This is a genomic window from Haloferax sp. S2CR25, assembly GCF_031624535.1.
GTDB lineage: Archaea > Halobacteriota > Halobacteria > Halobacteriales > Haloferacaceae > Haloferax > Haloferax massiliensis.
Genome location: NZ_JAMQOO010000006.1, coordinates 57,672 through 110,687, shown reverse-complemented (window position 1 = coordinate 110,687; position 53,016 = coordinate 57,672). Strand labels below are relative to the sequence as shown.

65 protein-coding genes, 1 tRNA gene and 1 pseudogene (2 of these 67 running past the window's edge) are annotated in these 53,016 nt (G+C 68.0%); 34 read left to right on the top strand and 33 right to left on the bottom strand.

Annotation, left to right across the window (positions count from 1 at the left end):
- Positions 1 to 71, bottom strand: the beginning of a protein-coding gene (locus tag NDI65_RS15065) for an AAA family ATPase (protein ID WP_089777230.1). It extends 955 nt beyond the left edge of the window; 71 of the gene's 1,026 nt are visible here — the first part of the coding sequence; the start codon lies at positions 69 to 71; the stop codon falls past the left edge of the window.
- Between the two features lie 142 nt (positions 72 to 213).
- On the opposite strand from NDI65_RS15065, the gene rnz reads away from it, so the two are divergent.
- Together rnz and NDI65_RS15055 are read left to right on the top strand one after the other, a co-directional pair.
- The gene (rnz, locus tag NDI65_RS15060) at positions 214 to 1,161 is read left to right on the top strand and encodes a ribonuclease Z (RefSeq protein WP_193310928.1); all 948 of its coding nucleotides are present in this window, start codon (positions 214 to 216) and stop codon (positions 1,159 to 1,161) included.
- Positions 1,162 to 1,209: 48 nt separating this feature from the next.
- Positions 1,210 to 2,088, top strand: a complete 879-nt coding sequence (locus NDI65_RS15055; protein ID WP_089777228.1) for a PhzF family phenazine biosynthesis protein — start codon at positions 1,210 to 1,212, stop codon at positions 2,086 to 2,088.
- Positions 2,089 to 2,130: 42 nt separating this feature from the next.
- On the opposite strand, the gene NDI65_RS15050 is transcribed toward NDI65_RS15055, so the two are convergent.
- Both NDI65_RS15050 and NDI65_RS15045 read right to left on the bottom strand, forming a co-directional pair.
- Positions 2,131 to 2,475 (bottom strand): hypothetical protein, encoded by a 345-nt coding sequence (locus NDI65_RS15050; protein WP_089777227.1) that lies wholly within the window; start codon positions 2,473 to 2,475, stop codon positions 2,131 to 2,133.
- 8 nt (positions 2,476 to 2,483) lie between these two features.
- A complete protein-coding gene (locus NDI65_RS15045; RefSeq protein WP_089777226.1) occupies positions 2,484 to 3,488 on the bottom strand; it encodes a prohibitin family protein in 1,005 nt (334 codons plus the stop codon).
- A gap of 154 nt (positions 3,489 to 3,642) precedes the next feature.
- Between NDI65_RS15045 and NDI65_RS15040 the strand changes: the two genes are divergently transcribed.
- Positions 3,643 to 5,646 carry a DUF460 domain-containing protein gene (locus tag NDI65_RS15040; protein ID WP_089777225.1) on the top strand — a complete coding sequence of 668 codons (2,004 nt, stop codon included), beginning with the start codon at positions 3,643 to 3,645 and terminating at the stop codon, positions 5,644 to 5,646.
- Positions 5,647 to 5,661: 15 nt separating this feature from the next.
- On the opposite strand, the gene NDI65_RS15035 is transcribed toward NDI65_RS15040, so the two are convergent.
- Positions 5,662 to 6,039, bottom strand: coding sequence for an ATPase (locus NDI65_RS15035; protein WP_089777224.1), 378 nt, complete (start codon positions 6,037 to 6,039; stop codon positions 5,662 to 5,664).
- Between the two features lie 20 nt (positions 6,040 to 6,059).
- Between NDI65_RS15035 and NDI65_RS15030 the strand changes: the two genes are divergently transcribed.
- A complete protein-coding gene (locus NDI65_RS15030; RefSeq protein ID WP_089777223.1) occupies positions 6,060 to 7,046 on the top strand; it encodes a tyrosine--tRNA ligase in 987 nt (328 codons plus the stop codon).
- Between the two features lie 24 nt (positions 7,047 to 7,070).
- Here the strand turns inward: NDI65_RS15030 and NDI65_RS15025 are convergent, their stop codons facing one another.
- Entirely contained in the window at positions 7,071 to 7,250 is a 180-nt protein-coding gene (locus NDI65_RS15025; RefSeq protein ID WP_004973908.1) for a hypothetical protein, read from the bottom strand.
- Positions 7,251 to 7,355: 105 nt separating this feature from the next.
- Here NDI65_RS15025 and eif1A point away from each other — a divergent pair, with 105 nt between their 5' ends.
- The 5 genes from eif1A (at position 7,356) to NDI65_RS15000 (ending at position 11,857) form a co-directional block, all read left to right on the top strand.
- On the top strand, positions 7,356 to 7,646 hold the full coding sequence (gene eif1A, locus NDI65_RS15020; protein WP_004045248.1) for a translation initiation factor eIF-1A: 291 nt from the start codon (positions 7,356 to 7,358) through the stop codon (positions 7,644 to 7,646).
- Between the two features lie 90 nt (positions 7,647 to 7,736).
- Positions 7,737 to 8,600, top strand: a complete 864-nt coding sequence (gene rio1 / locus NDI65_RS15015; RefSeq protein WP_089777222.1) for a serine/threonine-protein kinase Rio1 — start codon at positions 7,737 to 7,739, stop codon at positions 8,598 to 8,600.
- A gap of 93 nt (positions 8,601 to 8,693) precedes the next feature.
- A complete protein-coding gene (locus tag NDI65_RS15010; protein ID WP_089777221.1) occupies positions 8,694 to 9,236 on the top strand; it encodes a KH domain-containing protein in 543 nt (180 codons plus the stop codon).
- Positions 9,237 to 9,484: 248 nt separating this feature from the next.
- Positions 9,485 to 11,137 carry a thermosome subunit alpha gene (gene thsA, locus NDI65_RS15005; RefSeq protein WP_310893830.1) on the top strand — a complete coding sequence of 551 codons (1,653 nt, stop codon included), beginning with the start codon at positions 9,485 to 9,487 and terminating at the stop codon, positions 11,135 to 11,137.
- A gap of 306 nt (positions 11,138 to 11,443) precedes the next feature.
- The gene (locus NDI65_RS15000) at positions 11,444 to 11,857 is read left to right on the top strand and encodes a hypothetical protein (protein WP_310893806.1); all 414 of its coding nucleotides are present in this window, start codon (positions 11,444 to 11,446) and stop codon (positions 11,855 to 11,857) included.
- 193 nt (positions 11,858 to 12,050) lie between these two features.
- Here NDI65_RS15000 and NDI65_RS14995 read toward each other — a convergent pair whose 3' ends face one another.
- The 4 genes from NDI65_RS14995 to NDI65_RS14980 all read right to left on the bottom strand — a co-directional run bounded on the left by NDI65_RS14995 (position 12,051) and on the right by NDI65_RS14980 (position 13,286).
- Positions 12,051 to 12,254, bottom strand: coding sequence for a hypothetical protein (locus NDI65_RS14995; RefSeq protein ID WP_089777220.1), 204 nt, complete (start codon positions 12,252 to 12,254; stop codon positions 12,051 to 12,053).
- 51 nt (positions 12,255 to 12,305) lie between these two features.
- Positions 12,306 to 12,581, bottom strand: coding sequence for a hypothetical protein (locus NDI65_RS14990; protein ID WP_089777219.1), 276 nt, complete (start codon positions 12,579 to 12,581; stop codon positions 12,306 to 12,308).
- Between the two features lie 210 nt (positions 12,582 to 12,791).
- Positions 12,792 to 12,865, bottom strand: a tRNA-Arg gene (locus NDI65_RS14985).
- Positions 12,866 to 12,908: 43 nt separating this feature from the next.
- Positions 12,909 to 13,286 (bottom strand): YccF domain-containing protein, encoded by a 378-nt coding sequence (locus NDI65_RS14980; protein ID WP_310893805.1) that lies wholly within the window; start codon positions 13,284 to 13,286, stop codon positions 12,909 to 12,911.
- A 139-nt stretch (positions 13,287 to 13,425) separates the two neighbouring features.
- Here NDI65_RS14980 and NDI65_RS14975 point away from each other — a divergent pair, with 139 nt between their 5' ends.
- Together NDI65_RS14975 and NDI65_RS14970 are read left to right on the top strand one after the other, a co-directional pair.
- Positions 13,426 to 13,995, top strand: coding sequence for an AAA family ATPase (locus NDI65_RS14975; protein WP_089777217.1), 570 nt, complete (start codon positions 13,426 to 13,428; stop codon positions 13,993 to 13,995).
- A 2-nt stretch (positions 13,996 to 13,997) separates the two neighbouring features.
- Positions 13,998 to 14,414, top strand: coding sequence for an RNA-binding domain-containing protein (locus NDI65_RS14970; protein WP_089777216.1), 417 nt, complete (start codon positions 13,998 to 14,000; stop codon positions 14,412 to 14,414).
- A 42-nt stretch (positions 14,415 to 14,456) separates the two neighbouring features.
- On the opposite strand, the gene NDI65_RS14965 is transcribed toward NDI65_RS14970, so the two are convergent.
- From NDI65_RS14965 to NDI65_RS14950, 4 genes are all read right to left on the bottom strand, one after another.
- Entirely contained in the window at positions 14,457 to 15,467 is a 1,011-nt protein-coding gene (locus tag NDI65_RS14965; protein ID WP_310893804.1) for a nucleoside recognition protein, read from the bottom strand.
- Between the two features lie 66 nt (positions 15,468 to 15,533).
- Positions 15,534 to 16,094: a magnesium transporter gene (locus NDI65_RS14960; protein WP_089777214.1), complete on the bottom strand. Its 561-nt coding sequence runs from the start codon at positions 16,092 to 16,094 to the stop codon at positions 15,534 to 15,536.
- Entirely contained in the window at positions 16,095 to 16,676 is a 582-nt protein-coding gene (locus tag NDI65_RS14955; RefSeq protein ID WP_004065697.1) for a magnesium transporter, read from the bottom strand.
- Between the two features lie 104 nt (positions 16,677 to 16,780).
- Positions 16,781 to 18,172, bottom strand: coding sequence for a signal recognition particle protein Srp54 (locus tag NDI65_RS14950; protein ID WP_089777213.1), 1,392 nt, complete (start codon positions 18,170 to 18,172; stop codon positions 16,781 to 16,783).
- A 90-nt stretch (positions 18,173 to 18,262) separates the two neighbouring features.
- On the opposite strand from NDI65_RS14950, the gene NDI65_RS14945 reads away from it, so the two are divergent.
- Both NDI65_RS14945 and NDI65_RS14940 read left to right on the top strand, forming a co-directional pair.
- Complete coding sequence (locus NDI65_RS14945; RefSeq protein ID WP_310893803.1) at positions 18,263 to 19,237, top strand: D-2-hydroxyacid dehydrogenase; 975 nt, start codon at positions 18,263 to 18,265, stop codon at positions 19,235 to 19,237.
- A gap of 33 nt (positions 19,238 to 19,270) precedes the next feature.
- Complete coding sequence (locus NDI65_RS14940) at positions 19,271 to 19,888, top strand: LysE family translocator (protein ID WP_089777211.1); 618 nt, start codon at positions 19,271 to 19,273, stop codon at positions 19,886 to 19,888.
- A 30-nt stretch (positions 19,889 to 19,918) separates the two neighbouring features.
- On the opposite strand, the gene ftsY is transcribed toward NDI65_RS14940, so the two are convergent.
- From ftsY to NDI65_RS14910, 6 genes are all read right to left on the bottom strand, one after another.
- Positions 19,919 to 21,277 (bottom strand): signal recognition particle-docking protein FtsY, encoded by a 1,359-nt coding sequence (gene ftsY / locus NDI65_RS14935; protein ID WP_310893802.1) that lies wholly within the window; start codon positions 21,275 to 21,277, stop codon positions 19,919 to 19,921.
- Positions 21,278 to 21,303: 26 nt separating this feature from the next.
- Entirely contained in the window at positions 21,304 to 21,774 is a 471-nt protein-coding gene (gene pfdA / locus NDI65_RS14930) for a prefoldin subunit alpha (RefSeq protein WP_089777209.1), read from the bottom strand.
- Positions 21,774 to 21,950 carry a 50S ribosomal protein L18Ae gene (rpl18a, locus tag NDI65_RS14925; protein ID WP_007275895.1) on the bottom strand — a complete coding sequence of 59 codons (177 nt, stop codon included), beginning with the start codon at positions 21,948 to 21,950 and terminating at the stop codon, positions 21,774 to 21,776. Before rpl18a ends, pfdA begins: the two co-directional genes overlap by 1 nt.
- An 81-nt stretch (positions 21,951 to 22,031) precedes the next feature.
- The gene (locus NDI65_RS14920; protein ID WP_089777208.1) at positions 22,032 to 22,697 is read right to left on the bottom strand and encodes a translation initiation factor IF-6; all 666 of its coding nucleotides are present in this window, start codon (positions 22,695 to 22,697) and stop codon (positions 22,032 to 22,034) included.
- 3 nt (positions 22,698 to 22,700) lie between these two features.
- Positions 22,701 to 22,979: a 50S ribosomal protein L31e gene (locus NDI65_RS14915; protein WP_004973931.1), complete on the bottom strand. Its 279-nt coding sequence runs from the start codon at positions 22,977 to 22,979 to the stop codon at positions 22,701 to 22,703.
- Between the two features lie 3 nt (positions 22,980 to 22,982).
- Positions 22,983 to 23,135: a 50S ribosomal protein L39e gene (locus tag NDI65_RS14910; RefSeq protein WP_004045214.1), complete on the bottom strand. Its 153-nt coding sequence runs from the start codon at positions 23,133 to 23,135 to the stop codon at positions 22,983 to 22,985.
- Between the two features lie 180 nt (positions 23,136 to 23,315).
- Here NDI65_RS14910 and NDI65_RS14905 point away from each other — a divergent pair, with 180 nt between their 5' ends.
- Entirely contained in the window at positions 23,316 to 24,257 is a 942-nt protein-coding gene (locus NDI65_RS14905) for a DMT family transporter (RefSeq protein ID WP_089777207.1), read from the top strand.
- Positions 24,258 to 24,263: 6 nt separating this feature from the next.
- On the opposite strand, the gene thpR is transcribed toward NDI65_RS14905, so the two are convergent.
- Both thpR and NDI65_RS14895 read right to left on the bottom strand, forming a co-directional pair.
- Positions 24,264 to 24,818, bottom strand: coding sequence for an RNA 2',3'-cyclic phosphodiesterase (thpR, locus tag NDI65_RS14900; protein ID WP_310893801.1), 555 nt, complete (start codon positions 24,816 to 24,818; stop codon positions 24,264 to 24,266).
- 26 nt (positions 24,819 to 24,844) lie between these two features.
- Positions 24,845 to 25,462: a histidine phosphatase family protein gene (locus NDI65_RS14895; protein ID WP_310893800.1), complete on the bottom strand. Its 618-nt coding sequence runs from the start codon at positions 25,460 to 25,462 to the stop codon at positions 24,845 to 24,847.
- A gap of 91 nt (positions 25,463 to 25,553) precedes the next feature.
- Here NDI65_RS14895 and NDI65_RS14890 point away from each other — a divergent pair, with 91 nt between their 5' ends.
- Positions 25,554 to 26,294: a tetratricopeptide repeat protein gene (locus NDI65_RS14890; protein ID WP_007275890.1), complete on the top strand. Its 741-nt coding sequence runs from the start codon at positions 25,554 to 25,556 to the stop codon at positions 26,292 to 26,294.
- A complete protein-coding gene (locus tag NDI65_RS14885; protein WP_004968868.1) occupies positions 26,295 to 26,597 on the top strand; it encodes a DUF424 family protein in 303 nt (100 codons plus the stop codon).
- 44 nt (positions 26,598 to 26,641) lie between these two features.
- Here NDI65_RS14885 and NDI65_RS14880 read toward each other — a convergent pair whose 3' ends face one another.
- Positions 26,642 to 27,688 (bottom strand): ATP-binding protein, encoded by a 1,047-nt coding sequence (locus NDI65_RS14880; protein WP_310893799.1) that lies wholly within the window; start codon positions 27,686 to 27,688, stop codon positions 26,642 to 26,644.
- 197 nt (positions 27,689 to 27,885) lie between these two features.
- Here NDI65_RS14880 and sufS point away from each other — a divergent pair, with 197 nt between their 5' ends.
- The 3 genes from sufS (at position 27,886) to sufU (ending at position 30,323) form a co-directional block, all read left to right on the top strand.
- Positions 27,886 to 29,160, top strand: coding sequence for a bifunctional cysteine desulfurase/selenocysteine lyase SufS (sufS, locus tag NDI65_RS14875; protein WP_226908693.1), 1,275 nt, complete (start codon positions 27,886 to 27,888; stop codon positions 29,158 to 29,160).
- A gap of 74 nt (positions 29,161 to 29,234) precedes the next feature.
- Positions 29,235 to 29,822: a mechanosensitive ion channel domain-containing protein gene (locus NDI65_RS14870; protein ID WP_310893798.1), complete on the top strand. Its 588-nt coding sequence runs from the start codon at positions 29,235 to 29,237 to the stop codon at positions 29,820 to 29,822.
- A gap of 72 nt (positions 29,823 to 29,894) precedes the next feature.
- Positions 29,895 to 30,323 carry a Fe-S cluster assembly sulfur transfer protein SufU gene (gene sufU / locus NDI65_RS14865; protein ID WP_089777204.1) on the top strand — a complete coding sequence of 143 codons (429 nt, stop codon included), beginning with the start codon at positions 29,895 to 29,897 and terminating at the stop codon, positions 30,321 to 30,323.
- 47 nt (positions 30,324 to 30,370) lie between these two features.
- On the opposite strand, the gene NDI65_RS14860 is transcribed toward sufU, so the two are convergent.
- From NDI65_RS14860 to htpX, 5 genes and pseudogenes are all read right to left on the bottom strand, one after another.
- Positions 30,371 to 30,784: a DUF1641 domain-containing protein gene (locus NDI65_RS14860; RefSeq protein ID WP_089777309.1), complete on the bottom strand. Its 414-nt coding sequence runs from the start codon at positions 30,782 to 30,784 to the stop codon at positions 30,371 to 30,373.
- A gap of 10 nt (positions 30,785 to 30,794) precedes the next feature.
- Positions 30,795 to 31,939 (bottom strand): annotated as a pseudogene (locus tag NDI65_RS14855) (FAD/NAD(P)-binding oxidoreductase).
- 193 nt (positions 31,940 to 32,132) lie between these two features.
- Complete coding sequence (radA, locus tag NDI65_RS14850; RefSeq protein WP_089777203.1) at positions 32,133 to 33,164, bottom strand: DNA repair and recombination protein RadA; 1,032 nt, start codon at positions 33,162 to 33,164, stop codon at positions 32,133 to 32,135.
- A gap of 260 nt (positions 33,165 to 33,424) precedes the next feature.
- Entirely contained in the window at positions 33,425 to 34,030 is a 606-nt protein-coding gene (locus NDI65_RS14845; protein ID WP_089777202.1) for a hypothetical protein, read from the bottom strand.
- A 6-nt stretch (positions 34,031 to 34,036) separates the two neighbouring features.
- Positions 34,037 to 34,918: a zinc metalloprotease HtpX gene (gene htpX / locus NDI65_RS14840; protein ID WP_089777201.1), complete on the bottom strand. Its 882-nt coding sequence runs from the start codon at positions 34,916 to 34,918 to the stop codon at positions 34,037 to 34,039.
- 124 nt (positions 34,919 to 35,042) lie between these two features.
- Here htpX and NDI65_RS14835 point away from each other — a divergent pair, with 124 nt between their 5' ends.
- On the top strand, positions 35,043 to 35,684 hold the full coding sequence (locus tag NDI65_RS14835; protein ID WP_089777200.1) for a phosphoribosyltransferase family protein: 642 nt from the start codon (positions 35,043 to 35,045) through the stop codon (positions 35,682 to 35,684).
- 37 nt (positions 35,685 to 35,721) lie between these two features.
- Positions 35,722 to 36,852: a 60S ribosomal export protein NMD3 gene (locus tag NDI65_RS14830; RefSeq protein WP_089777199.1), complete on the top strand. Its 1,131-nt coding sequence runs from the start codon at positions 35,722 to 35,724 to the stop codon at positions 36,850 to 36,852.
- Positions 36,853 to 36,982: 130 nt separating this feature from the next.
- Here NDI65_RS14830 and NDI65_RS14825 read toward each other — a convergent pair whose 3' ends face one another.
- From NDI65_RS14825 to NDI65_RS14815, 3 genes are all read right to left on the bottom strand, one after another.
- Positions 36,983 to 37,177 (bottom strand): UPF0175 family protein, encoded by a 195-nt coding sequence (locus NDI65_RS14825; protein WP_089777198.1) that lies wholly within the window; start codon positions 37,175 to 37,177, stop codon positions 36,983 to 36,985.
- A gap of 404 nt (positions 37,178 to 37,581) precedes the next feature.
- Positions 37,582 to 39,498, bottom strand: coding sequence for an ATP-dependent DNA helicase (locus NDI65_RS14820; protein WP_089777197.1), 1,917 nt, complete (start codon positions 39,496 to 39,498; stop codon positions 37,582 to 37,584).
- Positions 39,499 to 39,579: 81 nt separating this feature from the next.
- Positions 39,580 to 39,783 (bottom strand): hypothetical protein, encoded by a 204-nt coding sequence (locus tag NDI65_RS14815; protein ID WP_004045177.1) that lies wholly within the window; start codon positions 39,781 to 39,783, stop codon positions 39,580 to 39,582.
- A 117-nt stretch (positions 39,784 to 39,900) separates the two neighbouring features.
- Here NDI65_RS14815 and NDI65_RS14810 point away from each other — a divergent pair, with 117 nt between their 5' ends.
- The 3 genes from NDI65_RS14810 to NDI65_RS14800 all read left to right on the top strand — a co-directional run bounded on the left by NDI65_RS14810 (position 39,901) and on the right by NDI65_RS14800 (position 42,586).
- Complete coding sequence (locus tag NDI65_RS14810) at positions 39,901 to 40,785, top strand: YkgJ family cysteine cluster protein (protein ID WP_089777196.1); 885 nt, start codon at positions 39,901 to 39,903, stop codon at positions 40,783 to 40,785.
- Positions 40,786 to 40,881: 96 nt separating this feature from the next.
- Positions 40,882 to 41,814 carry an NAD(P)H-binding protein gene (locus tag NDI65_RS14805; protein ID WP_089777195.1) on the top strand — a complete coding sequence of 311 codons (933 nt, stop codon included), beginning with the start codon at positions 40,882 to 40,884 and terminating at the stop codon, positions 41,812 to 41,814.
- 76 nt (positions 41,815 to 41,890) lie between these two features.
- On the top strand, positions 41,891 to 42,586 hold the full coding sequence (locus tag NDI65_RS14800; RefSeq protein WP_089777194.1) for a hypothetical protein: 696 nt from the start codon (positions 41,891 to 41,893) through the stop codon (positions 42,584 to 42,586).
- Between the two features lie 30 nt (positions 42,587 to 42,616).
- On the opposite strand, the gene NDI65_RS14795 is transcribed toward NDI65_RS14800, so the two are convergent.
- On the bottom strand, positions 42,617 to 42,793 hold the full coding sequence (locus NDI65_RS14795) for a DUF5786 family protein (RefSeq protein ID WP_004968847.1): 177 nt from the start codon (positions 42,791 to 42,793) through the stop codon (positions 42,617 to 42,619).
- Between the two features lie 167 nt (positions 42,794 to 42,960).
- Between NDI65_RS14795 and NDI65_RS14790 the strand changes: the two genes are divergently transcribed.
- Entirely contained in the window at positions 42,961 to 43,968 is a 1,008-nt protein-coding gene (locus NDI65_RS14790; RefSeq protein WP_089777193.1) for a DUF5784 family protein, read from the top strand.
- A gap of 91 nt (positions 43,969 to 44,059) precedes the next feature.
- On the opposite strand, the gene NDI65_RS14785 is transcribed toward NDI65_RS14790, so the two are convergent.
- Positions 44,060 to 44,344, bottom strand: coding sequence for a hypothetical protein (locus NDI65_RS14785; RefSeq protein ID WP_004968845.1), 285 nt, complete (start codon positions 44,342 to 44,344; stop codon positions 44,060 to 44,062).
- Between the two features lie 132 nt (positions 44,345 to 44,476).
- On the opposite strand from NDI65_RS14785, the gene NDI65_RS14780 reads away from it, so the two are divergent.
- Together NDI65_RS14780 and NDI65_RS14775 are read left to right on the top strand one after the other, a co-directional pair.
- Positions 44,477 to 45,271 carry a PHP domain-containing protein gene (locus NDI65_RS14780; RefSeq protein ID WP_310893797.1) on the top strand — a complete coding sequence of 265 codons (795 nt, stop codon included), beginning with the start codon at positions 44,477 to 44,479 and terminating at the stop codon, positions 45,269 to 45,271.
- A 75-nt stretch (positions 45,272 to 45,346) separates the two neighbouring features.
- The gene (locus NDI65_RS14775; RefSeq protein ID WP_004045157.1) at positions 45,347 to 45,511 is read left to right on the top strand and encodes a DUF6757 family protein; all 165 of its coding nucleotides are present in this window, start codon (positions 45,347 to 45,349) and stop codon (positions 45,509 to 45,511) included.
- 80 nt (positions 45,512 to 45,591) lie between these two features.
- Here the strand turns inward: NDI65_RS14775 and NDI65_RS14770 are convergent, their stop codons facing one another.
- The gene (locus NDI65_RS14770; RefSeq protein ID WP_310893796.1) at positions 45,592 to 46,104 is read right to left on the bottom strand and encodes a VTT domain-containing protein; all 513 of its coding nucleotides are present in this window, start codon (positions 46,102 to 46,104) and stop codon (positions 45,592 to 45,594) included.
- A 104-nt stretch (positions 46,105 to 46,208) separates the two neighbouring features.
- On the opposite strand from NDI65_RS14770, the gene hemB reads away from it, so the two are divergent.
- From hemB to NDI65_RS14735, 7 genes are all read left to right on the top strand, one after another.
- Positions 46,209 to 47,192 (top strand): porphobilinogen synthase, encoded by a 984-nt coding sequence (gene hemB, locus NDI65_RS14765; protein ID WP_310893795.1) that lies wholly within the window; start codon positions 46,209 to 46,211, stop codon positions 47,190 to 47,192.
- Positions 47,193 to 47,535: 343 nt separating this feature from the next.
- Complete coding sequence (locus NDI65_RS14760) at positions 47,536 to 48,951, top strand: ammonium transporter (RefSeq protein WP_310893794.1); 1,416 nt, start codon at positions 47,536 to 47,538, stop codon at positions 48,949 to 48,951.
- The gene (locus NDI65_RS14755) at positions 48,948 to 49,313 is read left to right on the top strand and encodes a P-II family nitrogen regulator (RefSeq protein ID WP_089777188.1); all 366 of its coding nucleotides are present in this window, start codon (positions 48,948 to 48,950) and stop codon (positions 49,311 to 49,313) included. Before NDI65_RS14760 ends, NDI65_RS14755 begins: the two co-directional genes overlap by 4 nt.
- Positions 49,314 to 49,693: 380 nt before the next feature.
- On the top strand, positions 49,694 to 51,073 hold the full coding sequence (locus NDI65_RS14750) for an ammonium transporter (protein ID WP_310893793.1): 1,380 nt from the start codon (positions 49,694 to 49,696) through the stop codon (positions 51,071 to 51,073).
- A gap of 2 nt (positions 51,074 to 51,075) precedes the next feature.
- Positions 51,076 to 51,447 carry a P-II family nitrogen regulator gene (locus NDI65_RS14745; protein ID WP_089777186.1) on the top strand — a complete coding sequence of 124 codons (372 nt, stop codon included), beginning with the start codon at positions 51,076 to 51,078 and terminating at the stop codon, positions 51,445 to 51,447.
- Positions 51,448 to 51,659: 212 nt separating this feature from the next.
- Complete coding sequence (locus NDI65_RS14740) at positions 51,660 to 52,367, top strand: CPBP family intramembrane glutamic endopeptidase (protein WP_007275868.1); 708 nt, start codon at positions 51,660 to 51,662, stop codon at positions 52,365 to 52,367.
- A gap of 138 nt (positions 52,368 to 52,505) precedes the next feature.
- Positions 52,506 to 53,016, top strand: the 5' portion of a protein-coding gene (locus NDI65_RS14735; RefSeq protein WP_089777184.1) for a glutamate-1-semialdehyde 2,1-aminomutase. The gene runs 827 nt beyond the window's last position; only the first 511 of its 1,338 coding nucleotides appear in the window; its start codon is at positions 52,506 to 52,508; its stop codon lies off the right edge, out of view.

The following is a 53,016-nucleotide window of genomic DNA, read 5'->3' as shown; positions in this document are numbered from 1 at the left end:
TCGCGGACCTCCGGCTGTGGGAGGTCGTCGAGCCCCGGCGCGTGCGTCTCGGTCCACAGCGGCGCGTCCATTGGACTCCGGTAGCAGACGGTCGGGTAAGAATCGGTCGGTCCGGGGCGTCGGGCGGGGGCGGCGTCCCGGGACGGTGAGTCCCGGGGCCGCGACGGATTCGACGCACGTTTAGTCCCGCCGCTATCATTGTGGTGCATGTCCATGCGCGCGACCTTCCTCGGGACCGGCGGGGCCGTCCCCACCACGGCGCGTGCGCCGAGCGCGTTCCTCGTGAACCGCGACGGCGAGCGCCTGTTGTTCGATTGCGGGGAGGGCACCCAACGCCAGATGATGCGCTACGGGACCGGGTTCGGCGTCAGCCACCTGTTCGTCACCCACCTCCACGGCGACCACATCCTCGGCATCCCCGGCCTGATTCAGACGCTCGACTTCAACGACCGCGACGCCTCGCTGGCCATCCACGGCCCGCCGGGGAGCAAACGCCACCTCGAAACGCTCGTCCACGCCGGCGGCTACCAGCCCGGCTTTCACGTCTCCGTCCACGAGGTCCGCCCCGGCAACGTCGCCTACCGCGCCGACGACTACGAGGTCCGCGCGTTCGACACCGAACACCGGACCGCCTCGGTCGGCTACGCCCTCGTCGAGGACGACCGCCCCGGCCGGTTCGACCGCGAGAAGGCCGAGGAACTCGGCGTCCCCGTCGGCCCGGCGTTCGGCCGCCTCCACGCCGGCGAGGACGTCGAACTCGAAGACGGAACCGTCGTGCGCTCCGAGCAGGTCGTCGGCGACCCCCGACCCGGTCGAACCGTCGTCTACACCGGCGACACCCGCCCGCTCGACTCGACCGTCGAGGTCGCCCGCGACGCCGACCTGCTCGTCCACGACGCGACGTTCACCGACGAGGAGGCCGAGCGGGCGAAACAGACCGCGCACTCGACCGCGCGCGAGGCCGCTCGCGTCGCCCGCGACGCCGACGTTCGGCGGTTCGCGCTGACGCATATCTCCGCCCGGTACGCCGCCGACCCGGGCCCGCTTCTCGAACAGGCCCGCGAGGTGTACGACGGCGAGGCGTTCGTCGCCGAAGACGGTCAGAAACTTGAGGTCCCGTACGCCGACAGCGACGGCGGCGGGGCCGAGACCGGCGAGTAGTCCGCGGGCCGCGGTACGCTTTTCTCCCGCCCGCGCGCACCCGTCGATGTGCCGCAGAACGCCTTCCACACCGTCGACGTGTTCGCCACGGCGAAGTACGCCGGGAACCAACTGGCTGTCTTCGAGGACGCGGACGCGCTCAGTTCCGACCAGATGGCCGCGCTCGCCAACGAGACGAACTACTCGGAGACGACGTTCATCGAGGGCGGGTCGCCCGACGACGGCTACGACGTTCGCATCTTCACGCCGGACGGCGAGATTCCGTTCGCCGGACACCCGACGCTCGGGACGGCCGCCGTCCTCCGCGAGCACTTCGGCGCGGGCGACGAGGTGACGCTGAACCTCGGCGTCGGTCCGATTTCGGTCGAGGTCCGGTCCGACGGAAGCGACAGCGAGCAGTACTGGATGACGCAGAACGCGCCGGCGTTCGGCGAAGAACTCGACCCCGAGACGCTCGCGGAGGTGCTGTCGCTCGACGCGACCGACTTCAACTCGGACTGGCCGATACAGGTCGTCTCGACCGGTCTCCCGGCGGTGATGGTGCCGCTCCGCGACCGCGACGCGCTCGCCCGGAGCGAGGTGTTTACCCCCGCGTACCGGTCGTTCTTCGACGACGTGGGCGTCGAGAACCTCTTTCTGTTCTGCCCGGACCCCCGCGACGACGCGAACGACTTCGCGGCGCGGATGTACGCGCCCGGCCACGGCGTCGCCGAGGACCCCGCGACCGGGAGCGCAAACGGCTGTTTCGCCGGCTACCTCGCCCGCCATCGCTACTTCGGCGACGACGAAATCGAGGTCGCGGTCGAGCAGGGCTACGAGATGGGTCGGCCGTCGCACCTCCACCTCGAAGCCGAGGACCGGGGCGACGAGGTGGCGGTCCGCGTCGGCGGGCGCGTCGAGTTCGTCTCGGAGGGGAGACTCGTCTGACCGGCCGCTGAACGGGCCGTCGTGCCAAAAAACGAGGGCGGGTCAGTCGCGGTGGGCGTCGCAGACCGGGTTCTCGCCGTCGTCGAGGAGGACGACGGGGACTCCGAGGACGACCCACTCGCGGACGTAGCGCCGGCGCGTCGTCGCGGGCGACCCGCACTCGACGCAGGCGGCGTCGGCCGACTCGACGGCCGACTCGATGATTCTCGTCCGCGGACCGACCGCCGTCCGCGAGTACGCCGGCCGTTTGGACAGGAGCGCCACGAGCGCCGCGGCGACCGCGAGCCCGACGACCGGTAGGACGAACCGACCGACGCCGGAGCGCGCGAGGACGCCGACGATGACGAGTAACACGACCGCGGCGGCCAGTTCACGGAGGAGACGCATCGACGGCGTCAGTTGCTCGTCTCGTTTTCGGAGCCGGACGAGGACGACGACCCCGACGAACTGGACGACGCCGAGCGAGCGTCCGACGACGAGCCGGTGGACGACGAGGACGAATCCGACGACGAACCGTCGTTATCGAGCGACCGGACGAACTGCGGGTAGCCGCCGTCGCCGACCGGGATGTAGACGGTGTCCGTCTCGTCGAGTTTCTCGATGTACTTCTGGGCCAGCACCTCGTCGGACAGCGACTCGGCGATGATGCGGTTGGCGTCGGCCTGCCCCTGCGCCTCGATGCGCTTGCGCTCGGCTTCGAGTTCCTCGACGGCGAGTTCGTCCTGCTTCTGCTGGCGGCGCTGTTCGGTGATTTCCTTCTGTTCGACTGCCTGGGCGTACTCGGCGGGGAGTTCGACGTTGCGGACCTGCACCGCTTCGAGGATGAGACCGTCGTCGGCGAACTCCTCGGCGAGTTCCTTCTCGGCGGCGGCCTTCAGCTGGGTCTGCCCCTCGCCGGTGTAGATGACGGTGACGGGCAGTCGACCGGCCTCGGTCCGGAGCACGGACCGAATCGACGGGCGAATCAGGCGCTCCTCGGCGGTGGCGAGCGTCCGGTAGTTACGGTAGAACTCGACCGCCTGCCCGGCGTCGATGCGGTAGCGGACGGTCACGTCGATGTCCGTTCGAAGTCCGTCTTCGGTCAGGACGGTGATGGCGTCGTCGCCGCGCCTGTCGCCTTCGCTCGTCGACGACGACATCGTGTACGACTGCGGTCGCACCGACAGCGACGAGGTCGACTGCGAGACGGGGTTGACGAAGTGCGCGCCGGGTTCGAAGACGGTGCCGGTGGTCGCGCCCCACTTCTTGACGACCTTGACGTTCCCCTCTTCGACGGGTTCCCACGCGAGGAGCCCGGCGATGGGGGCGGCGATAAGGAGGAGGGCGACGACACCGATGAGGGCGATGCGCGTCAGCGACCGGGAGGTCACCGACGGCGGGTCGGGGATATCAGAACTCATCACTCTACTTTCAAATAGCCGAGACTTGTTTGTTTCGTGTAAGTCGGGGGTTCTCTGGACTCGACGGACGGGCGTCGCGCAAACGCGACACCCGACCGAGTCGAGACCGGTCACCGGCGTGGAGTATATATCCGGCGCGGCCCTAGTCGCCGTCGTGAACGACCGGACGAGTGCGCTCGACTCGGTCGTCTTCGGCGTCGACATCCAGAGCGGCGATATCCGCGGCGACTCGCCGTCGTACGCGCTGGTCGTGTTGGACACCCGAGACACCGAGTCAGACGAGGTCCGAATCGAACGAGACGTGGTCTCCTTCCGCAAGTTACGCCGACTCATCGAGCGCGACGAACCGCGCGTCGTCGCCACGGACAACATGTACGAGTTGGCGACCGACAAGGACGATTTGGTCCGCTTCCTGCGGTGGCTTCCCCACGGGACGCAGTTGGTGCAAGTGACCGGCGCAGAACGCCCGGAACCCCTGTCTCGGGTCGCCTCGCGCCACGGCGTCCCCTACGGCAAAGACCCGATGAAGGAGGCCGAGGCCGCGGCGCGCCTCGCCCTCGGCAACGTCGGCTACGAGGTCGCCGCCTTCGAGAACACGACGACCGTGAAGGTCTCTCGCGGGCGCTCGACCGGCAAGGGCGGGTGGAGTCAGGACCGCTACACGCGCCGCATCCACGGGTCGGTCAAACAGCAGGCCCGCGAGGTCGAGTCCGCGCTGAAGGAGGCCAACCTCGACTACGAGCGGGACGTGACCGAGAAGTACGGCGGCTACTCGCAGGCGCTTTTCACCGTCGAGGCGCGGCCCGAGGACATCCCCGTGTCCACCCACCGCTCGGGCGACACCCGCGTCGAAATCGAGCGCGAGCGCCGCGACGGCATCGAGTTCGAACCGCTCGTGAAGCGCCGCGACCGCGTCATCGTCGGCATCGACCCCGGCACGACCACCGCCGTCGCCGTCGTCGGCTTCGACGGGCGCGTCCTCGACGTGCACTCGACGCGCACCGCCGACACCGCCGCGGTCATCGAGTGGCTCATCGAGCGCGGGCGACCGAGTCTCGTCGCCGCCGACGTCCAGCCGATGCCCGAGACGGTCGAGAAGTTCCGACGGAGCTTCGACGCCGCCGGCTGGGCCCCCGCGAGCGACATCCCGGTGGACGAGAAGCTCCACCGGACCCGCGAGGTCGACTACGACAACGACCACGAGCGCGACGCCCTCGCGGCGGCGCTATTCGCCTTCGACGACCACGAAGACCAGTTCGAGCGCATCTCCCGGAAGGTGCCCGCCGACGTGGACCGAGAGGAGGTCATCGCCCGCGTCCTCGCCAGCGAGGAGTCGGTCGAGGCCGTCCTCCGCGAGATGGACGACGACGGGGGCGAATCCGGCGGCGACGACGCCGACGAGGAGGCCCACGAGGAACCCGAACTCACGCCCGAAGAACGCGAGATTCGGGAGTTGCGGTCGCGGGTCGAGCGCCTCGAATCGCACGTCGAGGACCTGAAGTCGACCATCGAGGAGAAAGACGAGACCATCGAGGAGTACAAGGAGGAACTCTCCGACGCCCGCCGCGAGGAGCGCCGCGAGGCCCGCGAGCGCCGGGAGGTCACCCGGCTCGAACGCGAGAACGGCCGGTTAGAGCGGAAGGTCGAGTCGCTCGAATCCGAGAAGGCGGAGCTCGCCGACAAGCTCGACCAACTGAAGTCGCTGTGGAAGCTCGACCACTCGAACTTCGCGGACGTGAACGCGAACGGGAACTTGGTGCCCGTCAAAATCGTCGAGCAGTTCACCAACGGCGCGCTCGACCACACCGTCGAGGAGTACGGCATCGCCGCGGGCGACGTGGTCTACCTCCGCGACGCCAGCGGCGCGGGGCGGACGACCGCCGAGCGACTCGCCGAGTTCGACCCGCGGGTCGTCCTCCGGTCGGGCAACCTCTCGGAGGTCGCAGACGAGGTGCTGTTCGACGCCGATATTCCGGTCGCACCCGCCGACGGCGTGACGATACGGGAGATAGACGAACTCGCCGTGGCGAAGGAGTCCGAGGTCGAATCCGCCATCGCCGATTGGGAGTCGCGGGCGGAAGAACGACAGAAAGAACAGCAAAAAGAGATGGTCGACCAGATAATCTCCGAACACCGCGCCGAGAACCGGCGCGGATAGCGTCGAGTCGGACTTTCAGTCTGTCGTGTCGCCGACGACGACGACGGCGACGACAAAGTACAGCGCCGCCCCGACGAGCGGGACCAGGAAGGCGAGCACGGCCCAGAACGTCGCGTTTCGCCCCTTGAGCGTCGCGTCTTTGTGGACCCGGTACGGCAGGTAGACGTGAACGGCGAGGAAGTAGACGGCGAAGCCGAGGATGTACGGGAGGAGGTCGCCGCCGCGGACCGACGCCCACATGGCCGCGAGCAGGCCGAAGACGACGAGGATGAGCGCGGCGAAGATGATGGCGGGCGCACGCGTCGTGGTTCCTGAGTCGGACATCACCCGGAGTTGGGACCGGTGGGTGTTGTCCGTTTCGCCCGCGAGCGGCTTCCAGAAGTCATATCCCACGTCCCCGACTCCGAACAGATATGGACGCATACGACCTGATCACTCGGAACGCCTCCGAAGTGGTCACGGAGGACGAAGTGCGCGCGCTGGCCGACGACCCCGAGGGCAAGCGAGCGTACGTGGGCTACGAGCCCTCCGGCGTCCTCCACATCGGTCACATGCTCACCGCCAACAAGCTCATCGACCTCCAGGCGGCGGGCTTCGAGGTAGTCGTGCTCCTCGCGGACGTACACGCCTACCTCAACGGCAAGGGCACCTTCGAGGAGATTCGGCAGACGGCCGAGCGGATGAAAGAACAGTTCATCGCCTACGGTCTCGACGAGAGCCAGACGGAGTTCGTCCTCGGCTCGGAGTACCAGCTCGACGAGAGCTACGTCCTCGACCTGCACGCGCTCGAACTGGAGACGACGCTCTCGCGCGCCGAGCGCGCCATGGCCGAAATCAAAAGCGGCGAGGGCGTCACCGTCGCGCAGGCGGTCTACCCCATCATGCAGGCGCTCGACATCGTCTACCTCGACGTGGACCTCGCCATCGGCGGGATGGAACAGCGCAAGGTCCACATGCTCGCCCGCGACATGCTCCCGAGCATCGGCGAGGAGTCGCCGACCTGCATGCACACGCCGCTCATCGCGGACCTCGGGACGGGCATCGGCAAGATGTCCTCCTCGGCCGGCGTCACCATCTCGATGGAGGACACCACCGAGGACATCGAAGACAAGGTCAACGGCGCGTTCTGCCCGCCGACGGCCGACCCCGACCCGACCGACGAGGGCGAGGAACGCGAGAACCCCGTCCTCCAGATTTTCGAGTACCACGTCTTCCCGCGCTTCGAGCGCGTCGTCGTCGAGCGCCCCGAGCAGTACGGCGGGAACCTCGACTACGACGACTACGAGTCGCTGGCGGCCGACCTCGAATCCGGCGAACTCCACCCGGCCGACGCGAAGGGCGCGCTCGCCGACTACCTCGACGAACTCATCGAACCGGGTCGCGCGAAGATAGCGGAGTGAGCCAACGCGGGAATCGGCGGCCCGTCAGGCCATCCCGAACATCTTCATGACGCCCTCGGCGAGGCCGCTGGCGACGAGGCCGAGGCCGGCGACGACGAACGCGAGCCCCGCCGCGACGACGGGAGCCTGATAGGCGACGATACCGATACCCAAGAGCAGCGAGACGACGCCGGCGATGCCTTTCGTACCGAGTTTGTCGAGCATATCACGACGGCGTTTCGGGACCGCCCTAAACGCGTCGTTCCGTTGGACGCTTCCTACCGGCCGAACGTCGGCGGATTTAACCATGCCCACGTCGAACGCTCGCGCATGAGCGACGACGAGAACGAGAGCCGCCGAGACCTTCGAATGCCGAACGACGACGAAGTGTTCGCCGTCGTGACGAACATGCTCGGGGCCAATCGTATTCGCGTCCGCTGTGCCGACGGCGTCGAGCGGACCGCTCGCATTCCCGGACGGATGCAGAAGCGTATCTGGATTCGAGAGGACGACGTGGTGCTCGTCGAGCCGTGGGACTGGCAGGACGAGAAGGCCGACGTGAGCTGGCGCTACGAGAAGTCCGAGGCCGACCAGCTCCGCCGCGAAGGCCACATCCAGTAACGCGCCCGAGACAGCGCCTGATTGTCCCCCGAACGACGCCGAACCCGGAGCCTGTGCCCTTTTCATCTCGCCTCTCGTAGCCCTAGTCCAATGACTGACGAGTTCGGCATGGTCGAACCCCAGGAGGGCGAGGCGTTCGGCGACGAGTGGGAGGAGATAGACGTCTCCGACGACGAGGCGGACCGCATCGCGCGCCGCAAGGACCGCGACTTCGACGAGTTCCGGATGCGGTTGAAGGACGCCGACCAGTTCAAAGTCGAGCAGTCGGTGTTCGACGACGCGACCTTCGCCGCCATCTACAAACTCGTCCAAGACGGGCATATCGACGCGTTCGGCGGCCCGATTTCGACGGGCAAGGAGGCCAACGTCTTCGAGGCGCTCGGCGGCGACGACACCGACGTGGCGGTCAAGATATACCGCATCAACGCCTCCGACTTCCGGCACATGCGCGACTACCTCGAAGGCGACCCGCGCTTCGAGAACATCGGCCACGACAAGGGGCAGGTCGTCCGCGCGTGGGTCAGAAAGGAGTTCGCCAACCTCCAACGTGCCCAGCGCGCCGGCGTTCGCGTGCCGAAGCCCATCGCGGTCCAGCGGAACGTCCTCGTGATGGAACTCGTCGGCGTCGTCGACGACCGGGCGCGACGGCTCTCGGAAGTGCGCGTCGAGAACCCACAGACCGCCTACGAGGTCGTCCGCGAGTACATGCGCCGACTCCACCGCGCCGGTCTCGTCCACGGCGACCTCTCGGAGTACAACCTCATCATCCACGACGGCGAACTCGTCGTCATCGACCTCGGACAGGCCGTCACGGTCCACCACCCCAACGCCGAGGAGTTCCTCCGGCGGGACTGCCGCAACGTGGCCAACTTCTTCCGGCGGCAGGGGGCCGACGCCGACGGCGACTCGCTGTACGAGTTCGTCACGGCCGACGAGGACGACGAAGACGAGTAGCGACACAGACCCGCCGCGAGACGGGTGTGAGACCGAGACACGCGGCGACCCGCCGAGCGAACGCTTAAACCACTCCGACGGGTATCGGGTGATATGCAGCACGTCAAGGTGCCGCAGGACCGTATCGGTGTTCTCATCGGCGAAGGTGGCTCGACGCTCCGAGAGATAGAGAGTCGCGCGGAAGTCCGACTCGACGTGGACTCGGAGAACGGCAGCGTCGCCATCGACAGCGTCGGCGACCCCGTGCTCGGCATGGTCGCCCCCGACGTGGTCCGAGCGGTCGGCCGCGGCTTCGCCCCGGAGGACGCGATGGCGCTCCTCGACGACGACATGATGATGTTCGAACTCATCGATATCGACCGGCACACCCGAAACAAAAACGACATGCGGCGGCAGAAGGGCCGCCTCATCGGCGAGAACGGCCGCACCCGCGAACTCATGGAGGAGCTGACGGGTGCCGACGTGGTCATCTACGGCTCGACGCTCGGCATCATCGGCCAGTCCGAGGAGGTCGAGGCCGTCCGCCGGGCGGTCGAGATGATTCTCGACGGCGCGCCCCACGGCGCGGTGTACTCCTTCCTCGAACGGAAGCACAACGAACTGACCCAGGGCTTCAACGTCCGGCAGAACAACTGAGACGCCACCGCCGACGAGTCCACCGCCGACACGGCACTCGCCCGCATCGTCTTTTCATCGCACCGGCTTCGAGACTGGCGAGGCGACCCGCCGGAAACCGGGGATAAACCCGCAAAATCGACCGCCCTCGACGGGACACGACCACCCCACCGTGTTGCGTTTTGACATACCAATAAGCGAAGCTTTTTTATAGAATCACAAACAATCAGGCGATGACTATGAGCCAGCGAATGCAGCAGGGTCAGCCCATGATCATTCTGGGCGAAGACTCGCAGCGCACATCCGGACAGGATGCGCAGTCGATGAACATCACGGCCGGGAAGGCCGTCGCAGAGGCCGTACGCACGACGCTCGGCCCCAAGGGGATGGACAAGATGCTCGTCGACTCCGGCGGGCAGGTCGTCGTCACGAACGACGGCGTCACCATCCTCAAGGAGATGGACATCGACCACCCCGCGGCCAACATGATCGTCGAAGTCTCCGAGACCCAGGAGGACGAGGTCGGAGACGGCACGACGACGGCCGTCATCATCGCCGGCGAACTCCTCGACCAGGCCGAGGAGCTCCTCGAATCGGACGTCCACGCGACGACCGTCGCGCAGGGCTACCGCCAGGCCGCCGAGAAGGCCAAGGAAGTCCTCGAAGACAACGCCATCGAGGTCACGGAGGACGACCGCGAGACCCTCCAGAAGATCGCCGCGACGGCGATGACCGGCAAGGGCGCGGAGTCCGCGAAGGACCTGCTCGCCGAGCTCGTCGTCGACGCCGTGCTGGCCGTCAAGGACGAAGGCGGCATCGACACGGACAACGTCTCCATCGAGAAGGTCGTCGGCGGCACCATCGACAACTCCGAACTCGTCGAGGGCGTCATCGTCGACAAAGAGCGCGTCGACGAGAACATGCCCTACGCCGTCGAGGACGCGAACATCGCCATCCTCGACGACGCGCTGGAAGTCCGCGAGACCGAAATCGACGCGGAAGTCAACGTCACGGACCCCGACCAGCTTCAGCAGTTCCTCGACCAGGAAGAAAAGCAGCTGAAAGAGATGGTCGACAAGCTCGTCGAGGTCGGCGCCGACGCCGTCTTCGTCGGTGACGGTATCGACGACATGGCCCAGCACTACCTCGCCAAGGAGGGCATCCTCGCGGTTCGCCGCGCCAAGTCCTCCGACCTCAAGCGCCTCGCCCGCGCGACGGGCGGCCGCGTCGTCAGCAGCCTCGACGACATCGAGGCCGACGACCTCGGCTTCGCCGGCTCCGTCGGACAGAAGGACGTCGGCGGCGACGAGCGCATCTTCGTCGAGGACGTCGAGGACGCGAAGTCCGTCACGCTCATCCTCCGCGGCGGCACCGAGCACGTCGTCGACGAGCTCGAACGCGCCATCGAGGACTCCCTCGGCGTCGTCCGCACGACGCTCGAAGACGGGAAGGTCCTCCCCGGCGGCGGCGCTCCCGAGACGGAGCTCTCCCTGCAGCTTCGCGAGTTCGCCGACTCCGTCGGCGGCCGCGAGCAGCTCGCCGTCGAGGCGTTCGCCGAGGCGCTGGACATCGTCCCGCGCACCCTCGCCGAGAACGCCGGTCTCGACCCCATCGACTCCCTCGTCGACCTGCGCTCGCGCCACGACGGCGGCGAGTTCGCAGCCGGCCTCGACGCCTACACGGGCGAGGTCATCGACATGGAAGAAGAGGGCGTCGTGGAGCCCCTCCGCGTCAAGACCCAGGCTATCGAGTCCGCGACCGAAGCCGCTGTCATGATTCTCCGCATCGACGACGTCATCGCGGCTGGCGACCTCTCCGGTGGCCAGACCGGCGGCGACGACGACGAAGGCGGCGCGCCCGGCGGCATGGGCGGCGGCATGGGTGGCATGGGCGGCATGGGCGGCATGGGCGGCGCAATGTGAGCGCCCCAGTAGGCCACCATACACCCACACCCTGACTTCGCATCGACTCGAATCGCTCGGCCGAATTCACGACGTTTTTTGCGGCTTCACGCCCGTTAGCATCCGCTTTCTCTACCCGCGCGCCGATTGGGACGTCGTTAATCAAGCGCCCGCGACGTGCCGTCGTCTGCCGCCCGAGACGGTGGGCGTATCGACAACCGAGTCGCCGCATAAGTTGACAAAACGCTATAAAATGTTCTGAGGAGTTCGTGAAACGCGGGTGACCAGCTCTATACTTATCTCCCGAGACAGCCAACTTCGCATCGTATGTCCCCACCCGAGACCCCGGTGTCCGACGCCGACTCGGACGCGACCACGCCCGCGACTCGACCGCCGTTTCTGGCCGTCGTCGCGCCCCGTCTCTCCGAGGCGGCGGCGCTCGCGGGGGCGCTCCTCCCCGGCGTCGGCCCGGTCGTCCGCGCACCTCGTAGTTCCTCCCCGTCGAACCTCCGCGCCACCCTCGCCGCGATGCGACGGCCCGACGCGCCGCTCGTCGTGGCGACCGACAGCGCGGCCGCCGTCCGCGACGCCGACCGCGTCCACGTCGCCGACGGGGGCGTCGTGGTCGAGTCCGGCGCGCCGAGCGACCTTCTGGCCGTCCCCGGCGTCTACGCTCGACGCTGCGGTTCCGAACTCGGTGCGAACTTCGCCGACCCGGGAAACGACGTCGCAGACGAATGAGTCGGTCGCCCGGTGCGCGACGCTTCGGGTCCGACCGTCCCCAAGGTTCACCACGGTCCCCGCGGTAGCCGTGGGTATGGGAGACGACGCGTGTTACCGCGAGTTCTGTCCGGACTGCGACGCGCCGGTGACTATCGTCGACGAGGAGTGTCCCGACTGCGGCCGGGAACTGGCGCTCGTCTGAGGACCGACCTCACTCGGACACCCGCGTGTCGATGTGGTGGACCGCGTGGGGCGAGAGATACCGGCCACCCGGAACCTCGACCCAGCCGTTGGCGAGCACGCGGACCGGTCCCTCGTGCAGCACGGACTCCATCTCGGCGTCGCCGTAGACGACGGCGTCGTCTATCGTCTGTTCGAACCGCCCGCTAAACGGGGAATCGGACGCGAAGACCACATAAGAGACAGCTGAGCGACACGTAATGAGAATAGTGGAAGGTCGCGGTGTTCACGACGACTCGGAGGCGTCTGCATCGGCGCGGCGAGCGAGGAAATCGACCAGCACCGTGACGAGGAGCAGAGCCGCGACGAGTTGGAGGCCGTGGGCGACGTCCACTCCGAGCACCCCCGCGAGTCCGAACTGCTCGACGATGTAGAGCGTCGCGGCGACGAGTCCCAGACTCCCGAACAGGACTCTCGCAAACCGACCGTCGAGACTCGTCACGAAATTGTAGGCGGCGACGCCGAAGACGACCGCCGCGGCGACGATGCCGAGAACGTCCATAGGAAGTGTATCGTACCTCCCGACCAAGAAAATGTTGTCTTTCTAACTTGACTGGCCAACAACTACCCGGGAGCAGGCTCCGATAGTCGTCGAGAACAGAGACAGTTTAGGGCTGGAGAAGGCGAGACCGCCGACGCTGTCGCTCGGCGGACAGTCACAGCAACAGAGCGCGACGGAGCAGACATCAAAAGAGCGCGACGACCAACGAAAAGAGCGCGACGGGATTCGAACCCGCGACCATCGGATTAGAAGTCCGACGCTCTGTCCGACTGAGCTACGCGCCCTCGATGCCCACAAACCGGCCCTGCAAGAAAAACGAATCGGGTTCTACCCGTCGAACCGGTACAGCGACGTGACCGCCGGGAGCCTGTTGAGCATCCAGATGCCCACCGGGAGACCGACGATGGTGAGGGTGAACAGCACCGCGACGTTCGCCCAGACCCAGCTCAGCCACCAGCCGACGAACACGAAGTAGATGGCGCGGACGACGAGTGACCGCTGGCCGCGAGACGAGTCGGGGTCGAGCCGGGTTTTCGGCTCCTTCAACGAGAGCACCGTCGGGACGAGGTTGATGAGCGCGACGCCGAGCGGGATGCCGATGACGGTCGCGTTCAGGAACCACGCGACGTTGACGACGGCGGGCGTCGCCCACCAGCCGACGAAGACGAACCAGATGGCGCGGACGACGAACGAGCGCTGAGACATGGGCGTAGATACGCGGGCCGAGGCGAAAAGCGACGGGGTGGTCGAAGCGAGGCGGAGGGGTGAAGGAAAACAGCGAAAACCCGCCACCCGGAGCGACGTGAAGGGAGGCTTTAACAGCGCCAACGCGGTAACACCGGCTATGAGAGTCATCGGGACGGTCGGCCTGCCGGGAAGCGGCAAGGGCGAACTCGCCGAGGTGGCCCGCAACGCGGGCGTGCCCGTCGTGACGATGGGCGACGTCATCCGCGAGGAGTGTCGCGAGCGCGGCCTCGACCCCGCGACGGACCACGGGAAGATAGCGACCGCGCTCCGCGAGGAGGAGGGCGACGACGCCATCGCCGCGCGCTCGCTGCCGATGGTCGAAGACCACCTCGAATCGAACGACGTGGTGGTCGTCGACGGGCTTCGGTCGGGCGTCGAACTCGACCGCTTCCGCGAGGCGTTCGGCGACGACTTCGTCCTCGTGAGCGTCGAAGCGCCGTTCGAGACGCGCGCCGAGCGCCTGCTCGACCGCGACCGCGACGACAGCGACACCGACGTGGAGGCGCTCAAAAAGCGCGAGCGCCGCGAACTCGACTTCGGGATGGGCGACGCGATGGACCGCGCCGACGTGGTCATCCAGAACACCGGCACGCTGGCGGAATACCGCGAGACCATCGCGAAGCTGTTCGAAGAAGGGCCGGAAGCGGTCGCAGAGGCCGACGCGTGAGCATGATTTACAGCGTCGACGTCCGCATCGAGGTTCCCGTCCGCGACACCGAGGTCACCGACCGCGTCGGCGACGCCGTCGAGAACATCTTCCCCGGCGTCGAACTCGACCACGAACCCGGGAAACTCGTCGGTGAGACCCACGAGCTGGAGCGGTTCTCCGAGCGCCTCCACGAGCAGGCCATCCTCGACACCGCCCGCCGCGAGTTCGCCAAGCGCCGCGACGACGACGGATTTTCGTTCGCGCTGAAAAAGCAGGCCGCGTTCAAGGGCGTCGTCAACTTCTCCGTCGGCAACCCCGACGAACTCGGCGACATCGACGTCCGCGTGACCGTCCGCGACCCCTCCGTCGACGAGGTCATCGACTACATCGCGCCGCCGACCGAAGACGGGCGACCGGTCGACCCGAACGACCGCTAAACCGGGGACGAAACCGAGACTGAGACGCCGTTTTCTCGCTACTCAGGCGACCAACAGCGCCACCGCGACGGCGATGAAGACGATTTTCAGCCCCGTGTTGACGGCGATGACCTTCGACCCGAACTCGGGGCCCCAGATGCCGTACTGGAAGGGAATCGACCGCTTGAACGTCGAGACGGCGAAGGAGATGATGCCGCCGATGAGCATCGTCGCCACGGCCTGCTTCGGCGTGAACGTCTCGCCGATGGCCGGCGCGATGGTCGCCGCGCCGGTCGTCGTGTCGAACGCGAAGGCGACGACGACGGGGACGGCCGCGCCCGGCAGACCGACGAGGTTCGTCAGCGGACTGGCGAGCGCCGCGAACGATTCGAGGTCGGTCGTCCGCAGGAGGAGCGTGACGACCACGTAGACGACCGCCAGCCGCGGGACGATGCGTCGAAGCTTCGTCCACGTGCTCCGGGCGGCGTCTTCGACCGCCTCGCGGAGGGAGCCGTCGGTGTCGCCCGCGCCGGCGGAGTCGCCCGCGCCGGCGGCCGCATCGACCACGCCGCCCGAGCCGTCGGTCTCGGCGACCGCGACCGGGGTCGTGTTACGGTCAGAGAGAAGCACCGCGCCGGCGACGACGCCGGTCGCGGTGATGGCGAGCGCGATGGCCGCCCGCGCGCCGACGTACATGAAGCCGACTTCGCGGCCGAGGATGGGGATGAGCACCGGCCAGTAGAACGTGAAGATGTGCTGGACGAAGCCGAAGAACGTGTTGATGGTGACGGCGACGAGCGTCGCCCGGTCGTCGAGGACGCCCGACTCGCGGAACTCCGCGAGCATCCCGTAGCCCGCCGTCGTCGAGGCGGCGGTGGTGACGATGGCCGTCCCCACCTCGTCGGGGAGGTTCGCGGGGTTCGTCAGATACCGCGAGAGGCCGGCGATGCGCTCGACGAGGCCGAAGGCGACGACGAGGTTCGCGGCGAAGACGCCCGCGGCGATGTAGGCGGCGATGCGCGCGACTCGCGGGAGCACCTCGAACAGCACCGGGAGGACGGCCGACGACTGCACGACCGACGGTCGGTGCCGAGCGAACTAATCGGCGTCGGTCGGCGGGAGACGGTTCGAGCGTCGGGCTCAGACGAGCACCTGCGCCACCCCGAACAGGACGACGACGCCGAGCACGTCGCAGACGTTGGTGACGACGGGGATGACCACGTCGTCGGGGTCGAGACCGAACCGGTAGGCGACGTACGTCGCAGAGAACGTCACGACGACCGCGAGGACGGCGAGCGTAATCCCGCTCGACAGGGAGACGAGGACGACTTTCTGCGGGGCCAGCGACGTGTCGCCGGAGACGAGGAGCGTGGCGACCCACGCGCCCGCGCCGATGACGGGGAACACCGTCACCGCGAGGGCGACCGTGGCGACGGCGTTACCCGCGAGTTCGTCGTCGCGGGGCGAAAACGAGAGCGTCCCGAGGTGGAACGACGTGGAGAGCCGCGCCGCGAGGACGCTTCCGAGGTTCCCCGCGGTCCCGATGGTGACGGGGACGAGCACGAGAAGCGACGGGTAGCGGAACAGTTGCGCCTCGAAGCTCCCGAGGACGAGGCCGCTCCCGAGTTCGACGAGCGTGAGCACGAGCAACACCGGGAGCATCGCCCGCGTGATGGCGCGGACGGTCCACTCGGTCGGCACTCAGAACACCCCCGCGACGGCGAGGACGGTTCGGACCGCGATGAGCAGAAAGAGGACGCCGAACACGTCGCCGGTGGTCGTCACGACCGGGCCGACGATGGTGTCGGGGTTGCGCCCCCGTCGGTAGCCCGCGAAGACGACGCTGACGACGACGACGGTCAGGACGATACCGGACAGCAGGCCGGCGACGATGGCGACGCCGACGAGAATCGGGAGCGGCGCGACCCGACTGCCGAGGAACGTGAGGAGAAAGAACGCGACGACGGCGGCGAACGTGCTCGTGAGCACGCCGTTGGCGAGCGCGGCCGTCGCGGCGGCCCGGAGGCGTTCGTCGCCGCCGGTGACGCGGGGTTCGATGAGCCCCTGATGGAGCGCGGTGGCGATGCGAGCGCCGAGCGAGCCGTAGACGTTGCCCCGGGTCGCCAAGAGCGCGGGAACGAGGACGAGAAGCCCCGGCACGGCTCGGAGTTCGGCCCGCATGCCCCCGAGGACGACGCCGGCGACGAGGCCGCCGACGAGGCTGGCCGCGAGCGCGGGCAAGGCTTCCTTGTAGGCCTCGACCGCCACGTCTCGCACGGTCATTGTGGGGTGCGACGGACCCGAGCGTTAAAAGTCGGCGGTATCGCGGCGAGGCGAGAATCGCGCGGGCAAGCGCAGAAAGCGCGGCGAGAAGATCGCGCGGTGGTTCAGAACGGACCCATACCGCCGAGACCGCCCATACCGCCGCCGCCGTCCTGGTTCTGGAGCTTCTTCATCATGCGCTGCATGTCGCCGTCGCCCATGTTCTGGAACTGCTTGATGGTCTGTTCCATCATGCGGTGCTGTTCGAGCAGTTCCTGTATCGTCTCCTCGTCCTGTCCCGACCCCTGCGCGATACGCTTGACGCGGGACGCGCCGACCTTCCGCGGGTTCTCCAGTTCCTCTTCGGTCATCGAGTCCATGATGACCTCGAACGCGCGCATCCGGTCTTTCGTCACGTCCATCGCGTCGTCCGGAAGCTGGTCTTTGATGCCGCCGCCGAAGCCCGGAATCATGTCGAGCACCTGGTCGAGCGGCCCCATCTTGTCCATCGCCTCCATCTGCTTTTGCATGTCCTTGAGGGTGAAGTTCCCCTTCATCATCTCCTCGGGGTCCCAGTCCTCGTCTTCGGCCTGGGTCTCGGACATGGCGCGTTCGACGCGCTCGGAGAGCTGTTTCAGGTCGCCCATCCCGAGCAGCCGGGAGATGAAGCCGTTCGGCTCGAAGCGCTCGATGTCCTGGACCGTCTCGCCCATCCCGAGGAAGGCGATAGACGAGTCGGTCTCGTTGACGGCGGTCAGCGCGCCGCCGCCCTTCGCCGTCCCGTCGAGTTTGGTGATGACGACGCCGCCGATGCCGATGGATTCGTCGAACTGCTGGGCCTGTTCTTTCGCCCCTTGCCCGATTGCCGCGTCGAGGACGAGCAGGTTCAGGTCGGGCTGGACGACGCCCTCTATCTCCTCGATTTCGTCGATGAGGTCGTCTTCGAGCGCGTGACGACCGGCCGTGTCGACGATGTGGACGTCTGCGTCCTCGGTCGCTTCGAGGCCGTCGCGGGCGATTTGGACCGGGTCGTCGCAGTCGGGGTCGCCGTAGAAGTCCACCTCGGCGCGCTCGCACATCTGCTTGGCCTGGTCGTACGCGCCGGGGCGGAAGGTGTCGGTCTGGATGACCGCGGGGCGGAGCCCCTTCTTCGAGAACCACCACGCCATCTTGGCGGAGGTGGTCGTCTTCCCCGAGCCCTGGAGACCGGCGAGCATGATGGTCTGCGATTCGAGCGGAATCTCCGTCGACTCGCCGATGAGGTCGACGAGTTCCTCGTAGACGATTTTCAGGACGTGGTCGCGCGCGCTCGTGCCGCCCGGCGGCTCCTCTTCCAGCGCGCGGGTCTTGATAGAGTCCGAGAGGTCCATGACGAGGCTGACGTCGACGTCGGCGGAGAGCAGGGAGCGCTGAATCTCCTTGACGATCTCCTGAACGTCGTCCTCGTCGAGGCGGGACTTCCCGCGCAGCTTATCGAGACTGCCGCGGAGGGAACTCCCGAGATTGTCGAGTACCATTGTGCGTTCCTACGCCGTCGCGCCGGTAAAGGCTTTATCCGTCGCGTTCGGGGCCAACACCTATCGGCTCGGCCCCCGACAGCGCACTCGATGACCACGATTCTCGTCCTCGACCGCCCCACGCACGGACTGCCGGCGTCGGAGTACGCCGCGGCCCTCCGCGAGCGCCTGCCCGACGCGACGGTTCGCCACCCGAAGACGACCGCCGAAACGCTCGACGCCGCCCGCGACGCGACCATTATCACCGGCACGTCGCTCCCCGACGACGTGCTCGACGCCGCCGACGAACTCCGACTGTTCGCCGGCGCGACCGCCGGCTACGACCACCTCCCGCTGGCGGCGCTCCGCGAGCGCGGCGTCGTCGTCACCAACGCCTCCGGCGTCCACGGCCCCAACATCGCCGAACACGTCCTCGGCTGGCTCCTCATGATTACCCGCCGGCTGGACGAGGGGCTCCGCCGCCAGCGACGCCGCGAGTGGCGGCGCTTCCAGTCGTACGGCGAGTTGCAGGGGTCGACGGCCACCGTGGTCGGCCTCGGTGCCATCGGGCAGGCGGTCGTCGAGCGACTCGACGCGTTCGGCGTCGAGACCATCGGCGTCCGCTACACGCCCGAAAAGGGCGGCCCGACCGACGAAGTGCTCGGCTTCGACGACCTCGAATCGGCGCTCGTCCGCACCGACTTCCTCGTGGTCGCGTGCCCGCTGACCGACGAGACGCGCGGACTCATCGACAGCCGGGCGCTGGACGCGCTTCCCACGCACGCCGTCCTCGTCAACGTCGCGCGCGGCGGGGTCGTCGACACCGACGCGCTCGTTTCGAACCTCCGGAACAACCGCCTCCGCGCCGCCGCGCTCGACGTGACGGACCCCGAACCGCTTCCCGATGACCACCCGCTTTGGGGGTTCGAGAACGTCTACATCACCCCGCACGTCTCCGGCCACACGCCGCACTACTGGACGCGGGTCGCCGACATCCTCGCGGAGAACGTCGAGCGACTGGCGTCGGCGTCCGACGGCGGCGTGCCCGCGCTCCGCAATCAGGTGGTTCCGAGTCCGAACCCCTGAGCTACTTCCCGCGACGAATCGTAGGCTCGCGCGATGACGACGCTCGCGTTCGGACTCGACGCCGCGACCTATCTCGCGTTCTGCGGGGCGGCGGTCGCGCTCGTCCTCGCGCCCGGCCCCGACACGATGTACGTCCTCGCCCGCGGCCTCGACGGTCGCGGGCCGGGGGTCCGGTCGGCGCTCGGCATCGCCACGGGCGTCCTCTTTCACACGCTTCTCGCGGCACTCGGCGCGGCGGCGCTCTTTCGAACCGTCCCCGAGGCCGCCGCGGCGCTCCGATACGTCGGCGCGGCGTATCTGGGCTACCTCGGCGTCGCCGCCCTCCGAAACGACGAGTTCGACCCCTCGGTCGAGACCGAAAGCGGGGCGAGCTTTCGGCGCGGCGTCCTCGTCAACGCGCTCAACCCGAAGGTCGCGCTGTTCTTCCTCGCGTTCCTCCCCGGGTTCGCCGGACAGGGCGCGGGAGCCGGGATGCGGATGGCGAGTCTGGGCGCGACCTACGCCGCCCTCACGGCGCTGTACCTCTCGGGCGTCGCGCTCGGCGCGGACCGACTCGGGTCGCGGCTCGTGGAGACGCGGCTCGCGAGCGCGCTGAACTACGTCGGCGCGGGGACGATGCTGCTGCTCGGGGTCGCGCTCGTACTGGAGTGACGGGGAAGAGAAACGACGGAGCGGGTCCGATTACTCGTCTTCGCCGAGCAGGCGGTCGACCATCCGCTCGGGGTCGAACTTCTCGATGTGGTCGTAGCCCTGCCCCACGCCGAGGAACAAGATGGGCTTGCCCGTCACGTACGCGATGGAGATGGCCGCGCCGCCGTTGGAGTCGGCGTCGGCCTTCGTCAGAATCGCGCCGTCGATGGCGGCCGCGTCGTTGAACTGCCGGGCGCGTTCGACCGCGTCCTGTCCGGCGACCGCCTCGTCGACGAACAGGGTGAGGTCCGGACCGACGACGCGGTCTATCTTCTCCAACTGCGCCATCAGGTCGTTGGAGGTGTGGAGCCGACCGGCCGTGTCGCCGAGGACGATGTCGATGTCGTGGGCCTCGGCGTACTCGACGCCGTCGTAGATGACCGCCGCCGGGTCGCCGCCCTGCTCGTGGGCGATGAGCTTCTTGCCGAGCGCCTCCGCGTGCTCGCGGATCTGCTCGTTCGCGCCGGCGCGGTAGGTGTCGCCGTTGGCGAGCACCGTCGAGTAGCCCTGCTTTTCGAAGTACTTCGCGAGTTTGGCGATGGTCGTGGTCTTCCCGACGCCGTTGATGCCGGTGAAGATGAGCGTCACCGGCTTGTCGGCCTCGGCGATGCGCTGGTCGAAGTCGAACTGCCCGACGCTGATGACCTCGTACAGCGCGTCGTGGAGCGCCTCGGAGACGAGTTGGCCGGTGCTCTGGACCTGCTTTCGCGTCTCGCCGATGAGCTTCTCGCGGATGGTTTCGAGAATCTCCTCTGCGACCTGCATCTCGACGTCGCTCTGGAGGAGCGCCATCTCCAGCTCCCAGAGGGGTTCTTCGAGGTCTTCCTCCTCGATGACGACCTTCCCCGTGGCGAACGCGGCGGCGCGGCGGAGCCGACCCGGACCGGACGAATCGTCGCCGTCCTCCTCGGACAGCGCCGCCTTCGCGGCGTCGGAGGCGAGCGACTCGCGCGGTTCGGCCTCGTCGGCCGCCGGCTCGCCGGTCGGCTCGTCGACCGTGTCCGCGTCGGCGTCGGTCGATTCGCCGGCCGGCGTCGCCGCCGCGGCTTCGGCTTCGACCTCCGCGGTCGCCGCGTCCCGTTCGGGTGCGGACTCCGGTTCGGCGTCCGCAGGAGCGTCGGCCGCGTCGACCGCGTCGGCTTCGGACCCGGCGTCCGCGTCGCCGACCGCGTCGGTGTCGGCGTCGGGGGCGGCAGCAGCGGGTTCGGACGCCTCGGGTTCGACCGCCGCGTCTGCTGGTGCTGATTCCGCTTCCGCGTCGGCGTCGGCTTCGGCCTCGGCCTTCTCTTCGGCGGTCTCTTCAACGTCGTTACGGAAGCGGTTGAGTTTCTTCTTCAGTCCGTCGAACATCTGAATAGTAGGAGGTTGGGGTTACCTTACTCGTCGTCGCCGTCGCCGCCCTCGCCCTGCATCTGCTGCATCTGCTGCATCTGCTGTTGCTGCATCTGCTGTTGGGCCTGCATCGCCTGCTCTTCGATCTCGTCGCTCTCCTCTTCGAGCTCCTCGATTTGGCCGCGAACGCTCGCGATCTCCTCGTCGAGCGCGTCCTGCTTGCGTCGCAGGGTCTCGATGGCCGTGCTCTGTTCCTGCTCGGCGGCGTAGTTCGCGCCGAGGGAGACGACGACCTCGTCGATGTCCTGGACTTCGGCGCGGAGATACGCGTCGCCGCCGAGGGGCACCTGCACCGTCGAGCCCGTTTCGAGCGTTTCGATGGCCTCGACGGCCTCGTCGATTTCGTCTTTCTCGTCGTTCAGGTCCGAGACCTCGCTTTCGAGGGATTCGATTTCCTCGTCGAGCGCCTGAAGCTCCTGAGAGAGCTGCTGAAGTTGCTGCTGACCGCCGCCCATCATGCCGCGGACACCTCGTTGAGCTCGACCTTCGTGCGCTTGATTCCGTGCTCGCTCCCGATGAGCGAAAAGGCGCGTTCCTGCGCGACGTTCTCGTTCGGCGCTTCGACAGTCTTCGTGAACTCGTGGACGACGCCACGGCTCGTGAAGCTGCCCGTGATAATGAACTGGCTCATGCACGTCGGTCGGGTGGCGAGCGGGAAAGGTCTTCCTACTCGGAGCGAAACTGAAGCGAGAAACGGGGGGACGCGAGACCCTCAGTCGATGTAATCGAGGGCGTCTTCGATGCGACCCAGTTCCGGGCCGGTCGTGTCCTCGCCGACGATGTAGCTCTCGTCGTTGGCGACGAGGCCAGAGCCGACGAGCGGGCCGCCGTAGTTGATGGTGCCGATGTCGGCGCGAACGTCGAGCAGCGCTTCGAGCGCTTCGAGTTCGGGCTCGCGCGACTTCGGGTGGCAGAGGACGCCGCGGTTGTTGGCGACGGCCGCCGTCCCGACGGTCCGAACGTCGGCGAGGTCGCCGCGTTCGACGGGGACCTCCAGCGCCTCCTCGACGGCCGAAACGGCCTCGTCGGAGAGCTCCGCGTGGACGTACGCGCCGTAGTCGTTCGCGAGAACGACGTTGCCGGCGGCGTTGATGCGACCGGGAAGCTCGTAGACCGGGAGGTCCACGGCGTCGGTGAGGGCCTCCTTCTCGCGGGACGTGGCGCGGCTCGACACGAGAAGTCCGTTCTCGTTACCCGTCGCTAACGCACCGACCGTTCCCGACCCGCCGACGGTCGTCTTGACCAGCGGCACGTCGAGTTCTTCGGCCATCTGCTCGGCGAGCGAGTCGTCGGCGTCCGGGCGGACCAACAGCGCGTCGTCGGTCGCGCGAGCGAAGACGCCGATGTAGGACGAACCGGCGAAGGAGGCGCGAAGCACCGTTTACTCGGCCGGTTCCGCTTCGACGACCGACTCGCCGTCCTCGTCGAACCGCGCGGCGCGGACGCGGAACTTGCTCGGCGGGCTCTGCCGACCGTGCGCCCAGATGTCCTCGTTGATCTGCGTGTCGAGACGCACGTTCTCGGCGTCGACCTTGAAGTGCTTGGCGAGGTGCTCGCGGATGAGCGTCATCGAGCGGCCCGCGCGTTCGTGTGCCGGGACCGCCTTCACGTCTCGGAGCGGGACGGTGACGACGCGCTCCTCGAAGTCGTTTGCGCTCATTGCTTACTCGTCCGTGTTGCTCCGCCGCCAGTTGCGACGCTTGGGGTTTCGCGTGACTTCCATGTCCGTCTTGAGCATGACCCACGCGGGGACGCGACTGTTCTGGCGTTCGAGCTTCGCCAGACGCTTCTTCTTGGACTTCGACTTCTTACCCATAGTGGGCTGTACTTTCCATCCTCCGCATAAAATCTTGTTCCTTCGCGTTTCAGGCGTGTGAGGGGCGTCCGCACGCCCGAATCGGCTGAAACGCGGCATTCTCCCGGGCCGGCGACGCGGGCGGGCGGGCGGGCGATCGAATCGACTCATTCAGTACCGTCGGCGCGAAAGCCGACGCGAATGAGTCGGGTCAAGACCGCCGTCGCCTTCCTCGCGCTCTCCGCCGTCTGGGGGAGCGCCTTCCTCGCCACCGACATCGCCCTCCGGACCGTCCCGCCGGCGTTCCTCGGCGCGGTCCGCTTCGACGTGGCGGCGCTCCTGTTGTTCGCCGTCGCCGTCGCCCGCGGCGACCGGATTCTCCCCGCCGCGCGCGACGAGTGGCGACCGATTCTCGCCGGCGGCGCGTTCAGTATCGGCGCGCACCACGCGCTCCTGTTTTCGGGGCAGGTGTACGTCCCCGGCTCCGTGGCGTCGGTCCTCCTCGGTATCATCCCGCTCGCGACGCCGACGCTCACCCGCCTGACGGCCACCCGCGAGCGGCTCTCGCCGCACCGGGTCGTCGGGCTCGTCCTCGGCTTTCTGGGCCTCGTCGTCATCGCCAACCCGGACCCGGGGAACCTGCTGTCGTCGAACCTCGTCGGCGCGGTTCTCGTGTTCGGCTCGGCCGTCGCCTTCGCCCTCGGCGCGGTGCTCACCCACGACAGCGAGACGGGGATGTCGCTGCTCTCCGTGCAGGCGTGGATGATGCTCGTCGGCGCGGTCACGCTCCACGTCACGAGCGCCGCCCTGCCGTGGGAGTCCGCCGCCGCCGCGGCGTGGACCCAGACGACGCTCGTCGCCGCCGGCTACCTCGCGGTCGTCGCCGGAGCGGGCGGCTTTCTGCTGTACTTCTGGCTCCTCGACCGGGTCGGCCCGATCGAGGTGAGCCTGCTCGAATACGTCATCCCGCTTTTCGCCGCGCTCGCCGAGTGGACCGTCCTCGGGCGCGTGCCGACGCGCGCCACCGTCGCCGGCTTCGCGCTCATCTTCGCGGGCTTCCTGCTGTTCAAGCGCGACGTGATTCGAGGCGAACTCCGGCGTATCGTGGACCGCCGTCGCGGGCGGCGACCGACCGACGACTGACGCGCCTCACAGCGAGAACCGCGTCACCGTCTCGTACTCGGGGCCGTCGGGTCCGAGTTCGCTCTTCTTCAGGCGCACCTCGCGCACCCGAAACGACCCGACCGTCGGCGACTCGCCCTCGACGACGCGCCGCACGAGGTCCTTCCCGCGGGCGTCGTCCATGCGGGCGAGCGTGACGTGCGGCGTGAAATCGTGATTCTCGGGGTCGAAACCGAGGGCCGTCGTCTCGCGCTCGATGGCCTCGTGTAACTGCGTCAACTCGGCCGCGCCGTCGCCGACGCCGACCCAGACGACTCGAATGTAGTCCAGCGAGGGAAAGACGCCCAGCCCGCCGACCGAGGCGTCGAAGGGGCCGACCCCCGCGTCTTCGACGGCCGACTCGACCGCGTCCTCCACCTCGGCGATTCGGTCCGGCGACACCTCGCCGAGGAACTTCACGGTGATGTGCGCCCCCTCGGGGTCGGTGAACCGAAGCCCGTCCGCGTCCGAAAGCCGGTCCTGTACCGCGGCGACGCCCGCCGCGAGCGAGTCGGGGAGGTCGACGGCGAGAAAACAACGCATGGCAGACAGTCGACCCGAATCGGACGTTAACGTTCCGCCGGGTCGCGGTCGGCGTCGCCCTCGCGGGCGGCCTCCTCGGGCGTCCACGTCCGGGCGATGCTGAACGCCTCGCCGTCCACGAACGTCACCTCGTACACGTCGGGCGTCGTCAGCCCCGTCCAGAACTCGCGGCCGTAGCGCGGGTCGTAGGCGTTGAACACGAGCGCCATGAGCGTGGCGTGGGTGCCGACGACGACGTGGCGGTCGGGGTACGCCTCGACGAGGCGGCCGACGGCGGCGACGCCGCGGGCCTGCGCCTCGGCGTGGGACTCGCCGCCGGGGTGGGACGCGTTCGGGTTCGCCCAGAGGTGTTCGACGGCCTCGTCGAACTCTTCGACCGGCGATTCCGCGAGTTCGCGTTCTCTGAGGTCGTCGTCGACGATGAGCGGGGCGTCCGCCGCGTCGGCGACGCCCTCGACGGTCGCACGGGCGCGCTCGGCGGGGCTGGTGGCGACCACGTCCGCGAGGTCGGCGAGGCGGGCGGTGACGCGCGCCGCGTCGCGGCGCCCGCGGCGCGAGAGGCCGCGGGCGCGCTCGGCGTCGGGAACGGACGGAGCGTGGGCGTGCCGGACGAACGACACGACCGTCGTCGGGGGCGCGGACATTCGGAGACGCTCGCCCGCGGGAGGCCAAAAAGCGGTCGGTGTCGTCCCGCTGACGTAGCGTTTAACCGCCGTGACGCCCAAGCGCGGCTATATGACCGACGACGGCAAGCGACCCCACCGCTTCTCAGAGGGGCAGGGGTTCGACGAGGACTACTCCGACTTCTCGCTCGACCCGCCCGAACTCTCGGTGGACCCGACGAAGGTCGACCCGGTCGACTCGCGCGTCCTGACCGACATCCTCGACCAGCGGAACATCGACCCCGAGGACGTCGACATCGAGAAACTGCTCGACGTGGCGCTCTCGTACATGCAGATAAACCGCTTCGAGGAGGCCACAGGAGCGTTCGAGCGCGTCGCCCGGTTCGCCGGCGACGACGACGACATCGCCCAGGAGGCGTGGGTCAACAAGGGCGCGGCCCACGGCCAACTCGAAGAGTGGGACGAGGCCATCGGCTCCTACCAGGAGGCGCTCAAGCTCGACGACGACAGCGAGCACGCCGCGACGGCCCACACCAACCTCGCGTACGCGCTCTGGGAGGCCGGCCAGACGGCCGACGCGCTCGACCACGCGGAGCGCGCCGTCGAACTCGACCCGCGCTTCCCGCAGGCGTGGTACAACCGCGGCTTCTTCCTCCACGAGCGCGGCCTCAACGAGGACGCCGTCAACGCCTTCGACAACGCCATCCGCCTCGGGATGCGCACCCCCGGCGTCCACGAGGAGAAGGCGCGCGCGCTCGAAGAACTCGGCCGCGACGAGGAAGCAGAGCAGGCCCAACAGCAGGCCGACGACCTCCGCGAGCAGGCCGAAGCGGAACTCGTCGAGGAGTACTAGATGCTCCTCCGCGAGCGGGAGACCCCCGAGGGGCTCCTCGTCTCGGTCTGCGACCCCGACTGCATCGGCGAGACCTACACCGACGACGGCGTCTCGCTGGACGTGACGGAGGACTTCTACGGCGGCGACGAGGCCGAGACCGCCGACGAAGACGCCGTCGTGGACAGCCTCACCCGCGCGACCGTCGCCAACATCGTCGGCGAGGAGTCCGTCTCGGTCGCCATCGACGCCGGCCTCGTGGACGAGGAGACCGTCCTCGAAGTCGGCGGCACGCTCCACGCGCAACTGCTCTGGCTCCGCTGAGCCACCGTCGAAAATCAGTTTCTCCGGGTCGCCACGCCGTTCCGTTACGCCGGGCGCTCGACGTCCGTTATCTCGAAGCGAGCGCCGCCGCGTTCGGCCTCGGTGACGGCGACGTCCCAGTCGTGGGCGCGGACGGCCTGCGCGACGATTGACAGGCCGAGGCCGGTCCCCTCCTCGCCCGTGGTGTAGCCGGCCTCGAACACCTCGTCGCGCGCCTCCGCGGCGATACCGACGCCGTCGTCCTCGACGTAGAAGCCCGTAGCGTCGCCGTCGCCGCCGAGCACGCCAACCGTGACGGTCAGGCCGCCATCGTTCGCGCCGTGTTCGACCGAATTCCGAAACAGGTTCTCGAAGACGTGCCCAAGCAGACTCGGGTCCGCGCGGAACTCGAACGAATCGGCGACGACGAGTTCGGCCGAGCCGGTGTCGACGTGCGCCCACGCGGTCGCCGCTCGCGTTTCGAGGTCGACGGTCGACAGCTCCCCGACCGTGTCGTGGCGGGCCAACACGAGCCCGTCGGTGATGATGTCGTCCATCCGGTCGAGCGCGCCGGCGACCTGTTCGAGCCCGTCGGCGTCGACCACCTCGTCGAGGAGCGAGTCGACGTAGCCCACGGCGACAGAAAGCGGGTTTCGGAGGTCGTGGGAGAGCATCCGGGCGAGGTTCTGGAGGCGTTCGGCCTTCTCTTCGGCCTCCAGTTCCGCGCGCTTTCGGTCGGTGATATCGAGGTGCGCAATCTGGACGTAGGTGTCGCCGCCGTCGACGAATCGGGTCGCTCGCATCGTGAACCAGAGGCGCTCGTCGGGCGTTTCGCAGGGATATTCGAAGGAGAACGCCTCCCTGTCGCCGTCGATGACGGCGCGGATACCCTCGCTGGCCGTCGTCGCGTCAGTGGCGCCGCTGAGGTCGCAGACGCCGAGGTAGTTCATGCCGACGGAACTGCTGTCGCCCTGATAGCCGTTTTCGTTGCCGAACTCCCGCCACGCGCGGTTGGTGTAGACGATGACGCCCTCCTCGTCCAGAATCGCGAGTTGCGTCGGGAGCGCGTCGAGGCTCGAAAACGCGAGCGAGGACGAGGTGGCGTTCGACATTAGGTGATAAACGAGCGTGGGCTACTTGATTCGTTTGGGTGAGTGACCGACACGTCGCCGCCGCGTCGCGGTCACGGTCGCCGCCGCGTCACCGTCACCGGCCACAGTTACCGGCTGGCGAAACCGAAATCGGTTTCGAAGCCGCGTGCGGACCGAAGACGTGTTGTGCCTACGGGGGTAACTCACACCCAATGAGAGTGCAGGAGTCGTACCCCGTCGACGTCGACGCCATCCGCGCGGATTTCCCCATCCTCCAGCGGAAGGTCGGCGGCGACATCTCGACGCCGGGTGAACACGACGACGACGACACGCCGCTCGTCTACCTCGACAACGCCGCGACGAGCCACACGCCGGAGCAGGTCGTCGACGCCATCGTCGACTACTACCACGGCTACAACTCGAACGTCCACCGCGGTATCCACCATCTGAGCCAGGAGGCCTCCGTCGCCTACGAGAACGCCCACGACCGCGTCGCGGAGTTCATCGGCGCGTCCGGCGGCCGCGAGGAGGTCGTCTTCACGAAGAACACCACCGAGTCGATGAACCTCGTCGCCTACGCGTGGGGTCTCGACGAACTCGGGCCGGGCGACTCGGTCGTCATGACCGAGATGGAACACCACGCCTCGCTGGTCACGTGGCAACAGATCGCCAAGAAGACCGGTGCCGAAGTGCGCTACATCCGCGTCGACGACGACGGCCGCCTCGACATGGAGCACGCGAAGGAGCTCATCGACGACTCCACGAAGATGGTGTCGGTCGTCCACGTCTCGAACACCCTCGGGACCGTCAACCCGGTCTCCGAACTCGCCGAGATGGCCCACGAGGTCGGAGCCTACGCCTTCGTCGACGGCGCGCAGTCGGTCCCGACCCGCCCGGTCGACGTGGAGGCCATCGACGCCGACTTCTTCGCCTTCTCGGGCCACAAGATGTGCGGCCCGACCGGTATCGGCGCGCTCTACGGCAAACGCGACATCCTCGACGAGATGCAACCGTACCTCTACGGCGGCGAGATGATTCGGAGCGTCACCTACGAGGACTCCACGTGGGAGGACCTCCCGTGGAAGTTCGAGGCCGGCACGCCGCCCATCGCGCAGGGCGTCGGCTTCGCCGCGGCCGTGGACTACCTCGACGACATCGGCATGGAGAACGTCCAGGCCCACGAGGAACTGCTCGCGGAGTACGCCTACGACCGCCTCAGCGAGTTCGACGACATCGAGATTTACGGCCCGCCGGGCGACGACCGCGGCGGCCTCGTCGCGTTCAACCTCGACAGCGTCCACGCCCACGACCTCTCCAGCATCCTCAACGAACAGGGCGTCGCCATCCGCGCCGGCGACCACTGCACCCAGCCGCTCCACGACAAACTCGGCGTCGCGGCCTCGACGCGGGCGTCGTTCTACATCTACAACACGAGAGCGGAAATCGACGCGCTGGTCGACGGTATCGACGCGGCTCGCGAGCTGTTCGCCTGAGTAGTCCGTTTTTCGCGGCGTCTGGGGCGAGGTCGCCCCAATGCCTTTGTCCCGCTGACACGTCGTCGGAGCGTATGCTTCAGTCGCTGACCAGTTTTCTCGTCGAGACGCTCCGGGAGACCGTCGCGGAGTTCGGGACCGCGGTGCAGGACGCCGCGCCGAAGGTGCTCACGGCGGTCGTCTTCCTCGCGCTCGCCTACGTCGGCATCAGGGCGTTGCTGTTCGTCGTCCGCGGCGTGCTCGACGGGCTGTACCCCGAAGAACAGGACCTCGTGGTCGAACTCGGCGTCGCCGTCGCGGGCGTGTTCCTCTGGTTCGGCGCGGCGCTCGCGCTGTTGAACATCGTCGGCATGACGGAAATCGCGGCGAGCCTCGGCACCGCGACCGGCTTCATCGCGCTGGGCGTCTCCTACGCGCTGTCGAACATGATAGCCGACACGGTGGCGGGCGTCGACCTGCTTCGGGACCCCGACTTCAACCCCGGCGACCGGGTGAAAGCCGACCCGGTGACGGGGACGGTCAGCTCCATCGAACTCCGAAAGACGCGCTTCGAGAACGACGAGGGCGACACCGTCGTCGTGGCCAACCGCGACGTCGAAAAGAAGTGGACGAAGTACGACGCGCCGGCGGCGGAAGACGCGTCGGCGTCGGACGCGACGTAAGCGACGAATTCGGCCGAATCGCCGGCCCCGGAATCCTTTTACGGCGCTCGGGCGTAGCCCCGACGAACACCAATGGGCATTGGCTCAGACATGTATCGTCAGCAGATAATGGACCACTACAAGAACCCCCGGAACCACGGTCGGCTGGAGTCGCCGACGTTCACCCACACCGGGGAGAACCCCTCCTGCGGCGATACGATTACGATGGACGTGCAGCTCGCCGACGACGGCGAGACCATAGAGCGCGTCGCGTTCTCCGGCGATGGCTGTGCCATCAGTCAGGCGTCCGCGAGCATGCTCACCCAGCGACTGCCGGGCACGACGCTCTCGGAGCTGGAAGCGATGGACACCGACGACATCACCGAGATGCTCGGCGTCGACATCTCGCCGATGCGCATCAAGTGCGCCGTGCTCGCGCGACAGGTCGCACAGGACGGCGCGAAGATTCACGACGGCGAGATAGAAATCGAGCGGACGAAGACCGAAGACGGCGACGACTGAGCCGACTTCGGCGCGGCGGTGACCCGGCGAACCGAACGCGGTTCGAGCTATTCCTCTGCCGTCCCCGCGCCGAGCGCCGCCGCCAGCGCGACGAGGTAGCCGAGTCCCGCCTTGACCTCGGGGTCGCGGGTGGCCCGCAGGAGGCCGACCGCGCCCACGGGCGTCGCCTCCGCCTCCTCAGCGTCGCCGACGGCGCGGAGCAGGCGCTTCATCCCGGCGACGGTGTCGGGGTCGGAGGCGTCGTCTGCGACTTCCGCGAGGGAGGTCCCGGTCCGCGCGAGCGACCGGACCATCTCGTCGTCGAGCGCGCCGACGCCGAGTTCGAGCACGTCGATGAGGTCGTTGACGAGACCCATTCGCTCGACGAGGAGCGCGACCTCCTCGGGGTTGTTCTCGATGGCCCGCACGAGTTCGTCGGGTACCTGCTGTTCGGTCGTCGTGGTAGGTTCGTGGTCCTGCATTTGTCTCACCTCAGAGCATCCCCCTGGCGGTCAGCCAGTACGATTCGTTGTACGCGTGTTTCGCCCAGTGGATGGGCTTCGACGGCTGGCGCATCGTCGCGGGCGTCTCGTAGTCGAACGAGACGAACGACGCCTCGTTGAGGCCGGTCTCGACGAAACAGACGGTCTTGCCGTCGTACCGCTTCGTCGGCGTGCGGCCGCGGACTTCCGCGGCGATTCGCTCCGCGACCGCGAAGGCCTGGAAGTGCGCCGCGCTCCCGGCTTTCGGGATGGGCAGCGCCGCCGTGTCGCCGATGGCGTACACGTCCTCGGCGGCGGTCGCGCGGAGGGTCCGCTGGTCGACGTCGACCCAGCCGGCGTCGCCGAGCCCGGAGTCGACGATGAGTTCGTCGCCGCGGTGCGGCGGGATGCCGACCAGCAGGTCGTAGTCCACCTCCGCGCCGCTTTTCGCCGAGACGACCCGTTCGTCGGGGTCGACGGCGTCGACGACGAAGTCGGTCTCGACGCGGACGCCGCGGTCGGCCAGAATCGGGTCGGCCCACTCGGCGACTTCGGGCTTCCCGTGGCTCCGCTCCATCGGGTACGTGTAGACGAGGTCGGTGTCCTCGCGCAGACCCTGATCCCGGAGCCAGTCGTCCACGATGAACGTGAATTCGAGCGGCGCGGCCGGGCACATGTGGGGCGTCCCGACGACGCTCAACACGAGGCGACCGCCGTCGAACTCCGCGAGCGCGTCGCGGAGCCTTCGGCCCCCTCGGCGCTGTAGAAGTGGTGTGCGCCCTCCCGGAAGCCGGGGACCGCGTCGGGGTCGAGCTTCGCGCCGGTCGCGAGGACGAGCGTGTCGTAGTCGAGCACCTCGTGGCCGTCCTGACAGTAGAGGCGCTTTTCGTCGGTGTCGACGCGGCGGACGCGGTTGGTGACGATGGTCACCCGCTCGTCGACGAGGTCCCGCAGGTCGCGGACGCCGTCCTCCGGCTCCGCGACCCCGAACGGGACGTACAAGAACACCGGCTTGTAGACGTGCTTCGTGTCGTCCGAAACCAGCGTCACCTCCACGTCACCGGCGTCAATCTCCGATTCGAGTTCCTCCGCGAGACGGTTCGAAACGACCGTCCCACCCGTACCACCGCCAACGACTACGATTCGGTTCGTCATGGAGTTCACCTACCTGAACGGTGGGGCGGTGACGGGATAGTATTGTAAGACGTTTCCAAGATTATGGGAACCGAGAGACGGCGCGGTCGCTCGGGCGACGGGGGAAGGGGAGAATGTGGGGTGAGACGGAGGGCGTGTGGGGGAACGGGGACCGCGGAGTCGTGTGAAGTCGGCCGACCGACCGAGCGTCGGCTTACTCGGGCTTGAGACCGGCGTCCTGCACGCGCATGATGGCCTCGCCGTCGGCGAGGTTCGGCGCGTCAACGAGGCGGACGATACGCTTGTCGCCCTTGGACTTGCGGAGGTAGATGCGGAACGTCGAGGTGTGGCCGAGGATGTTACCGCCGATGGGCTGAGTCGGGTCGCCGAAGTAGGAGTCGGGGTTCGACGCGACCTGATTCGTCACGAGGATGCCCGTGTTGAACAGGTCGCCGATGCGCATCAGGTCGTGGAGGTGCTTGTTGAGCTTCTGCTGGCGCTCCGCGAGTTCGCCGCGGCCGACGTACTCGGCGCGGAAGTGGGCGGTGAGCGAGTCCACACAGAGGAGACGGACCGGCCACTCGGTGTCCTCGTGTTCGCCGGCGAGCTCCTTGGCCTTCTCGGCGAGGAGAATCTGGTGGTTGGAGTTGAACGCCTTGGCGACGTGAATCTTGTCGAGGAAGTCGTCGACGAGCGCCTTCATCGTCTCCTCGTCGTCGATGGAGCCCTCCATGTCGCGGTCTTCGAGCGTCGCTTCGAGCGCCTCGTCTTCGAGGCCGCGGACCATGTCGTCGATACGCTCGGGGCGGAACGTGTCCTCGGAGTCGATGAAGATACAGCCGCCGCCGAGGCCGCCGAGTTCCGGCGGGAGCTGGACGTTGACCGCGAGCTGGTGGGTGATCTGGGACTTCCCGGCACCGAACTCGCCGTACACCTCGGTGATGGACTGCGTTTCGAGGCCGCCGCCGAGGAGTTCGTCCACTTCGTCGATCTGCCAGCTCAGCTTGCCGATCTGCTGGCGTCGTTCGAGGACCATCGAGCCGGTCTCGAAGCCGCCCACGTCGGCCGCGTCGCGGGCCGCGTTGATGATGTCGGAGGCCGTGCTGGAGCCGATGTCGGCCTTGTTCGACAGCTCGCCGGGGCTGGCGACCGCGATGGACTGATAGCTGTCGTAGCCGGTGTCGGTGAGCTTGTCGGCCGTCGCCGGGCCGACGCCGGGGAGACTTTCGAGGTCGTCTTCTGCCATACCCAGTCGTTCCGCCTATACCCTCATAAACCCTCGTTAACAGCGAAGTGAAAGTGAAAACGGGCGACGCGGTGGGGTCGGAAATCAGGTCGGTGCGGAGGTTCAAGCGCGATGTCGCGGGAACTGGGACGGACGGAGGAGAGACTGAGCGGGTTCCGAACTCGGCTGAGAGCGCGGGCCGGCGCGAAAGTAGAACCGAACAGAACGGGAGGGGAACGGGGACCGACTACGAGGGAGTCAGGAACGCCGGAGGCGCGCGGTCACTCCCACGGGTGGCCGTTCGGCGTCGAGGGCCACAGCGGGTACCAGTAGCTCTCGTCGTCCTCTATCTCCAGTTCGCCGTCGAGGACGGATTCGAGTTTGAACTCCAGGCTCTGGTTCCGCGACGAGGTGCCCTGCGGGGCGAAGGGGTAGTACGCACCGCGGCGGAACGAGTAAATCCAGTAGGCGCGGTCGCCGTCGCGCTCGAAGCCGAACAGGGCGGCGAGCAGGCGCGACCCGTAGCCGCGCTCGATGAACTCGTCGGCGGCGAAGTGGACGCTCGTCACGAGGTCCTCGGGGTCGTCGTCGGCGAGGACGACCCAGTTGTAGCCGTGGCCGTCGGTGTGCCGGCGGAACTCGGTGCCCGTCTCCTCGCTTCCGGCGGTGAGGATGTCCTCCACGGCGTCGACGGTGTCGGCGAAGTCGGTGCTGTCGACGGAGGAGAAACACAGCGCCGCCTCGTCGGCCGAGTCGAATCGGAGGTCCGCCTCCATCGTGAGGTACGCCGTGCTCATCCCGAAGAGGTCCTCGGGGTCCGCTTTCGTGGTCGCGTCGGACTCGGCGCTGATGCCGAGCACGGCGCGGAATGAATCGAACAGCCCCATCGGCGCTTAGACGGTCTCCATCTCGCGCTCCATGTCGCGGAGGCGCTCGACGCGGTTCTCGGTGGAGGGGTGAGTGCTGAACAGGCGACCGATGAAGTCGGACTTGATGGGGATGATGAAGAACGCGTTCATCTCCGAGGAGTCGCGCATGTCGCGCTTCGGGACGTTGTCCATCCGGCCCGAAATCTTGAGGAGCGCGGACGCCAGCGCCGAGGGACGGCCGGTGATGACGGCGGCCCCGCGGTCGGCGGCGTACTCGCGGTACCGCGAGAGCGCCCGAATCAGGAGGTACGAGATGATCCAGACGACGAGCGACGCGATGATGGCGACGATGACCGGCACGTTCTGTCGGTTGTCGTCGCCGCCGAAGAGCCAGCCCCAGCGGACGATGAGGAAGGCGATACTGGAGAGGAACGACGCGATGGTCATGACCATCACGTCGCGGTTCTTCACGTGCGCGAGTTCGTGGGCGATGACGCCCTCCAACTCGTCGTCGTCGAGAGTGTCCATCAGGCCGGTCGTGACGCAGACGGCCGAACTCTTCTGGGAGCGGCCCGTCGCGAAGGCGTTCGGGACGCGCGTGTCGGCGATGGCGACCTTCGGCTTCGGGAGGTCAGCCTGCTGAGAGAGGCGACCGACCATCGCGTGGAGCTTGCGCGCCTGCGGGCCGTCGTCCTCGTCGACGACGCTCGCACCCATGCTGTACAGCGCGATTTTGTCGCTGAAGAAGAACTGCGCGAAGAGGAAGATGGCCATGAACCCGACAACTACGCTCAGGTTCGTGAAGTACCACGCCAACACCCCCGCGAAGACGATGTAGAGGGCGAACAGGAGGAACATCGTGAGCGCCATCCGCCCGCGAAGTCCCCAGTCCGGTTTCCAGTTCATACCACCTGATTAGTAATCCGGCTAATAAACGCTGTTGGAGTGCGAAGGAGTCGCACGCGACCGTCCGACTCGTGAAGAATCGGGACACACCGTTTTGCCGCGGGAGCGCGTAGTTCCGGGTGACATGTTCGCCGATAGGGAAGACGCGGGCCGCCGGCTGGCGGACCTGCTCGACGGGAGAGAAGAGACGGCGGACCTCGTGTTGGCCATCCCGCGGGGCGGCCTCCCCGTCGGCAGGGAGGTCGCGGACCGCCTCAGAGCCCCGCTCGACGTGGTTGTCGCGTCCAAGGTCGGCGCGCCGGGCAACCCCGAACTAGCCGTGGGGGCGGTCGCCGGCGACGGGAGCGCCTGGTGGAACGAGGACCTCCTTTCGTATCTCGACGTGGGCGACGACTACCTCGACCGCGAGCGCGAGCGCGAGGCCGAGGCGGCCAGAGAGAAGGTGTCGCTGTACCGCGGCGGCGACCCGCTTCCCGACGTGGCCGGAAAGCGCGTGGTCGTCGTCGACGACGGCGTCGCCACGGGCGCGACCGCCCGCGCGTGCCTGCGGCAGGTCGTCGCGGGAGGCGCAGACCGCGTCGTTCTCGCGGTGCCGGTCGGGCCGCCGAACACCCTCTCGGACCTCGAAGCCGAGTGCGACGCGGTCGTCGCGGTCGAGTCGCCGGAGGCGTTCGGGGCCGTCGGCGCGTTCTACCGCGACTTCGCGCAGGTGTCCGACGAGGAGGCCGCGTCGTACCTGCGCGACGGGGGCGACGGCGAGCCGTGACGCCGAACTTAAGCGGTCGAACGGACTAGAGCCGCCAATGAGCGAATCCCGCGACTTCTGCCCTCGGTGCGGCGACCCGGTTCCGGAGCGGCCGGAACCGCTCCCCGGGATGCCGCGCGAGCGAGACGACGTGCTCTGTGACTCGTGTTACTTCGAGGACTTCGACCTCGTGGACGCGCCCGACGAGGTGCAGGTCCGCGTCTGCGCGCAGTGCGGCGCGATTCACCGGGGCAACCGGTGGGTCGACGTCGGCGCGCGCGACTACACCGACATCGCCATCGAGGAGGTTTCGAACTCCCTCGGCGTCCACCTCAACGCGGAGGAGGTCCGCTGGGGCGTCGAACCCGAGCAGGTCGACCAGAACAACATCCGGATGCACTGCCACTTCTCGGGCGTCGTCCGCGGCACGCCGCTGGAAGAGTCCGTCGTCGTCCCGGTGAGCATCGCCCGCGAGACCTGCCAGCGCTGCGGCCGCATCGCCGGCGGCTACTTCGCCAGCCTCGTGCAGGTCCGCGCCGACGACCGAACGCCGACGACGGAGGAGGCCGAGACGGCCATCGAAATCGCCGAGTCCTACATCGCCGAACGCGAGGACAAAGGCGACCGCAACGCCTTCATCACCGAGGTGAACCGGACGCCGGACGGCCCGAACATCAAGATATCGACCAACCAGATGGGAAGCGGCGTCGCGAAGCAGATTCGCGAGCGCTTCGGCGGCACCATCGAGGAACACCCGACGCTCGTCACGGAAGACGGCGACGGCAACGAGGTCTACCGCGTCACCTTCGTCGCCCGCCTGCCGCGGTACACCGCCGGCGACGTCATCGACCCCGAGGACGGCGACGGCCCGGTGCTGGTGCGGAGCAACCGCGGGCGACTCAAGGGGACGCGACTCACCTCCGGCGACCCCTACGAGTCGGAGTTCGAGGAGGGCGAGCGCCCCGAGGCCGAGGACCTCGGCTCCGTCGAGGACGCAGAAGAGACCACCGTCGTCACCGTCGAGGACGAACACGCCGTGCAGGTGCTCGACCCCGAGACGTACGAGGCGAAGACCATCCCGCGGCCGGACTACTTCGACCCCGACGCCGCGATGGTACCGGTCCTCAAGAGCCGGTCGGGACTGCACATCCTCCCCGAGGAAGTCGTCGAGGGCGAAGGCGAGGAGTAAGCCGCCCAAGGAGGAGAGACGGACCGCGGTTGCGACGGCGTTTGCGTTTTTACGAATCGTGAGCGGTCCGGCAACGAAACGCGAAAAGCGGTCGCTCAGGAACGGGAGATAATCGAACGACGGAGCAGAATCAGTCGGCGCTGGCCGGCCGGTCCGCAGAGAGGGACGCGGTCGGCGCGTCGTCTTCGTGCACGGGCACGCCGTGGCGCTGGAGGGCGAGGAGCAGGTCGTCTTCGGAGTAGCCGGAGCGAGCGGCCGCCTGCGAGAGTGTGAGTGCCCCACTACGATACAGTGTCATCGCCGTGGCGAGTGCGTTGGTGTGCATGGCCGATACTCCATCATTCAGGGGCATTGGTGTTAACTATTTCGTGAGAAAGCGTGTCAAAGACAAAGTTAGGTGAACTATAGCTTTACATGCGTCACCAAATATCCGAGACTCGTTCGTCAAACAGCTAAGACCATTAACAATCATTGAGGAAATGTATCGGAGGCGGCGACTCTCTTGGACACTGTGGCGATTTTTGCCGTTCAGACGGGACGTAATGGCATGACACCATCGGGGCGACCCGCCGACCGAAACGCGGTTATCACCCGTGGAAATCGGTTCAGAAACGTTAATTACCGGCCGGCCGACGCACGCCCATGGACAGACAGCAGTTCCTCGCGCTGACGCTCGTCGCGCTCATGATCGGGTCGTCGCTGTTCTCCGCGGCCGCGTTCGTCCTGTAGTCACTCGCCCCACACGTCGGAAAGCGGGTGGTTGCTCCGGCCGCCGTCGTCGGAGTCGCCGGACGAGCGGCCACCGCTACGGCCACCGGAACCGCCGGCCGACGCGCCGCCGGAGCCGCCCGCACGACTTCCCGAGGACCCCGAACCGCGAGTCGAGTCGCGCCGCGAACCGGAGCCCGAGCCGGACCCGGACGTACCGGACGACCGACTCGCCGAGCCGCCGAGGTTCGCGGTCCCGCCGGTCGCGTTACCCGCGTTGCCTCCGCGGCCGCCGGCCGCGACGGGGTCGAACTCGGGGAGGTCCGGTTTCGTCATCCGGTCGACCTGCGCGGCGAACCAGTCGGGCATGTCCGTCCGCGTCTTGTCGAACAGTTGGAGCAGGCTGCTGTCGGCGACGTAGGTGTCGCCGTAGTCGTCGGGCGCGCGCACGACCCGGCCGCACGCCTGAATCACGGTCCGGAGGGCGGCGCGGCGGTACCACGCCCACTGGCCGTCTTCGAGGCGACGGGCGACTCTGGAGTCGTTCGTGTTGAGATAGGGCGCTTTGCAGAGCACCTGCCAGCGACAGAGGTCGCCCTTCAGGTCCAGCGCCTCCTCCATCTTCACCGAGAGGAACACCTCCGGGCGGTCGGTCGCCTTCCACGTCTCCAGTTCGACGTTTCGGTCGTCGCGGTCGTGGCCGCGGACGCGGTTGCCGAGGCCCATCTCGGCGAGGCGGCGGCGAAGCTCAGCCTGAATCGCATACGAGTGGCAGTGAATCAGCCCCTTCTCGTCGGGGTGTTTCGCCATCAGGCGAACGGCGAGCCGGGCGATTTTGGGCAGCGTCTCGTCCCGGTGCTCGTAGGTCATCTTCCCCTGTGTCACGTCGTACAGCGGCCGGTTCTCGACGGGGAAGGTGTGTTCGACGTCCACGAGCGCGACCTTCGAGGGGTCGAGGCCGACCGAGCGGCAGAACGCCGCCTTGTTGAGGATGGTCGCCGACAGGAGCGCGAACTTGTTCCCGCGGTCCCAGACGGTGTGTTTGAGGTACTTCGCGGGGTCGAGCGGCTTGATGGCGATGGGCGACCCCTCGCCGTCGTGCTGGTCGACGACCCACGTCGTCGGGCTCTGGGGGTCGCGGTAGTCCTCGACGAACCACTGCAGTTCGCCGATGAGTTCCTGCAGGCGGTCGCGGCGGGCGGCCTCCTCGGGCGTCAGTTCGGACTTCGTCAGCAACTCGTCTTTCTCGCGCTTGCAGACGCCGACGAGCGCCTCCGCGAAGCGCGAGGCGCGCTCGACGGGGTCGCCCGCGGCCGCCACGTCGGGGACGCCGATGTCGTCCCACACCGGCACGGTCCGGGGCTTCAGGTCGATAGTCGCGTACATCTCGGCCCACTCGGCCAGCCCGTGGGCCTCGTCGACGACGACCACGTCGCGCTTTCTGAACACGTCGGAGCCGGCGGTCTGCATGAAGTACGCGAGCGTCATCGCCGCGATTTGGCGGTTCGACGCGATAGCGCGGTCGGAGAAGTACGGACAGCGGTGCCGGACCGAGCAGTCGAAGCCGCGCTTGCGGGCGCAGGGGGCGCGGTCGACGGGGGTGTCTTCCTCCCCGCGGATGATGCAGTTGTAGTTGGACTTACCGCGGATTATCTTGAGGTCCGAAAGCAGGTCGTCCTCGGCCACGTCGTCCAGTTGCGACACCTGCGGGGTCGTGTAGTAGGCGTCGGTCGCCTGCGCGGGCGAGGTCTCGTCGACGGTCGCCGCCGACCCCGCGATGGCGCGGGCGAGAAGCGACTTCCCGCTCCCGGTCGGCGCGCGGACCAAGACCACGTCGTTGCCGTCGGCGAAGGCGTCGCGGATGTCGCGCAGGGCCCGCTCCTGCGCGCCGCGGAAACTGGGAGCCGGAAACGAGTCGATGATGCGCGACGGGTCCACGGTCGATGGAGTCCTCGGACGGGCCTAAATCCACCGCTCCGGGGTGCGGTCGCGGCATCGCCGGACCCGAGAAAGCCGAGCCTAAAGCGCCGCCACGTCCTCGGCCGTCGGTTCGCGGTCGCCCGGGAGTCGCTCCATGCAGTCGAAGCAGAGGAAGTGCTCGGAGCCGTCGACGAGTTCCAGCGTCATCCCGCCGGACGATGAGGTGGGGAAGTTCCAGAGGTCGCCGATACCGCCGGCGATGCGGACGCCCTTCCCGCAGGCGTCGCACGGTTCGGAAGTCATGAGGGAACCGAGGGCCCGAGGCGGCAAAAGCGCCCCGCCGCGTCGCCGGGGACGGAATCGGCCGACACCACCGACCCGCCGGGAGCTTCTTGTCGGTTGGCGTATAATTTTCGTGGCATGCGCGTCGACTGCGAAGGCTGTGCGGGCTGCTGTATCGACTGGCGACCGGTCGCGCCGGTCCCGCTCGACCACGAGCGCCGCGGGCCGCGCGCGCCGCTCGACGACACCTACAACCTCGTCCCGCTGACCCGCGACGAGGTTCGGGATTTCGTCGATGCCGGGCTGGGCGACGTTCTCACCCCGCGGCTGTGGGAGGCGTCGCCGGGCGAGGGCGTCGAAATCGACGGGGTCGAAGTCGCCGCAATCGCCGGGAAGCCGGCGTTCTTCGTCGGCATGCGCAAGCCACCGAAGCCCGTCGGACCGTTCGGACTGGAGCGGACGTGGCTCCGCGCCTGCGCGTTTCTCGACCCCGAGACCCTCCAGTGCCGCATCCACGACACCGAGTTCTACCCCGACGAGTGCGCCGAGTACCCCGGTCACAACCTCGTCCTCGAACAGGAGACCGAGTGCGAGCGCGTCGAGCGACACCACGGCGGCGAGCGCCTGCTCGACGACGCGCCTCCGGACGACCTCCACGGCCTGCTCCTCGGCCCCCACGCCCTCGGCGCGAAGGTGTTCGTCCACCCGGACCCCGAGCGGTTGGCGGGGACTATCGACCACCTCAAAACCCGCGAACTGACGCCGGAGGACCGCGCGGAGTTCGTCGGCGTCGCGGTCGGGTCCCACCCCGGTTCGACCGAGGTCGACGGCGACCGCGCCTCGCGGGCGCGTGCGAAGACGCTCGAAAGCGAGTCGTGGGCGGGAAACGCGGTCGCCGCGTGGGACGCGGTCGCCGGTCGCCTCGGGAGCGCGGCCGACGAGGCACCCGACCCCGACGAGGTCGAAGTCGCTCGCGGCGCGCCGGAGACGCCCGGGTGGGACGCGGTTCGCGGCGACGGCTGAACCGGAGGCGGCGGCGGACCGACGAGTGGTCGCGGGCAGTCGTCGGTCGGTCGGACGGGCGACACGTTAACATCGTGAGCGGCGCTATCGTACGACATGAAAGTGCTCGTGACCGGTGCGACCGGGTTCGTCGGCCGGCACCTCGTGCCCCTCCTCCTCGACGCCGGCCACGACGTGGTCGTCTTCGTCCGCGACGCGGCGCGCTACGACGGTCCGCCCGGCGCGGCGGTGGTCGAAGGCGACATCTTCGAACCGGCGACGCTCGCCCCCGCGATGGCGGGGGTGGACGCGGCGTACTACCTCATCCACTCGATGCACGCCGGCGGCGACTTCGAGGCGCGCGACCGCCTCGCCGCCCGCAACTTCGTCGACGCCGCGGAGGACGCCGGCGTCGGGCGAATCGTCTACCTCGGCGGCCTCGGCGAGGACCGCGACCGACTCTCGGCGCACCTGCGGTCGCGCCGCGAGGTCGAACACATCCTCGCGTCGGGTGCGCCCGAACTGACGACCCTCCGGGCGGCCATCATCGTCGGCGCGGGGAGCGCGAGCTTCGAGATGGTCCGCCAACTCGCCACGCGCCTGCCGATCATGGTGACGCCGCAGTGGGTCGAGACGCGGTGTCAACCCGTCGCCATCGCGGACGTGGTCGCCTACCTCGCGGGCGTCCTCGACCACCCCGAGACGGCGGGCGAAACCTACGAAATCGGCGGCCCGGACGTGCTCACCTACCGGGAGATGCTCCAGCGCGTCGGCGCGCAGTTGGGCCACGCGCCCCGAATCGTCCCCGTCCCCGTGTTGACGCCGCGGCTCTCGTCGTACTGGATCGGGCTCGTGACCGACGTGGACACGGGCGTCGCCCGGCCGCTCATCGAGGGGCTGAAAAACCCCGTCGTCGTCGGCGACGACCGCATCCGCGACATCGTCGCGGTGGACGAGACGCCGTTCGACGCCGCGGTCGAGCGGGCGCTCCGCGAGGAGCGCGAACAGCGCGAGAACACCGTGGAACCGGAGCCGACGACCCCGACGTGAGCGGGACGCGAACCGCCCGCGAGCGCGCCCCCAGCGCAGCGGCGATTGATATACCGCGGGGCCGTAGGAGCGGGACATGAACGACGCCCCGGAGTACGGCGAGACGTGGGTGTACGAGAGCATCGTCGGCGCGCTCCCGGGCGTGAACATCGGCGAAGCGGGCGCTATCGTCCTCCAAATCGCCGTCTTCGAGGCCGCGGTGCTCGTCTTCGCGTGGGTGTACGACCTGTGGGCCGCGGCGGTCGCGGGCACCGCGGCCATCGTCGTCGCGGCCGCGGGGAGCGTCGTGATGCTCCGCATGGGCGAGTGGACCCGCGCCGCGAGGGTGCCCGCGCCCTATCGACGCCTGCTTTTCGGGTCGAGCATCGAGGTCGTGCTGGGCGTGCTCGCGTTCGTCGCGCTCGTGACGCACCTGTTCGTCTTCGACCCGCGACAGCCGGGGACGCCGCTCATGACGACGCTGTTCGGCCCGGAACCGCCGGTCGTGGTGGTCTACCTGACGCTGCTCGTCCTCTGGGACCTCTGTTACCGAATCGGCACGTCGTGGTGGGCGGCGGTCGTCGGTCTCTGGGGAGCCGTCCGCTACCGGTTCGACGGCCCGACCGCCGGGACGGTCAGGCGAGTGAACCTGCTGAACGTCGGCTTCGCGGTCGCGCAGGTGCTGTTGCTCCCGTTCGTCGCGGACCAGCCGGTGCTTTTGCTCGCGGTCGGCGGACACGTCGTCGCCGTGACCGTCGTCTCGGTGACGGCGGCGGCGCTGACGAGGACGTGAGGGTACGCAGGAACAGGACGAGGGGAACGGTCAGTCGTCGGACTTCATCCGCTTGAACTGTTCGAGCAGCGCGTCGGTCGAGTCGCCGGAGTCGTACTCGACACTGCCGCGGTAGGTCTTCCGGTCGTCGTCGGTGCCGGGTTCGACCTGACTCGTCATCCGCTCGCGGCGTTCGTGTTCGGCTTCGTCGTATGCCCCCATTGACATGGTTCGACTTACCATGTGTGACTGTAGCACATATAACTATCGGAGCGATTCACAATCGTGATATTCGTGGCGGTTCGGGGTTCCTGAGCTCGGAGGCGGGGTGGACGGAACCGAAATCAGGGGCCGCGGCGGGAAAGGGTAAAAGCAATCGCCGAACTACACCGTGTGTGGCACGCCCGCTTCGCTTTCGTTACGCCCCCGGACGCTGGGACGAGTCGCGCATCGCCCGCGACGTCTTCCAGCCGCTCGACGCCAACCTCGGCGCAGAGATGGGTGCGCCGTGGTACGCACCGCCCGACGGCTACGAGGCCCGACGGTTCGACATGGACAACGGCGACACCGCGCTGTTCGCGTGGACCGACGACCACGCCTACTGGATAGGCAACACCGAGACCCCGAGTTCGCTGTGGCGGACCGACAAGGAGGGGTTCGACGAGGCTCCCTTCGAAATCTCCCGGTGGGCCCAGCGCGAACTCATCGCCGAGCTGTTCGACCAGTCGCCGTGGCTGAAGCCCTATCCGCACCTCTCGTGGTTCTTCCTCCCGGTGTTCCTCTCGAAGGACGGCCGCGAGACGACCCGCGAGTTCTTCCACGACCACGCGGCGGGCTTTCCCGACGCGACCCGCGAGGAGGCGCTTGCGTTCTACGAGTCGTTCTTCGCCACGGGCGTCCTCGACGAGTACCGCGAGGTCATGGCCGGAAAGCTCGGCACCTCGGAGTACTTCGACCCGATACGGATGGCCGCCGCGATGGGCGAGTTCGACGTGGCGTACCTCCTCGACGAGGCGGGCTACGACATCACGCCCGAAATCGCCGTGGCGACCGGCCACTCCATCGACTTCCGCGCCGAGAACACCCGCGCGGGCGGCGCGCTCATCGAGGTGACGCGCCCGCTCCCGCCGAACCGACGCTCCGTGAGCAACCCCGTCGCCGCCATCCGCGACACGGCCCAGACCAAGACCAACGGCGAGGGTCAACTCGCCGAACACGGCGGCGGCGTGACGCTGTTCGTCGACTGCTCGTCGTTCCCCGACGACGACTGGGCCGCCATCATGGGCGAGAAGCCCGACGTTCGGCACCGGCCGGCCGTCGTCTTCCGCCTCCGGCCGTCGGGCGAGGTCGAAGGCTACTCGAAAGGGTCCGTTCCGGTCGACCTGCCGTGGCTCTCTGACTGACGGGTCGTCGACGACTCGACGAGCGAGACGCCGAGCCGACGGCTCAGGAGTCGCGGTCAGAAAGAAAATCGGAGTGAGACGAGAACCGACCTCAGAACGAGACCATCTCTGGTCCGTTCTCACCGAGCGGGGACGGGTCGCGGTCGCTGTAGTACCGACGACCGATCGCCTCGTGACCGACGCCGGTGAAGAGGGCGTCCCGCACGTCCTGCGGGCACGTGTACGTCTCGTCGCCGAGACGGGCCAGAATCTGTGCGACGGTCTCCTGGCCGTTCTGTAGCTCGATTACTTTGTCGCCGTACCGCTGGGCGAAGTCGGTCGAGCTAATCGGGTATTCGTGGCGATCGATGGCGTCGCCGAGTCCGTTCAGGCGCATTACATCCACGACTGTGCCGCCCACATTCTTAATGATTTTCCATGTATATGATTAGTGGCATTGGAGTCCTTAATCGTCCTTAATGACACACTGGGCGCAACGTTTGTCTCCCCCTCGCCCCGACCACGATGCATGGACGACAGCCCGCCGGTCGCGGACCTTCATCTCCACACGACCGCCTCGGACGGTCGGCTCACCGTCGACGCGCTCCCCGACGCCGCCCGCGCGGGCGGGGTGGACGTGGTGGCCGTGACGGACCACGACCGCTACCACCCGGACCTCGACGCGCCGGTGGTCGAACGCGACGGCGTGACAGTCGTCCGCGGCATCGAACTGCGCGTCGACGCCGGCGACCGCCGGGTCGACCTCCTCGGCTACGGCCTCAGGGAGCGGCCCGCTCTCGTCGAGACGGTCGACCGACTCCAGCGCAACCGCGTCGAGCGGGCGCGGGAAATCGTCGCGGCGGTCGAAGCGGAAACCGGGGTCGACCTCGACATCGACATCCACGACGGGGTCGGCCGGCCGCACGTCGCCCGCGCAATCGACGCCAGCGACGCGCCCTACGACTACCAGGGCGCGTTCGACGAACTCATCGGCGCGGACGGCCCCTGCTACGTCGCGCGCGAACTCCCGACGTTCGACGACGGCGTTTCGGCCCTCCGAGACGCCTGCGACGTGGTCGGCCTCGCACACCCGTTTCGCTACCGCGACCCCGCCGGCGCGCTCGAACTCTGTGCCGACCTCGACGCCGTCGAGCGCTACTACCCCTACGGGTTCGACGTCGACTGCGACCTCGTCGAGGAGGCCATCGCGCGCTACGACCTGCTCGCCACGGGCGGGAGCGACGCCCACGACGAGACGCTCGGTCGCGCCGGGCCGCCGGAGACCGACTTCGCCCGGTTCGCCGCGGCGGTAGACGGTCTCTAACCGTGTTAGTCCGTGAATAACACGGAACGTGCCGTGGGGCGTAGAGTTAAATCCCATCGGAACTGAAGGGGCGGTATGCAGTGTCACTACTGCGACCGTGAGGCCGCATACGCCGCCGAGAAAGACCACATTAAGGTCGGCCTCTGCGAGCGACACTTCCGCAAGCGGGTCGAGGAACTCGCCGAATCCGAGGAACTCGCCGCTCTGAAGGAAAAACTCGATATTAACCGAACAAAGTGACGGCCGCCCCGCCGCTGTCCCTCCACTAACGCCCGCCTACCGCCGCCGCGCCGGGTCGCCGCGCGCGGCCCCGCGTCCGCTCACGCGAGCACCTGTCCTCCGAACACGTACAGCGCCGCGAGCGCGCTCTCGAACACGACGGTCCCGAGCGCCGAGAGCGCGACGAACCGCTTCGCCGACATCCCGGACAGCCCGGCCGGCACGGTGAGCATCCCGCGCGTGAACAGCATCGCGTTGCTCAGCGGAACGACGACGGGGCCCCAGCGGTCGAACCAGCCGTCGAACCGGTCGAGGGAGTCTTCGCCGACGCGGAACCACGACCGCGACAGGAGGTACTCGCGGCCACCCCGCTTGGCGACGAGGAACAGCGCGACCTGACCGACGGTCGCGCCGAGCACGGCGACGGCGAGAATCGGTATCAACAGTCGTTCGCCGACCAGCGCCAGCGCCCCGGGCACGAGGAGTTCGCTCGGCGCGACGTAGAGGAGCATCGCGCCCTCCAGTACGAACACCAAAAAGAGGGCGACGAGGGCGAGGTCGGACGCGAGGAGGTCCCGGAGGAAGTCGGGGAGTTGGGCGGTGAAAGCGCTCATGGCTACGCGTGCTTCGAGCGGCATCATGTTCATTATGGTTTGGATAACATGGCGCGACACGACGGGAGCGACGGCATTTTGCCGCCGCCGACCGAACCCCGCGTATGGAGTTCACCGACCGTCCCCGCAGGCTTCGAACCGACGGGATTCGCCCGCTCGTCTCGGAGACGACGCTCGACGCGACCGACCTCGTCGCGCCCGTCTTCGTCGACGCGACGACCGACGAGCGCGTCCCCATCGAGTCCATGCCGGGCCACGAGCGCGTGCCGGTCGCCGAGGCGGCCGACCGCGTCGCCGAGGTGTGCGAGGCCGGCGTCGAGGCCGTCATCGTCTTCGGTATCCCCGAGTCGAAGGACCCCGAGGGGTCGCGCGCGTACGCGCGAAACGGGGTCGTACAGGAGGCCGTCCGCGCCATCACCGCCGAGACGGACGCCTACGTCATCACCGACGTCTGTCTCTGCGAGTACACCGACCACGGCCACTGCGGCGTGCTGGAGGACCGCGCCGAAGACGACCCGACGCTGACGGTCGAAAACGGGCCGACCCTCGACCTGCTCGCGGAGACGGCCGTCTCCCACGCCGAGGCGGGCGCGGACATGGTCGCCCCCTCGGCCTCGATGGACGGCATGGTCGGCGCGATTCGCGCGGCTCTCGACGACGCCGGCCACGACGAGATACCCATCATGTCCTACGCCGCGAAGTACGAGAGCGCCTTCTACGGCCCCTTCCGCGACGCGGCCGACGGCGCGCCGGCGTTCGGCGACCGGCGGCACTACCAGATGGACCCGGCGAACGCCCGCGAGGCACTGCGAGAGGTCGCGCTCGACGTCGAGCAGGGCGCGGACGTGCTGATGGTCAAGCCGGGCCTGCCGTACCTCGACATCGTCCGCGCCGTCCGCGAGGGCTACGACCACCCGGTCGCCGCCTACAACGTCTCCGGCGAGTACGCGATGCTCCACGCCGCCGCCGAGAAGGGCTGGCTCGACCTCGACGAGGTCGCCCGCGAGTCGCTCCTCTCGATGAAGCGGGCGGGCGCGGACCTCATCATCACGTACTTCGCGGAACACGTGGCACGGAACCTCGATTGAGGCGTCGCGGGGCGAGTCGACCGCCCACGACCGACCGATTCGAACGCCGAACCGCGGGACACGATACCGCGGTGCGCACGGCCAAAACACACTTGTCAGGCAACATTTTCCTGAACGTTCGTCCACAGAAGTTCCGAGAATCTCAAAATCCTTGGACGATATACAACCTTATATGCGTAATATTCTAGCCCATTTTGTGCAGTTGTGGTATTACGCCTCACTAAATTTGACAAAATCAACCCCACACTTTATGTACTAACTCACCATGAAGCCGAACCGTGATGAAGCACCAGAATCCACACGGATACGGAGCAAAAGTAACTGAACGGTCACCGGAGGCCGCGTGGGGTGGGCAGTCGTGATTCCACTGCAGGTCGACCCGAGCGTTGTCGCGCAGGGGGTCAACTACGTCTGGATCCTCGTCGTCTCGTTCCTCATCTTCTTCATGCAGCCGGGCTTCGCGCTCTTAGAGGCAGGGCAGGTACGCGCGAAGAACGTGGGCAACGTGCTGATGAAGAACATGACCGACTGGGCGCTCGGCGTGCTCGTCTACTTCCTCGTCGGCGCGGGGGTCGCGACGATCGTCGGCGGCCTCACGTCGCCCGGCGGCTTCGACGTCGCCGCCGCGTTCTCGTACATCGGCGACTCCGGCGCGTGGATTGACTGGCTCTTCGGGGCCGTCTTCGCCATGACCGCCGCCACCATCGTCTCCGGCGCGGTCGCAGAGCGCATGGACTTCCGCGCGTACATCGTCTTCGCGGCGACCATCACGGGTATCATCTACCCCGTCGTGCAGGGCCTGACGTGGTCCGGTGGCCTCCTCTCGGGGAGCGGCTACATCGGTGCCGCCCTCGGCGTCGGCTACCTCGACTTCGCCGGTGCGACCGTCGTCCACATGTGCGGCGGCGTCGCCGGTCTCGTCGGCGCGAAGATGGTCGGCCCGCGTAAGGGCCGCTTCGACGCGAACGGCAACAGCCAGCCCATCCCGGGCCACTCGATGTTGCTCGCCGTCCTCGGCACGCTCATCCTCGCGTTCGGCTGGTACGGCTTCAACGTCGGCACGCAGGCGACCGTCCTCGCGACCACCGAAAGCGGCGGTCTGGAGTTCATGGGTGCCGCGCTCGGTCGCGTCGCCCTCGTGACGACCCTCGGCATGGGCGCCGGCGCGGTCGCCGCGATGATCGTCTCGACGAGCTACCAGGGCAAGCCCGACCCCCTCTGGATGGCGAACGGCCTGCTCGCCGGCCTCGTCGCAGTCACCGGCGCGGTCCCCCACGTCACGTGGTGGGGCGGCCTCATCCTCGGCGCGCTCGGCGGCGCAATCGTCCTGCCGGCGTACCGCTGGACCGTCGACTCGCTCAAAATCGACGACGTGTGTGGCGTCTTCGCCGTCCACGGCGTCGCGGGCGCGGTCGGCACGGCGCTCATCCCGGTCTTCGCGGTTAGCGGCTTCTCCGGCACCCAGCTCGTGATGCAGGTCGTCGGCGTGGTCGTCATCGCCGCGTGGACCATCATCGCCTCGGCCATCGTCTTCGCCATCACGGACGCCATCTTCGGTCTCCGCGTCTCGGAAGAAGAGGAAGAAGAAGGCCTCGACGCCGGCGAACACGGCGTCTCGGTCTACCCCGAATTCGTCGGCGACGCCGGCCCCGACGGCGCGCTCGGCTCGCCCACGGCGACCGACGGCGGCAGCGTCCGCACCGACGGCGGCGTCGAGCAAGACGAGACCGTCGAAGCCAACGGGGGTGACGACCAATGAGCGACGAGGCCGACGAACAGGGCATCAAGATGGTGATGGCCATCATCCGCCCCGACAAGCTCTCGGACGTGAAGACCTCGCTCGCCGAGGCGGGTGCCCCGTCGCTCACCGTCACCAACGTCTCCGGCCGCGGCTCCCAGCCCGCGAAGAAGGGCCAGTGGCGCGGCGAGGAGTACACCGTCGACCTCCACCAGAAGGTCAAAGTCGAGTGCGTCGTCGCCGACATCCCCGCCGACGACGTGGTCGACGCCATCGCCGACGCCGCCCACACGGGCGAGAAAGGCGACGGGAAGATATTCGTCCTCCCCGTCGAGAGCGCGGTCCAGGTCCGCACCGGCAAGGAGGGCAATCCGGCGGTCTGAGCGCGCACGGACGACCGAAACCGACCTGACGTCTCCTTTCGCCGCCCTCGCCGCGGTCCGCGCGAGTGCGCATCCGACCGGGGTTCGATGAACGCCCCCACGCCGTTTCTATTACTAATCCGACACTACGTTCGTAGGATTGCTCGGCAACATTTGTACACTAAGTGGCGACCTTACGCCCTTATACAACACATACATCATCTTATATCGGACATACGTCTCTCAGAACTCCTTTTTCTATACGTTTGTCAACGCGAACCGTTATATGAACGTCTGTAGATAGCATCTCACATGGTTCGCGAGACATTCGGTCGCGAATCGAGCACCAATATGAACGACTGTCCAACTTCCCAGCTCGAACCGTTCGCCGGAGGCACCGTATGTTGACACCCTTGCAGACCGACCTCGCGACGGTCGTCGAGGGCGTGAACCTCGTGTGGGTCCTCACGGTCACGTTCCTCATCTTCTTCATGCACGCCGGCTTCGCCATGCTCGAAGCCGGGCAGGTCCGCGCGAAGAACGTCGCCAACCAACTGACCAAGAACTTACTGACGTGGAGTATCGGCGTCATCGTGTTCTTCCTGCTCGGCGCGGCCGTGTCGTCCATCGTCGCCGCCCTCACCAGCGGCTCCGCGCTGGACATCACCGACATCACCGGGGCGTTCATGAGCCTCTACGCGCCCGACGCCTCGGCGACGACGGCGTGGGTCGACTGGCTGTTCGGGGCCGTCTTCGCCATGACCGCCGCCACCATCGTCTCGGGTGCCGTGGCGGGCCGCGCCCGGCTCCGCGCGTACCTCACGTACACCATCCTCATCGCGGGCGTCATCTACCCCGTCGTCGTCGGCTTCACCTGGGGCGGCGGCTTCCTCGACGCGCTCGGCTTCCACGACTTCGCCGGCGGCATGATCGTCCACGGGATGGGCGGCATCGCCGGCCTCACCGCGGCGTGGATTATCGGCCCGCGCATGGACCGCTTCAAGCCCGACGGCACCGCGAACGTCATCCCCGGCCACTCCATCACGTTCGCCGTCCTCGGCACGCTCATCCTCGCGTTCGGCTGGTACGGCTTCAACGTCGGCACCGCCGCCGCGCCCCTCGCGTACGCCGACGTCGGGGTCACGCTCGGCTCCTTCGCCTACGTCGGCCGCGTCGCCCTCGTGACCACCCTCGGCATGGCCGCCGGCGCAATCGGCGCGGGCGGCGTCGCCATGTACAAGACCGGCAAGGTCGACACGCTCTACGTCGCAAACGGCGTCCTCGCCGGCCTCGTCGGCATCACCGCCATCGCCGACGACATCGTCTGGCCGGGCGCGCTGGTCGTCGGCCTCCTCGCCGGCGCGCAGCTCCCGGTCGTCTTCGAGTTCGTCGAAAAGCGCCTCCAAATCGACGACGTCTGTGCGGTCTTCCCCGTCCACGGCTCCGCGGGCGTCCTCGGGACGCTCCTCTACCCGGTGTTCGCCGTCCCGCTGTGGCACGACGGCGCGTCGTTCGTCTCGCTGGCCGTCCCGCAGGTCCTCGGCGTCGGCGTCATCGCCATCTGGACGTTCGTCGCGACCGCGGTCGTCTTCGGCGGCTTCCGCGCCGTCGGACAGGTCCGCGTCTCCTCGGACCACGAGCGCGAGGGCCTCGACACGGCCGAACACGGCGTCGACACCTACCCCGAGTTCGGCTCGCCCGACGCCGACACCGGCATCCGCACCGACGGCTCCGGCGTCCCGAGCGGGGATGGATTCATGACGACGGGACGGGAGGACTAACCATGAGTGATTCCGACCTTCCGAACGACGGCGACATCAAACTCGTGATGGCCGTCATCCGCCCCGACAAGCTCTCGGACGTGAAGACCGCGCTCGCCGAAATCGGCGCGCCGTCGCTCACCGTCACCAACGTCTCCGGCCGCGGCTCCCAGCCCGCGAAGAAGAGCCAGTGGCGCGGCGAGGAGTACACCGTCGACCTCCACCAGAAGGTCAAAATCGAGTGCGTCGTCGCCGACATCCCCGCAGACGACGTGGTCGACGCCATCGCCGACGCCGCCCAGACGGGCGAGAAAGGCGACGGAAAGGTGTTCACCCTCCCGGTCGAGAGCGCGGTTCAGGTCCGCACCGGCAAGACCGGACGCGACGCCGTCTGAATCTCGCGGCCGTTCTCTCGTCGTCGGTCGCGGTCGTCCCGGTCTCTCGTCGTCGGTCGCGGTCGTCCCGGTCTCTCGTCGTCGGTCGCGGTCGACGGGCGTCCTCCCTCGGTCGAAGATACCCGCGGCCCCTCGCGGGCCGAGCGCCGACCCCACGCGAAACCGTTTTTCCGCTCCGCACCGAGCGTCGTGACGATGAGCGGTGGCTCCACGTGGTGACTGTCGCGGTCCTCGGCGGACTCGCCGTCGCGCTGTTCGGGATGGCCGCCGTCGGCCTGCTCGCCGACCGGTACCTCGCCGAACCCGACGGCCTCCGCGCCGACCTCCTCGTCAGCGACGCGAACAAGTGGGCCGTCTTCGCCCTCCTGTGCGGTTACGTCCTCGTCGTCGAGGGGCGGCCGCTGTCGTCGATGACCGGCCGCTCGCTTGCCCCCCTCGCGTTCGTGGCGGTGGTCGGCGGCGGCGTCTTCGTCCTCTTCGTCGCGAACGCGGTGACGACGCCCGTCTTCGACCGACTCGGCGTGGGCGGTCTCGACGAGGGGATGGCCGGACTGGCCTCGCTGTCGGTCAGACACCGGCTGTTCGTGGCCGGGACCGCCGGGATTACGGAGGAGGTGCTGTTCCACGGCTACGCTATCGAGCGCCTGCTCGAACTCACCGGTAGCCCGCTCCTCGCGGGCGGCGTCTCGTTCGCCGCGTTCACCGCGAGCCACGCCGTCGGCTGGGAGCGCGGCGCGGTCGCCAGAATCGCCGTCCCCGCGCTCCTGACGACGGTCATGTACCTCCTCGTGCGCGACGTGGTGGCGCTCGTCTGCATCCACGCGCTCAACGACGCGGTCGGTCTGCTGTTGGCCGGGTCGGTCGAGGACGCCGGCGACGCCGAGGGCGCTGACGCCGCCGCCGACGGGACGGCCCGATAGGTCGCCGCCGGAGCGAGCCGAGAGGTCGCCACGGTCCCGAGTTCCAGTCGAGCGGGCGTCTCCCCGTCCGGTGGTTCGCCGGTGGCAGGTGCGGCCGGCCCAGTAAGGTCTTTCCCGCGAGCGGCCGAACCGCCGCGCATGAACCACGACGAGTCAAGGGCGCTGTACGACCGCGCGCTGTCCGTGCTCGCGGGCGGCGTGAACTCCTCGGTCCGGGCGACGCAACCGTACCCGTTCTTCGTCGAGCGCGGCGACGGCGCGCACGTCATCGACGCCGACGGGAACCGCTACGTCGACTACGTGATGGGCTACGGGCCGCTCCTCTACGGCCACGACGCGCCCGAGCCCGTCCAGTCGGCTGTCCAGAAGCACGCCGCCGCCGGGCCGATGTACGGCGCGCCGACCGAAATCGAGGTCGAACACGCCGAGTTCGTCGCGCGGCACGTCCCCTCCGTCGAGATGCTCCGGTTCGTCAACTCCGGCACGGAGGCGACCGTCTCGGCGGTCCGCCTCGCCCGCGGCGTCACCGGCCGCGACAAAATCGTCGTCATGCAGGGCGGCTACCACGGCGCACAGGAGTCCACGCTCGTCGAGGGCGGCCCCGGCGGCGCGAAGCCCTCGACGCCCGGCATCCCCTCGTCGTTCGCCG

Excerpts from the sequence above, each read along its gene's own strand:
- rnz (WP_193310928.1), top strand. The coding sequence starts at position 214 with ATGCGCGCGACCTTCCTCGGGACCGGCGGGGCCGTCCCCACCACGGCG.
- NDI65_RS15050 (WP_089777227.1), bottom strand. The coding sequence starts at position 2,475 with ATGCGTCTCCTCCGTGAACTGGCCGCCGCGGTCGTGTTACTCGTCATC.
- NDI65_RS15045 (WP_089777226.1), bottom strand. The coding sequence starts at position 3,488 with ATGAGTTCTGATATCCCCGACCCGCCGTCGGTGACCTCCCGGTCGCTG.
- NDI65_RS15030 (WP_089777223.1), top strand. The coding sequence starts at position 6,060 with ATGGACGCATACGACCTGATCACTCGGAACGCCTCCGAAGTGGTCACG.
- NDI65_RS15025 (WP_004973908.1), bottom strand. The coding sequence starts at position 7,250 with ATGCTCGACAAACTCGGTACGAAAGGCATCGCCGGCGTCGTCTCGCTG.
- eif1A (WP_004045248.1), top strand. The coding sequence starts at position 7,356 with ATGAGCGACGACGAGAACGAGAGCCGCCGAGACCTTCGAATGCCGAAC.
- rio1 (WP_089777222.1), top strand. The coding sequence starts at position 7,737 with ATGACTGACGAGTTCGGCATGGTCGAACCCCAGGAGGGCGAGGCGTTC.
- NDI65_RS15010 (WP_089777221.1), top strand. The coding sequence starts at position 8,694 with ATGCAGCACGTCAAGGTGCCGCAGGACCGTATCGGTGTTCTCATCGGC.
- thsA (WP_310893830.1), top strand. The coding sequence starts at position 9,485 with ATGATCATTCTGGGCGAAGACTCGCAGCGCACATCCGGACAGGATGCG.
- NDI65_RS15000 (WP_310893806.1), top strand. The coding sequence starts at position 11,444 with ATGTCCCCACCCGAGACCCCGGTGTCCGACGCCGACTCGGACGCGACC.
- NDI65_RS14990 (WP_089777219.1), bottom strand. The coding sequence starts at position 12,581 with ATGGACGTTCTCGGCATCGTCGCCGCGGCGGTCGTCTTCGGCGTCGCC.
- NDI65_RS14980 (WP_310893805.1), bottom strand. The coding sequence starts at position 13,286 with ATGTCTCAGCGCTCGTTCGTCGTCCGCGCCATCTGGTTCGTCTTCGTC.
- NDI65_RS14975 (WP_089777217.1), top strand. The coding sequence starts at position 13,426 with ATGAGAGTCATCGGGACGGTCGGCCTGCCGGGAAGCGGCAAGGGCGAA.
- NDI65_RS14970 (WP_089777216.1), top strand. The coding sequence starts at position 13,998 with ATGATTTACAGCGTCGACGTCCGCATCGAGGTTCCCGTCCGCGACACC.
- NDI65_RS14955 (WP_004065697.1), bottom strand. The coding sequence starts at position 16,676 with ATGACCGTGCGAGACGTGGCGGTCGAGGCCTACAAGGAAGCCTTGCCC.
- NDI65_RS14950 (WP_089777213.1), bottom strand. The coding sequence starts at position 18,172 with ATGGTACTCGACAATCTCGGGAGTTCCCTCCGCGGCAGTCTCGATAAG.
- NDI65_RS14945 (WP_310893803.1), top strand. The coding sequence starts at position 18,263 with ATGACCACGATTCTCGTCCTCGACCGCCCCACGCACGGACTGCCGGCG.
- NDI65_RS14940 (WP_089777211.1), top strand. The coding sequence starts at position 19,271 with ATGACGACGCTCGCGTTCGGACTCGACGCCGCGACCTATCTCGCGTTC.
- ftsY (WP_310893802.1), bottom strand. The coding sequence starts at position 21,277 with ATGTTCGACGGACTGAAGAAGAAACTCAACCGCTTCCGTAACGACGTT.
- pfdA (WP_089777209.1), bottom strand. The coding sequence starts at position 21,774 with ATGGGCGGCGGTCAGCAGCAACTTCAGCAGCTCTCTCAGGAGCTTCAG.
- rpl18a (WP_007275895.1), bottom strand. The coding sequence starts at position 21,950 with ATGAGCCAGTTCATTATCACGGGCAGCTTCACGAGCCGTGGCGTCGTC.
- NDI65_RS14915 (WP_004973931.1), bottom strand. The coding sequence starts at position 22,979 with ATGAGCGCAAACGACTTCGAGGAGCGCGTCGTCACCGTCCCGCTCCGA.
- NDI65_RS14910 (WP_004045214.1), bottom strand. The coding sequence starts at position 23,135 with ATGGGTAAGAAGTCGAAGTCCAAGAAGAAGCGTCTGGCGAAGCTCGAA.
- NDI65_RS14905 (WP_089777207.1), top strand. The coding sequence starts at position 23,316 with ATGAGTCGGGTCAAGACCGCCGTCGCCTTCCTCGCGCTCTCCGCCGTC.
- thpR (WP_310893801.1), bottom strand. The coding sequence starts at position 24,818 with ATGCGTTGTTTTCTCGCCGTCGACCTCCCCGACTCGCTCGCGGCGGGC.
- NDI65_RS14895 (WP_310893800.1), bottom strand. The coding sequence starts at position 25,462 with ATGTCCGCGCCCCCGACGACGGTCGTGTCGTTCGTCCGGCACGCCCAC.
- NDI65_RS14890 (WP_007275890.1), top strand. The coding sequence starts at position 25,554 with ATGACCGACGACGGCAAGCGACCCCACCGCTTCTCAGAGGGGCAGGGG.
- NDI65_RS14885 (WP_004968868.1), top strand. The coding sequence starts at position 26,295 with ATGCTCCTCCGCGAGCGGGAGACCCCCGAGGGGCTCCTCGTCTCGGTC.
- NDI65_RS14880 (WP_310893799.1), bottom strand. The coding sequence starts at position 27,688 with ATGTCGAACGCCACCTCGTCCTCGCTCGCGTTTTCGAGCCTCGACGCG.
- NDI65_RS14870 (WP_310893798.1), top strand. The coding sequence starts at position 29,235 with ATGCTTCAGTCGCTGACCAGTTTTCTCGTCGAGACGCTCCGGGAGACC.
- sufU (WP_089777204.1), top strand. The coding sequence starts at position 29,895 with ATGGGCATTGGCTCAGACATGTATCGTCAGCAGATAATGGACCACTAC.
- NDI65_RS14860 (WP_089777309.1), bottom strand. The coding sequence starts at position 30,784 with ATGCAGGACCACGAACCTACCACGACGACCGAACAGCAGGTACCCGAC.
- radA (WP_089777203.1), bottom strand. The coding sequence starts at position 33,164 with ATGGCAGAAGACGACCTCGAAAGTCTCCCCGGCGTCGGCCCGGCGACG.
- NDI65_RS14845 (WP_089777202.1), bottom strand. The coding sequence starts at position 34,030 with ATGGGGCTGTTCGATTCATTCCGCGCCGTGCTCGGCATCAGCGCCGAG.
- htpX (WP_089777201.1), bottom strand. The coding sequence starts at position 34,918 with ATGAACTGGAAACCGGACTGGGGACTTCGCGGGCGGATGGCGCTCACG.
- NDI65_RS14835 (WP_089777200.1), top strand. The coding sequence starts at position 35,043 with ATGTTCGCCGATAGGGAAGACGCGGGCCGCCGGCTGGCGGACCTGCTC.
- NDI65_RS14830 (WP_089777199.1), top strand. The coding sequence starts at position 35,722 with ATGAGCGAATCCCGCGACTTCTGCCCTCGGTGCGGCGACCCGGTTCCG.
- NDI65_RS14825 (WP_089777198.1), bottom strand. The coding sequence starts at position 37,177 with ATGCACACCAACGCACTCGCCACGGCGATGACACTGTATCGTAGTGGG.
- NDI65_RS14815 (WP_004045177.1), bottom strand. The coding sequence starts at position 39,783 with ATGACTTCCGAACCGTGCGACGCCTGCGGGAAGGGCGTCCGCATCGCC.
- NDI65_RS14810 (WP_089777196.1), top strand. The coding sequence starts at position 39,901 with ATGCGCGTCGACTGCGAAGGCTGTGCGGGCTGCTGTATCGACTGGCGA.
- NDI65_RS14805 (WP_089777195.1), top strand. The coding sequence starts at position 40,882 with ATGAAAGTGCTCGTGACCGGTGCGACCGGGTTCGTCGGCCGGCACCTC.
- NDI65_RS14800 (WP_089777194.1), top strand. The coding sequence starts at position 41,891 with ATGAACGACGCCCCGGAGTACGGCGAGACGTGGGTGTACGAGAGCATC.
- NDI65_RS14795 (WP_004968847.1), bottom strand. The coding sequence starts at position 42,793 with ATGTCAATGGGGGCATACGACGAAGCCGAACACGAACGCCGCGAGCGG.
- NDI65_RS14785 (WP_004968845.1), bottom strand. The coding sequence starts at position 44,344 with ATGCGCCTGAACGGACTCGGCGACGCCATCGATCGCCACGAATACCCG.
- NDI65_RS14780 (WP_310893797.1), top strand. The coding sequence starts at position 44,477 with ATGGACGACAGCCCGCCGGTCGCGGACCTTCATCTCCACACGACCGCC.
- NDI65_RS14775 (WP_004045157.1), top strand. The coding sequence starts at position 45,347 with ATGCAGTGTCACTACTGCGACCGTGAGGCCGCATACGCCGCCGAGAAA.
- NDI65_RS14770 (WP_310893796.1), bottom strand. The coding sequence starts at position 46,104 with ATGAGCGCTTTCACCGCCCAACTCCCCGACTTCCTCCGGGACCTCCTC.
- hemB (WP_310893795.1), top strand. The coding sequence starts at position 46,209 with ATGGAGTTCACCGACCGTCCCCGCAGGCTTCGAACCGACGGGATTCGC.
- NDI65_RS14755 (WP_089777188.1), top strand. The coding sequence starts at position 48,948 with ATGAGCGACGAGGCCGACGAACAGGGCATCAAGATGGTGATGGCCATC.
- NDI65_RS14750 (WP_310893793.1), top strand. The coding sequence starts at position 49,694 with ATGTTGACACCCTTGCAGACCGACCTCGCGACGGTCGTCGAGGGCGTG.
- NDI65_RS14745 (WP_089777186.1), top strand. The coding sequence starts at position 51,076 with ATGAGTGATTCCGACCTTCCGAACGACGGCGACATCAAACTCGTGATG.